This window comes from Sphingopyxis sp. H115, assembly GCF_001468465.1.
Classification (GTDB): Bacteria; Pseudomonadota; Alphaproteobacteria; order Sphingomonadales; family Sphingomonadaceae; genus Sphingopyxis.
Window position 1 is genome coordinate 1 of sequence record NZ_LNSA01000008.1, and the last position, 57,671, is coordinate 57,671.

Here is a 57,671-nt window from a genome sequence, read left to right on the forward strand (position 1 = left end):
CGCATCCGACAAATCCCCGCGACCCATGACTGATCCTCAAAAAGCAGTCTTGAATCAGAAGGAGGAGGATTTGGGAATCCCTTTTGTCAACACGGCCTAGGCCGCCGCCGTTGCCCGGTCGGGCCGCCTGAGACGGTCGTGCAAGAGCCAAAATACACAAGGGGCGTTGCGACCGCTGTTGCCGCGCCTATCGGCGCACGGCGCCGTCAGCGTTCGGTAAATGCCTCCGACCTCGCACGCAGGAACGGCTTGAACAAATAGCTCAAGACGCTTTTCTTGCCCGTCAGCACTTCTACGTCGCAGATCATGCCGGGGGTGATCGGCAACTGGCGACGGCCATTTTTCAGATAGGCGACGTCGGTTTCGACGACGACAGTGAAATAGGCTTCCTTGGTCGTCTCGTCATAGAGGCTGTCGGGGGAAATCTGGACGACGCGCCCCGATAGGCCGCCATAGATCGCAAAATCATAGGCGGTGACTTTGACGTTGGCGCGGTCGTTGACCTTGATGAAGGCGATATCGCGCGGCGCGACGCGGGCCTCGATCAGCAATTTGTCGCCGACGGGTACCACCTGCATGATCTTTTGTCCGGGCTGGACGAAACCGCCCACCGTGGTGACCTGCACGTCGTTGACGACGCCGTTCGCAGGGGAGCGAATTTCGCTGCGCTGCTGGCGGCCCGCAGCGCCGCGCAGCGATTCCGAATTGACCGCCATCTTGGCGACGATCTGGTTGCGCTCGTCGAGCGCCTCTTGGCGAAACTCCAGCCTTGCCGCCGCCGCCTGCGCCTGTGCCTCGCTGATCGCGGCGGCGGCACGCGAAGCGGCCTGTTCGGCCGCGGCCAGTTTGCCGCGCACCTCGGTCACTTCGCGCTGGGCGTTGAGCAATTCGGTCTGCGGAACGATCGATTTGGCGGCAAGCGGCGCGAGCAGTTCGACCTGGCTTTGCGCCAGCGACAGACTGGACCGGAGCGAGGCGATCGTCGCCTGCGCTTCGCCATAGTCTCGGCGGCGCTGTTCGACCGTGGCGTTCAGCGCCATCCGGCGGCTTCGCTGGGTCGCGGCCCTAGCCGATTGCAGTGCCGCCTCCTGGCTGCATTCGGGGGGAAGGACACCGTTCGCATCGGGGGCGCAAACGGCCGCCTCTGCACCATTGCCCTCGCGGCCGAGGCGCGCGGCGCGCGCCGCGAGCGAGCGGTTTTCGGCTTGGATCTGGCCGAGCTGCGACGAGGATTCGGTGTCGTCGAGACGGACCAGCAACTGGCCCTTGCGAACCGCCTGACCCGACCGCACGACAATGTCCAGGATCGTTGCCGGTTCGGCCGACTGGACGATCTGCGCCTTACTCGATGGGATGACCCGGCCTTGGCCGCGGGTGACTTCGTCGACCTGCGCAAAGCTGGCCCAGCTGACGAAGACGAACATGCCGACGCCCGACGCTAGGATGATCCGGCGCGTGCCGACATAGGGCCGCGATCTGATCATGATCCACTCTCCTTTGTGGCGACATCGAATTCGCCGGCCTGTTGCCGCGCCATCATCCGCGACGCGCGGCTGGTTTCCTCGGGCTCGGGGATCGCCAGTTCCCAGCCCAGCGAGGGGTCGAGCCTGCCGCCGGCGTCATTGTCGGCGCGGCGATCCTGCAGGGCTTCGAGCGCATTGCCCGCCGAGGCTTGAATCGCGCCTTGGCCGTCGCCGCCGTCGCGCGGCCGCACGACGGCGCTCCGGGCCAAGATCGTCGGGATCGCCTCCACCCCGCTATAGCGGCCCGAAAAGGCGCCGGGGGCGCCCCATTTTCCGGGCCAGCGATAAAAGATATGCGCGCCGAGCTGCGCGATCTTGACCAGTTTGGGCGCCCAATAGGGCGACACATAATTGGCGTGATAATGGGTGGCGTGGCCGACCGACGGTTCGACATAGCCAGCGAGCGCGGCGCGCGCGATATCCTCGGCTTCTTTCCATTTCGCTGGGTTGGGCCGTCGGTTCAGCGATCCGTCGCAGGTAAAGCTGAACTGGCACACCGGGCGGTTGACGCCCTGATAGACGACGCCGCAGATTGATTTGGGAAAGGCCGGGTGCAGGGCGCGGTTGATGACAACCTGTGCGACCGCGCGCCGCCCGGCGAGGGGTTCGTAAGCCGCCTCGAAATAGACCGCCTGGGTTAGGCAGCGCAGCGCCGTGAGCGCCGCCTTGGGATCGACCGTTGCCGGATGGAACGGTCGCGCCGATGCGACCGGCCCGGTGGAGAAGGGGATCGCCTGGTTGCGCGTCATCGCCGTCTCGGGTGCCTGCACCGGCACGGCGTCTGGATCTTCGGTCAATTTGATCAGCCGCACCATTTCGGGATCGGTGATCACGGGCGCGTCGAGGTTGCCATGATCGGTATTGGCGGTCTGGACAGTGTCGCCGCCGACGAACGCGAACAGCTGGTCCCACATCGTCCGCGACGTGAGCAGGGTCACGACCACCGCCATGATGACCAGCCATAGCATGGTGCGGCGATTGTCGTCGTGGGCGACGGTGCCATATCGACGGGCGGTTGCGGCGGTCATGACGCGGATCGCTGCGCAAGAATTTCGTCGCGCGGACCGTCGGCGACGACGCGGCCCTGATCCATGACGATCAGACGGTCGACCAGAGAGAGCACGGTCATCCGGTGCGTTGCAACGACCAGCGTCTGGCCGGCGGGTATCGCCGCCTGCAGGCGATCGACGAAATGCTTTTCGGTGTGGCTGTCCATCGCGCCGGTCGGTTCGTCGAGGAACAGCAGATGCGCCGGGGTCACCAGCGCGCGTGCAAGGACCAGAAAGCTGCGCTGTCCGCCGGACAGGCGCGCGCCGCGTTCGCCGATGTGAAAATCGAAGCCCGCCGTGTCGCGGCCCAGAAATTCGTCGGCCCCCGATCGCCGGACCGCATCGATGATGCTGGCGTCGTCAGCGTCGCTGCCACCGACCATCAGATTCTCGCGCACGGTGCCGCTGAACAATTCGGCATCCTGACCGACGAAGCGCAGGGTCGAGCGCAGGTCGTGCGGATCATACTGGCGGCTTTCGAGACCGTCGATGCGATAGCTGCCGCTCGTCGGATCATAGAGGCCGCAGAGGACCCGCCCCAGCGTCGATTTGCCGGAGGCGACGCGGCCGATCAGTCCGACGCGTTCGCCAGGTTCGATGACCAGGCTGACGTCGGCGAGCGATTCGCGTTCGGTGTCGGGATAGCGGAAGCCGGCATGGTCGAGTTGCAACCGCCCGTCGCGGACCTCAGGGGTGAGCGAGCGGCTGCCCTTGTCGCGCTCGTCGTCCTGATCCATCAATTGTTGCAAGCTGTTCAGCGTGACGAACGCCTGCCGCCCCCGCGTCATCAGGAATGCAAGCTGGCCGACCGGCGCGAGCGAGCGGCTGGCGAGCATAACGATCGCGATGATCGCGCCCATTGAGATGGTGCCGGCGTTGAACAGGTAGAACCCGCCGATGATCAGCGCGATGCCGGTTGCCTGCTGACACAGGGTTGCGAGGTTGACCGCGGTCGCGGTGAGCTTGCGCATTTCTTCCTGCGTATAGGCGTTTGACGCTGACAGCCGCCGCCATTTGCCGAGCATCCGGCCTTCGGCGCGGCACGCCTTGACCGTTTCGAGGCTGCCGATCGTTTCGACCAGCGTCGTTTGCAGCATACTGGCGTCGACCTGCGCGTCGGCGACGGCAGCGCGCATGCGGCGTTGCAACGCCCAACCCATCGCCAGCATTACGACCATGGCGACGATCGGAATGACGGCAAGCCAGCCGCCCAGCACCGCGATCAGCGCGACGAACACGGCCAGGAACAGGATGTCGGTCAACAGGACGACGGTGGTCGAGGCAAAGAAATCGCGGACTTGTTCATAATCGGTCACGCGGCGCGCGAGTGCGCCGGTGCTGCCGCGCTGCGTCGCCATCGGCAGGTTGAGTACCTTGTCGAGTAGCCGCTGCGACAGGCGTGCGTCGATCCCGCGCCCGACCTCGTCGATCAGCCCGGTCCGGGCCAGCCGCAGCCCATATTCGACCGCGATGGCAAAAACCGCGCCGAGCGCCAGCATCCACAGGCTGGCTGCGGCCTTGTTGGGAATGATGCGGTCGTACACGTTCATCGTGAACAACGGCATCGCGAAGGCGAGCAGATTGATCAGCAGCGATGCGAACATCACATAGCCATATTGGCTGCGCTCCTTCCACACTTCGCTCCAGAACCAATGCTGCTGCGACGCCTGATCCCATGGACGTTCGCGCGCGGTTTCGCTCGCGGGATCATGGCGCACGATGACACCTTGCCCCGAATAGGCGGCCGCGAGCAGGCGGCGATCGACGGGCAGGTCGGAGGCGGCGCCCGGCAGGCGGACCCAGCAGTCGTCGTCGTCGATGGCGGTCAGGACCAGCGGCCGTTCGTTCGCCAGCAACAGTATCGCCGGGACGTCCTGCGCATTCCACGCAGCAAGCGGCCTTCGCACGAGCTGGCAGCGCAGCCCGACGGCATCAAGCGCGTGATCGAGCTGGTCGAGCGGCACGAGGCCGTCGTCGTCGAGCGCCAGTCCCTTTTTTACCCTGAGGTCGGAGAAGGGGCGCTCGAACAGCATGGCCATGGCGGCGACCGCCGCGAGCAATTCGTCGCATTGCGCCGGCGTGCTGCGCCATGTTTCGAAAGTCGTTGCGGGTGAGGGCCGGCGCGACCGCCGGGCCCCGCGGGCGTCGGCGGGATAATTCATTTGGGATCCCGCATCGCTTCGGGGTTCATTTCGGGGGTGGGCCGGACCTTGAACCGTTCGCGCGCGACCGCCGCGGCCGCCGCGGGCGGCTGGACATCCATCGCCGCGAGCAGGTCGTTGAGCGCCGCGAGCAGCTTGAATTCCGAATAGAATTGCGCGAATTTTGCGGTCTCGGTGCGGACCTGGACGTTGTAGCGCGTGTTCTGCGCGTCGAGAACGTCGAGCAGCGACCGGCGGCCGACGTTGAACTGGGCGCGGTAAGACCGCAGCAGCTCGTCGGAAACGCGGCTCTGTTCTTCCAGCTCCTTGACCAGCTTGCCTTGCGCGTCCCAGGTGTTCCAGGCAACGCGCACATCCTCTTCGGCCTCGCGGACCATCTGGTCCATCCGGTAACGGGCCTCGTTTTCGCGCCGATACATTTCCTGCACCTTGGACTTTTTGATTCCGCCGTTGAAAATATCCCAGCGCAGCACCAGCCCCGCGCGCACGTCGTTGGTTTCGCCCCTGAAGCCGTCGATATCGTCGCCGATCCGCGCGTTGCCTTCGAGTGCGAGCGTCGGCGACATTTCCGCTTTCGATTTGCGGACCAGCGCATGCGCGGCGTCGAGGTCGGCTTGCGCTTCGCGGACCCGCGGATTGCGTTCGCGTGCCCGCGCCAACGCATCCTCCAGCGTCGCCGGAATATTCCCGGCAAGCGACGGCGGCAGCGCGGCACCGTCGACCAGATCGAGCCCGGTCAGGGTGCGAAACGAGGCCGATGTGTTAACCAAGTCGAGATTGGCTTCGGTCACCCGCGCCCGCGCCGCCTGCTGGCGTTCTTCGGCCTGCTGCTGGTCGGCGATGCTCAGCGATCCCTTGGCGACCCCTTCGCGCAGGTCGGTCACCAGCTTGCTGTGAAAATCGATATTATCCTCGGACGCGGCGACGATCCGTTGTTGCAACAGAAAGTCGAGATATTGGCGCGTGACCTGGAGCGCGACGAACTGCGAGCGCTCCTCGACCCGGAACGCGGCGCCGTCGGTTCGCGCCGCCTGGCGCCGGACCTCGTTGCGGCGGACGCCGCCGTCGAACAGCGTCTGTTCGACATTGAGGCTGCCTTCCATCGGGTACAGTTCGTTATTGGCGATGCCGAGCGCCCGGCGCGTGCTGTTTTCGAGGCGGCGGATCCCCACCGATCCCTCGACCGAAATGCGCGGGGCGAACAGGCGCTGCGCCTGTTCGCGTTCGAATTCGATTGCGGTCTTGTTCTCGACCGCTTGGTTGATTTCGGGGTTGGTCTGGACCGCAGTTTCGACTGCGGTCTTCAGTTCGATCCGCTGGGTCCAGCCGGCGTCGTGCGTCGCGGCGAGCGCGGCGGCGGTGAGCAACAAGGCTGCGGTACGAAATTTCGACATCTTCATTCCCCTGCATTTGTCCGGTCGAAGTCGAAGATCCTTCTGCGTGATCCCTTGCCTGCGCCGGTGTTTCGTGATGTCCGGCATCGCCGCCGGCGGTTCAGGCGTGTCCGGCCGACGCCATTTGCTCGAGCTGCATCGCGACATGCTGCTGCGCGAGGTCGGCGATGAACGAGTGGCCCGATACGGCGGAACCGCCGTCGCCCGGAAAGGCGGCCGGACCGCCATCGGTCAGCATGATGCGGGGCAGCACGGGTTCGGCGGGCGTCGCGGGTCCGAGCAGCGCGTCGAGTTCGACCTGCGGCCCTTCCAGCGCGGCGGTGACGATGGCGTCGAGCGGAACCGCGGCGGGGTCGGACACCGCCTGCGCCGGCAACACCATCGGCATCTGGTCGCCAGAGGGGGGCGCGGCGGTGGGTTGGGGCGGCGTTAGATCGGCCTCGGTTCCCGCGAGCAGCTGGGTATGGGGCGGATCGGGCGGCGCGATGTCGGCGGCGTCGCTCCGCGCTTCGCCATGGTCGCCTTCGTCCATCTGGCGCTGGCTGCTGTCGGGCTCGATCCGGGTCGCGGCCGGGTCGGAAAAATATTCGTGGACGAACCCGTCGCCCTTGGCGGCGGCAGGGGCAGGCGATTGGTCCGCCGGCTCGCTCGACACCCCGATCTGTTGGTTCGCAACGCGTGCGTCGCCATCCGACGGGGCGGGCGGCTGCGCCGCCAGCGGGGTCGCTGCGGCCAGTCCCGCCACCAGCATCGCGGTCGAAACGCCTGCGGTGCCGTTGATTGCGGCAACCCGCTGCTGATCGTGGAAATTGGTCGCGAACGCCGCATCGGCCAGCTTGCCGGTGCTACCGTCGGCGCGCGTATAGAGTGCTTCGCCCCTGACATGGACTTGTCCGTCGGCCGCCACATAGGCGCGTCCGTCCGACGTCAGCGAGATAGCGATGACCCCTTCGCTGACCAGCGAGCGGAATTCGCCCGCGTCGGTTACGCCGTTGCCGTTGGCATCCTGCCAGATCCCGAATTTTGCGAACTCGGTATCGGCGGCGTCCAGCTTCCCGTCGCCATTGCTGTCATAGGCAGCGGCCAGCCCCTGCAAATCCGACAGCCCGCCGCTACCGAAGACCAGCTCGGATCCGTTGTTGACCTTGCCATCGCCATTTTTGTCGATCGCCAGCAGGCCGTCGTGCGCGCCGACCCATGCGGTGCTTTCCGCGATGCCGTCGCCGTCATAGTCGAAACTGGCCCCCGCCGCGTTCGAAACAAATTCGACCCCGTCGCCGTCCAGATCGACCGCGATCGGCGGCGCGAGCGCGGTGATGGTGACCGACAGGTTGGCGGTTGCTGTGTCGCCGTCGCGGTCGGTAACGACATAATTGAATATTTCGGTCGCGGTGACCGTGATCGGGCTGGGTGGCTGGTAGCTATATTGGCCCGTGGCGAAGTTCAGCGTCAGCGTGCCGCCCATCGGCGTCGTTATCGCGTTCAGCGTCGTTCCGGCGATGCTGCCGCCGCTCGATATGGCGATGCTCGAAGCACCGTCCCAGCTATAGGTGGTCGACCCGATGGTGATTGAAAGCAGGCGGCCGCCGTCGGCGCCGAAGAAATCATTTGCGTCAAGGTCGCCCGATACCGCCGAGGGGACGATGACCGACAGCAAGGTCGAGACCAAATCTTCGAAATCGTCGACCAGGATCGGTTCATTGTCCGGCGCCGCGTTCAGGTCGATGTCGCGCAACCGCTGGATATTGAGCGGTTGCAGCGGGTTGTTGTCGATGCCGATCGCGGTGACATTTACGTTGTTGCCATCGACAAAGTCGTTCCAAGCCGTCGCCGTCGCTGCGGTCAGCGAATTGACGACCGTTGGCGGGATGCCGCCGAACTGGATCTGTTGGTTCGGGTTGCCATCGCTCAGGAAAAAAACCTGGTTGCTGGCGCCGGGGATCGCGTCGAAATTGGCCAGCGCGGTCTGGATCGCGCCAGTATAATTGGTATTGAGCCCGATATCGTCTTCTGACGGCCGTTCGCCGCCCGCCGCCGGATTGAGCGAGTCGAGATACGCATTCGCGTCGGCCGCGGTCGAAAAGGATTCCGACGCGAACGAGCCCGAGGAGAATATCACGAACTTGATCGTCAATGCGCCCGACGCGGAGTTGTCGAGCTGCGCGAGCGCGCCCTGGACAGCCTCCAGCATCGTGTCGAGTTCGCCATCGTCGATACTGTCGCTGAAATCGAGGATGAAGAGCGTGTTCACATCCTGCATCGGCTGCGACGACGATCCCGTTTCGCCGGTGGCCGTCGGCGCGTCATCCTCGATCACGATCTGGATTGCCGATGAATTGGTCGTCGTCGTGGTGCCGTCGGACACCGACACGGGTACGACGAAATCCTTGAGGTCCTCCAGCGTGACATCGGGATGGTCGACGGCGCGCGACAGGGTGACCGTATAGGCGCCGTTCGATGCCAGTGTGACGCGGATGACTTCCGACCCACCGACCGAACCGATCAAGGTGCCCGTGCCGACGCCGGTCCACGCGACGGCAACGCCGCCTGCGGTGAGTACCGCGCCGGGATTGCCGAGAGTTGCGGTCAGCGTCTCGCCGGCATCCGCATCGGCAATGGCAAGCGTCCCGCTGAAGGTCGTGCTGTTGGTGGTGTCCAGCGTCGCGTTCGGCGCCGTGTCGGGCAGCCCGTTCGGCAGACCTTCTTCCGATACCCGCGCAATCGTGGTGCCGATCGTCGGCGCATCGTCGGTCCCGAACACCGTGATGGTCAGCGTGGAGCCGACCGACAGCAATCCGTCGCTGATCGTATAGGCGAAGCTTTCGGTCAGCGTCTGCCCGCTGTCGAGCGCGTTGACGACAGGCTTGTCCTCGTCAAGCGTGTAGGTGTAGCTGCCGCCAGCGTCGATCACCAGCGTGCCGTAGAGACCGATATATGTCCCTGCCGACGTGACGGTGATCGCCTCCAGGTCGGGATCATTATCGGCGACATCGGCAAAGCTGCCAAAGGGCGCGCCAGGATGCGCGATGTCCTGCAACACGTTGCCGGACGCGCTGGGGTCCGATCCGCTGGCACCGTCTAGCACCCAATTGGTGTCGGCGCGCGCAATCGGGAAATCGTTGATCCCGGTGATCGAGATGGTGATCGTCGCGACCGACGTATCTCCGTCGGCGTCGCGCACCGTATATTCGAAGCTTTCGGTCAGCGTCGCGTTGGAATTGAGCGCGATGACCGCGGGATCGTTGGGATCGAGGTCGTAACGATAGCTGCCGTCGGCGGCGATGACAATCGAGCCATAGTCGCCCGCAAGCGCGGCGCCCGGCGTTCCCGTAGACGCACCGAATGCCACGCCGACGACCGTTAGCCCGCCGTCGGCACCCGCATTGTCGGGCGATCCGTCCATGCCGTTGGCGTCGATCCCGCCAAGTCCGGTCAGCACATTGCCGTCGGCAAAAATCTCTCCGTCGCGCGATACATTGTCCTGGTCGTCCACCGCCTGCGGCGCATCGTCGCGGATCGCGAACTGGCCGGTGATGTCGGTCGTCGTTCGCGCGGTGTCGCCGTCGCCGTCGTTTGCGATCGCGGTCAGCGTGACCAGATTGCTGCCCGTCAAGAATTGCGTCTGGTCGGGTCCGCTGTCGGGCGTGTGGAGGATTGCGCGCGACTGGTCGAAAGTGACGAGGCCGCCGGGGGCCACCGAAATGCGGAATACTTCGTCGGTCGCAGTGCGGCCGAAGACGACGCCGCCCTCGATCGACAGGATCACCGCTTCGCCGGTCAACGAGTCGATCAGACCGCTTGCGCCGGCGGTGACGCCCAGTTCATATGTCACCGCGCCGGGGCCGTCGGCACCGAAATCGGTGGTCCCGCTGAACAGTCCCGCCAAATTGACGGTCGCATCGGCGGCAAGGTTGCTTTCGTCGACCGTCAACATCGGCGCGGTGCCGCCAGCGGCGATCGACGGACCATCGTCGGCAAAGCGGATGTTGCCGCCCATATCCACCGCTACCGTGTCCGAAATACTGTCGCCGTCGCGATCGACGATTGTCGCGGTGCCGCGCAGCTCGACCAGATTGGCGGCCAGTTCGACGAACTGAGCGGCATAGTTGCTGGACGAACCCGGCAACGGATGGTCGATCTCGGCAAATTGGGTCAGCGTGACGACGCCGGTCGCGGCATTGACCGCGATGGAGAAAATGGGCGTACCGGCCGCGCTGCCGACGATCTCGCCGGAGACAAGGGCCAGCGTGACCGGCACGCCGTTGCTGGTCAGGGCGGTGGTCGCGGCCGCCGAGCCCAGCGCAAGGGAATAGGTCCAAGTCACCGCGCCCGCATCTGCGGGACCATCGGCGCCGAAATTGACCAGAGACGTCGAAAAGGCCGTCGAAAAATTGGCGGTCGCCACGTCGGATGCGCTGCCGCGCGTGTCGGCGTCCTGCGTGGTAAGCGTGATCGCGTTGGTATCGGCATTGGTCGCGTCGATCGATGGGCCATCGTCTTTGAACACCAGCGTGTTGCCGACCGCGACCAGCGCCGACGCCTGATCGCCGTCGCCGTCGGTGACCGTTGCCGTCAGCCGGATGATGGTCGGCGACAGCGTCACCGGATCGTCGGGATTGCTGGCATCCGGGTGGCTGACCGCGCGGATCTGATCCAGCGTTGCCTGCCCATTGCCATCGACGGCCAACCGGAAGGCGACCGTCGATGGCGAATCCTGCAACCGTCCCTCGACGACGTTGCCGATGGCCTGCAGGATGATCTTTGATCCCGTGGCGACATCGACCAGACCGGCCGCCGTTGTCACTTCAAACGTGTAGCTGACCGTACTGCCTGCCTGATCGGCGCCGGTCACAATGTTGAACAGGCCAGCGAAATTGGCGGTCGCATTGAACGCCAGGTTGGTCTCGTCGACCGTCAGCAGACCTGCGGCCGGCGACAGAGCAGTGATCGAGGGGACGTCGTCCGATACTGAAATCTGAACCGTTCCCGCAACTTCATCGCCGTCGGCGTCGGTCGCGACGACCTCGAGCGACCCCAGATCGACCAGATCGTCGATCGTCGTATCGGGGTGCAGGCCATAGTTATATTGCAGCGTGACGGTCACCGTCGCCGCATTGCCCGACACGCTGAGATCAATCACGATCACGGAATTTTCGTCGGCGTCCCAGCCGATGATCTGGTTGTCCGATTCCAGCGTCCAGCTGAGGCCACCATCGAGCGCCGAAATGTCGCCAAAGCCGATCGACGCGATCGCATCGGAACCGGGGGTGAACAGGATGTTGCCGCTAGCCGAGACGGGTTGCGCCAGCGACGGCGTCGATCCGGTTTCGAGATGCTGGTCGTCGACGGTCAGCTGGATCGGGCCGCTTGCCGTTGGCGGCGCGCCGTCGGCGAGGCGGATTTGCTGGATCGCCGAGGACCGGTCGCCGTCGCCGTCGGTGATCGTGTAAGTGAAATTCGCGTTGATTGGGAAAACGCTGATCTGCGGCACCGGATCAAAGCTCCAGGCCCCGTTCGCCTGAAATGTGTAAGTGCCGTTGGCGTTGCTGTAGCTGGTGATACCGGTCGCGGCGACCGCTACGACCGCGCTGCCGATCGTGACCGAGGAGACCGTCGCCCCGTCTGCGCCCTGCGTATCGTTCGCCAGCAAGTTTCCCGAAATGGCGGCCGCGTCTTCGGCGACGGTGATCGATGCGGCGGGTCTTGCCACCGGTACATCGTCGAGTACGTCGATGACGATTTCATTCTGCGTCACATTCCCGAACGCGTCGGTCACTTGGTAGGCGAAGGTTTCGACCGCCGGCACAAGGTTGGTGCCATCGTCGTCCGTCGCGCCGTCGACCGCGGCGGCCAGTGTGTAGGAATAGCTTCCATCGGGATTGAGCGTGAAGATGCCATGGGTGCCGACGCCATCGCCAACCAGGCTGAATTCGAACGGGCCTGTACCGCCGGAAACATTGTCATTGAGGTCGCCGGACGCCGTTTCGGCGTCGCTGTCGGGATCGCTGCCTGCGGCGAGCGCGGCTTCATCGACTTGCAACTGAACGGCGTCGGCAAAGAGTCCCGAGTCGCTCAGGTGGATAGTCAGCGTGGTGGTCGACTGGTCGCCGTCGCCATCAACGAGTGTGTAGACGAAAACATCTTCCGCGCCGTCGGGCGGGACGATGTTCGCATTTGCGACATAGATATAGCTTCCGTCGGCGGCGACGGTCAGCTGGCCGTATAGGCCCGCGATCACCGCGCCGACGCCGCCGGTCGCCGGCGCCGACGGACCTTCACCGGCGGCGCGCACGCCCAAGATTTCGGCGCCGTCCGCGCCGGGGATATCGTTGGCGAGCAACCCGCCCGTGGCGTCGACTTCGAGCGTCTGCCCTTCGCCGATGTCGCCTTCGTCGTATTCCGCCGCGGGCGTGTCGTCGACGATCGTCACGTCGAGCGTCGCCGCCGCGACGGTGCCGTCGCTGTCGGTGATCTCGATCGCGAAGGATTCGCTTAGCGTCGCGTCGGTTGGGCCGCTGTGGAGCAGGCTGTTGTCGATCAGTTCGTAGCTATAGCCGATCGTCCCGCCGACAATGTCGCCCGCGGCGTCGAATAGCGGCTCGAAATCGGTGATCGTCAACATGCCGAGGTCGGTGGTGATCACCAGCCCCGCGACGACCGTTTCGCCCGCCAGCGTAATCGCGGCCACGCCGTCGGCTGCGGCGAAGGTGAAGCTGCCGGTCTGGACCAGCGCGTCGCTGTCGGGGGCCGACCCGTCGACCAGATTGGCTTCCGATACCGTCGCTTCCGCGCCTTCGGGATCGAGACCGTCGATCGTCACGATATCGTCGCGGCCGCGGATGACCACGGTCAGCGTCGCCGTGGCTTCGTCGCCGTCGCTGTCGGTGACGACATATTCGAAGGTCTCGGTCAGCTCGTCGTCGCCGTCGAGCCCGGCCACGTCGGGATTCTCGGGATCGAGTGTATAGAGATAACTGCCGTCCGCCGCGATTTGCAGCGTGCCATAGGCGCCGGCGGTTAAGCCATCGACCTCACCGCTTTCACCGCCGAACGCGATGGCGGTGACGCTGGCGCCGTCGGCGCCCTCGACATCGGCCTCGCCATCGGTGGCGTTCGCGTCGCTTCCGCCGACGCCGGTCAGCACATTGCCGTCGGCGGTTGCGGTGCTGTCCGATGGCAGCAAGTCGAAATCGTCGATCGCGGTCGGCACATCGTCCTCGATCGCGATGTTCAGCGTCCCGCCGGCGCTGTCGCCGTCGAGGTCGGTCACGACGACGCCGAAGCTTTCGACGACCTCGTCGCCGCTCGTCGCGTCGGTGAGGGTATAGCTATAGCTGATCGACGTCGCGGAGATGGCGGTGACGGTCAGCGTGCCATATTCGCCCACGATCGTCTGGCCGACCGCCGTCACGGGTTCGCCATTGATGCGGACGGCCCCGACGCCATCGGCCGCGGCAAAGCTGATCGCGCCCTCGGTCGTGGCGCTGCCGTCGTCGGGCGCCGATCCGCCCGGCAGGCCCGCCTCGGACACCAGCTGGCCGTCGTCGTCGCCGTCGGGCAGTCGGATCGTGACGCCGCCGTCGCCGATCGCAATCTGGAGCGTCGCCGTCGATACATCGCCGTCGCCGTCGGTCAGCGTATAGGTGAAGGTGTCGGACACGCCGCCTGGCGTGCCGGGGTTGCGGACATAGCTGTAGCTGCCGTTGCTGTTCAGCGTCAGCACGCCATATAGGCCGGCAACGGGCTCCCCCGCGGCCACGGCGGCGCCGCTGCCCGACACCGACGAGACGCTCGCGCCATCGGCCCCGGGGATGTCCCGCCCGCCGTCATTCTCGGCATCGGTGATCACATTGCCGGTGGCCGGGGCAAAACTGCCCGCGGCGATACTGTCGAAATCGGCGACCGCTTCGGGCGCATCGTCGAGGATATCGATGTCGAAGCTGGCGGAGACGGTGTCGCCGTCCAGGTCGGTGATGCCGACGGTGATCGGCTGCGACGTCGCGGCGCCGAGCGTGTTGTCGGTAAGCGCGAAGAAATATTCGATCGAATCGGGGTTGATCGAGACGATGTAGAAGGTCCCGGTGGCGAGCGCGATTTCCTGACCTTCTTCGGTGACCGCGACCCCGTTGATCGTCAGCGCGGCGGGACCGTCGCCGGCGGAAAACTGGATCGTTCCGGACGTGAAGTTGGAATCGTCGCCCGAACGCGAACCGGGGCTTTCGCCATCGCGCTCGGGCAGCCCGGCTTCGTCGACCACGGTGCCGTCGTCGCCCGCTGCGGGCAGGACCAGCGCGGGCGTGCTGTCGCCGATGCGGATCGTCAGCGTCGCCGTCGATACATCGCCGTCGCCGTCGGTGAGTTGATAGGTGAAGACATCGTCGACCCCGCCGGGTGTTCCGGCCGACCGGACATAGGCGTAGGTGCCGTCGGGCGCGATCACCAGACGGCCATATTGGCCCTGCACCGGCGTTCCCGTCGGGCCGAACTCGGTCGCCGATCCCCCCCGGACGCCCGTGATGATGGCCCCGTCGGCGCCGGGCGTGTCGGCGCCGTCCGCACCGCTTGCGGTTCCCGCGCCGGTGATGACATTGCCAGATTGGGGCAGGCGGCTTCCGGCTTCGGTATCGTCAATGTCGGACCGCGCGATGGGCGCATCGTCCTCGATCGTCAGGGTCAGGGTCGCGGTCCCGACATCGCCGTCGTTGTCGGTGACGGTGATCGTCACCGTGTCGGTCGCGGCGGGGGTGGTGCTGTTGTCGGTCAACGTGTAGCTGTACCCGATCAGGCCCGGCGCGATGCTGGTGATGGTCAATTGGCCCAGCGGGGTCGCGATGACTTGCCCGACGGTCGTGACAGCCGTGCCGTTGACCGCGACGACGACGGGCTGGTCGAGCGCGGCGATCTGGATCGTGCCGCTGGTCGATTCGCGGGGCGATTCAGGATCGGACCCGGCCGGTTCGGCACCGCGCGCGGCCAGCGCCGCTTCCGAGACGACGGCGGTCGCGGCAGTGACCCCGACCGTCTGATCCGGGGTTGTGATCACGACCCGGGGTTTGTCGTCGACCGCGTCGGTAATGACCTCGAGATCGAGAATTTTCGGAAAGCCGAACTCGGTCGGCGGCAGCAGGTTGCCGAGCGCGAACGGGTCGCCGATGTCGCCCGGGGTCTGGGCGAAATTGCCGCCCGAACTTTGCGGGCGACCGGCGGCGGGTTCGGGCTCCTGGTCCGCGATCAGCGCGGCCACCGTGGGTGCCGGGATGTTGATCGGGCCGACCTTGATCTGCGGGATGCGCAGCGCGCCATCGACGATGACCAGCACTTGTCCGTCGGGCAGAGTGACGACGAGGTCGTTTCCCGAAAGTTTGATTGCGTCGAGCCGGGTTCCGGGTGGAAGCTGGATCACGCCATCGACGGGCAGGATCGTGGTTGCGCCCGGCGGAATGGCGCGTGCTATAGTGGCGATTTCGCCGGCCGGTTCATTTCGCTTCAATCCCATCGCCCAATGCCCCCTGCATCACGGATGTTCGTCGGTCACGCGGCAGCGGCCTGTACGGGGGCCGCTGCGGAAACGGGCGAACAGCACTGCATTTCCGCGTCGGATGTCGCGCGGAGCCGCAATGCAAGCTCTTGTGATCGTGCTGGGTTCTCTTTGGCGACCTGTGCCCGTGCCTTGTCACTGACCCGGGAAATACAAACCCCGGGGGGTGATTCTGCAATGGCAATTTCCGGTATGGGCACATATACTTTTGTGTTAAAATAATATCTTAAGGGTTAATTTTATCTTTATATTGCTATTTTTTACCATCTATATCGACATAATGTGTCGCATATTGAATATGACTTTAGATAATAATGTATGTGGACTTTGTATATAGAGAAAATTGGACAATTGTCCGGATAATATTTCAGAAGTTATAATATTTTTTAGTATTGTTTTCAATATTGTAATGTCTTTTGTAAATTTCATTTTATAATTGCTGTCGTTTCGATCCTGGCGACAATCGCATTTTCGCGTTTTAGCACATATCGTCCGGTGTAGCGGCCCGCGGGCCAGCCCGCCGCCGGTGCGCGCTTGCCGCTATAGGCGAACCAGCTGAGGCCGCCGCTTTCGACAACCGACTGCTGGTCATGCACGATCTGCCCATCGGGCCCGGCGATCGAGAATGCCTGATAATCCCCGGCGCGCGCGCCGATCGCATCGACCCACAGGATCAGCGGCGCCTGTCGTCCGTCCAGTGCCGGGGGCGGGTCACGATCGGCGACCGCCCTGGGCGGCACGGCCGAGGCGAGGCCACCGGTAATCACCGCGCTGGGTTCGTACCCCAGCGAATGCGCGGCGGCCGCGGTCCAGAGTCCTGCTGTTCGGGCTTCGGAATTGCAGGGCGGAAGGGCGGCGGCGCCGACGAACGGATCGACGGCTTCGCCGCTATGCCGCACGGTGAAATGCAGGTGCGGAAACTCGCTATTGCCCGACAAGCCGATCAAGCCGATCCGTTCGCCGCCGCTGACGCGCTGGCCCGGATGCACAGCGATGCTGCCTTGGCGAAGATGGCTATATTGCGTCTGCCAGCCGCCGCCATGGTCGATCACCACCGCATTGCCCGCATCCTTGCCATTCAGTCCGGCCCGGACGTCGACGCTGACGTCCGGTTCGCCGTCGCGCGTGCGGAGCACCGTGCCCGGTGCCGCAGCCAAGACCGCAAATCCGGTCCGCATGTCGGCCATGGTGCGCAGGCGAATGTCGATCCCGTCATGCCCGTTCGTCGTGAGCAGCCCGCAACGATAGTCGCGGCGGCCGGGCCCCGGGTCATGGTCGAACAATTTCTGGACAAGGCAGGACCGGCCGACAATGCAGTCGGCCGGAAAGCCAAGGGCAGGGGCGCCGTCCGGCGGCAGCGGCTGCAATGCAGCGAACGCCATCGACAAAGACAGGATGAACGGGTGCATCATGGTCGGGCTCTGGTTGCGGACGGGCTGTTCGCGGCGCAAAAGCGACAATGGATGGAAATTCGACGCCGGCCGCCGCCAGGGGGCGTGGCGGCGGACACGGCTAGCCAGCGGGAGCTGGCCGAACTAAACTCCGCCGAATGCCGAGGGGCGAAACCGCCGCCGGATTATCGACGGAAAGCTATTCTTCTTACACCCAATCTCTGCAGACCTGCTCGATCGAAGCAGGCGTCGTCCGGATGATTCTTGTCCGTCATCCTTGCGTCAAAATTGACGGAAGGCGCGGTTTCGTGCCATTCCCTGATGGGGACATCGCAAAAATTTGCTGTTGGGTGACACTCTGATTTGATTGCGCCAACCCACAAATGTCTGGGTTGCCGAATATAAAAAGGAGGGCAGGCCGCGGCCTGCCCTCCAGTTTGCAGAGGTCCGTCGAGGAGTGGCTCCCCGTACGAAGCCTTGTCCTCAGACGAACGTGATCATGTCATAGGACGCATTGCCCTGGCTGTACGCGTTGAGCGCCGCAACCGTGTCATAACCACCCAGCGCAGCGATCGCCGCGATCGGGGCCGAGGCGCCTTCCCAGAAGTCCTCGATCAGCACCGAGCCGACCGCGGTAAAGACGTACACGTCAAGCGCGTCGCCTTGGCCGTCCCAGTCGCCGGTGATGACGAACACGTCGGCATCGGGATCGAAGCCGGCATCGACGTCGAACACCAGCGTGTCACGGTTCGCGAGGTTGAAGTCGCGGCCCGATCCGAGGCTGAACGGTGCGCCGATGACGTCGTCGCCAAAGCCGGGCGACGAATCGGTCGCGTCGAACAGGAACAGATCCTTGCCCGCGCCACCCGACATATGATCATTGCCTTCGCCGCCAGTGATCTTGTCGTTGCCGCTTTCGCCTTCCAGATTGTCATCGCCAAGACCGCCGTCGATGGTGTCGTTGCCGGTGTCGCCCCGGATGTCGTCGTCACCGTCATCGCCGTCCATCTTGTCGTTGCCCATGCCGCCCGACATATAGTCGTTGCCGTCACCGCCCGACATGGTGTCGTTGCCGCCCGGGGTGTTGCCCAGGTTTTCGTACAGCGTGTCACCATACATGACGTCGTCGCCATCGCCACCGAACATGGTATCGGCGCCCATGTCGCCGGCGAGTTGGTCATTGCCGTCTCCGCCATCGACTAGGTCGTTGCCAGCGCCGCCATAGATCAGGTCGTCACCCTCGTTGCCGGCCAGATTGTCGGCGCCGTTGTTGCCCTGAATGACGTCGTTGCCTTCGCCGCCTGAAACAACGTCGTTGCCGTCGTTGCCGGTGATGCTGTCATTGCCATCGCCGCCGGCGATGCTGTCGTTGCCGGCATCGCCCGCGAGCAGGTCGTCGCCGTCATTTCCTTCGATAACGTCGTCGCCTTCGTCACCGTTGACGATGTCGTTGCCGTTGCCGCCCGAAATGAAATCGGCATCGGTATTCTCCGGATCGAGCGGGTCGAAGAAGGGATCCCCGTTGCCGCGGATCACGTCGTCGCCGTCATCGCCATACAGGGTGTCGTTACCGCCCTGGCCAGCGATCACGTCGTTGCCATCGTCGCCATGGACAAGGTCGTTGCCGTCATTGCCGTTCAGCGTATCGTCGTCGTCGCCGCCGCCGATGTCGTCATCGTCGGCACCGCCCTGGACGAAGTCGAGCCCTGCGCCGCCGCGGATGACATCGTTGCCCGCATCGCCGTTGAGTTCGTCATCGCCATTTTCGCCGGAAAGCGAGTCGTCGCCTTCGCCGCCGTCGAGCTGGTCATAACCGTTGCCGCCGAGGATGGTGTCGTCGCCATCGTCGCCCCACAACAGGTCGTCGCCGCTATCGCCATCGATTGTGTCGTCGCCGCCCTGTCCGAAGACCTGATCGTCGCCGGCACCGCCCGAGATATTGTCGGCTTGCCCGATACCTTTGTTATAATTGCTCTGGTTATAGGCGAAGTCTTCGTCGGCTTTGCGATTGACGCCTTTGTCGCCGAAGATCACATCATTGCCTTCGCCACCCGAAAGCTGGTCGACGCCATTGGTGTTTGTGCCGCCATCGATATAGTCGTCGCCGTCGCCACCGGTCACCACGTCGGTTTCGGTCCCGCCGTAGAGATTGTCGTTGCCGGTGCCGCCATCGACGATGTCGTTGCCAGCGCCGCCGTCGGCGCGGTCATCGCCCGATTGGCCATAAAGCACGTCGTCGCCGGCATCGCCGCGGAGGAAGTCGTTCCCGCCGCCGCCCCATGCGGTATCGGCACCAGCGCCGCCGAGCAGCGTGTCGTTGCCGTCGGCAACACCGTTATCGTCGCCGGTGTACAGGACTTGGCCGGGCGCCGGGACCGAGATGCTCGCCTGGTCGCCGATCAACGTGTCGTTGCCGCTTCCGCCATCGATGCGATCGTTGCCGCTGCGGCCGATGACATTGTCGTCACCCGCATCACCGTAGAGATCGTTGTCGAAATTATTGCCGTAAACGGTATCCGCCCCGCCGTTGCCGCGTGCGTTATAAGGCAGGTTCGCGGTGTGGACGAGGGTGTTGAGATCGATAAAATCGACCGCATTCGTTCCCAATACCTGCCCACGGGCCGTGGGATTTTTAGGATTGGTCGGTGCGTTAGAAGATCCAACTGTAGGCATTTCGCTATCCTCTTCATTGGTGGGTCGCAGGGATGCGGTTTCGCCGACTCGGCTTTGCCATCCCCCCAAATGGCCACGAAAATTCGGAGCCATGACCAAGGGATATGGCGGGGCGGAGGGACCGCACATTCCTGCTTGGGGACATGGCGGACAATTTTGTGGAGTGGTTCATTTTGGGGCAGTTCATCGGCGAACATGATTCGCAATCTGCTCGGAACACATGGATTTTAGCCGTTTCGGCGAATGCCGAAACGGAATGGCTGCAAGAGACAGCGGCTTGCTAGTTAAGTTTGCGCCCGAGCGCCGAGGTCGCAGGACGCGCCGGATTGCCCGGGGGTGCCGCTGCGTCGCCGACGCCGCGATCGGGAGGCTGACCTAGCGACGACATCGCCGGGCGGGCCAATACCGTGGGTCCGGCAACAGCCGGTCCGCTGCTGGCCATGATCGGCCGTCCGAGCGCCGACATCGTGGGGCGTTCGTCAAGGTCCGTGCTGCAGCATCGCCCGTCGAGGATCGCGCTCGTGTCGAGCTGGCCGGTCGCGGCCAGCAAGCTGGCGCGGGCGACAAATTCGTTGCGCAATGCGCGCTCCAACGTGACGCGGGCGGACAGCAGTTCGTTCTGGGCGTTTAGCACGTCGGTCAGCGTGCGGTTGCCGCCGATGGCTTCCTTCTTGATTCCTTCCGCCGCTTGTTCGGTCGCGGCCACCGCCATTTCGGCTGCGGCGATCGTGCTCTTTGCCGATTGCCAGCGCGTCCAACTCGTCGCGACATCCTCGGCCACCGTTCGGAGCGCAATGTCGGTTTGCGACAGCCGTTGATCGCGGACCGCGCGCGCCCGGCGAACCTCGGCATGATCGCGCGGCAGGAAAATCGGTACCCGGAGTTCCAGCCCATAATAGAGCGATGAGCGATCGTCCGGATATTTGCCGGTGAAGGTGTTGGTCGCGCCGCCGGTCAGATAGTCGTAGCCGCTGACGGCGTCGAGTTGTGGGAGGAGGGCGCCGGTGGCGAATTTGACCCCCGACTTGCCGGCCTGCGCGTTGAGCCGCGCGGCGCGCAGTCGCGGCGCGGCGTCGAGCGCCATCTTTTGTGCCGCGGCAAGCGACGCCGGAACGGCGGCCAGCGGCGGCAGGGGCGGGACAATCGTTCCCGACTGGCCGCTGACATTGCGGAACCGGTGCCCGTTGACGCCCAGTTCTTCGCTCGCGGCGAGGACGCCGGCCTGTGCGGTCGCCAGCCGCGAGCGCGCCAGTTCCTCGTCAGTGCGCGTGGCTTCTCCGAATTCGAGCCGGCGTGACGTCGCGCGAAGCTGGTCGCCGATCGCCTCGCTCTGCGCCTCGGAATATTGCAGGATCTTGCGGTTCAGGTGGACGTCGGCGGCGCTCGTCAATAGTTCCAGCAGCGTGTCTGACGTGACCGCGTCAAGCCCCGCGGCGGTCGCTTCCAGCTCGGCTTTGGCTATCCGTACCGAATTATAGGTCCGGTCTCCGTCATAGAAGCGCAGCCGCGCCTCGAAACCGGCCTGCCCGGCGGTGTACCGCGCATCGTTGGCGCTGCTGCCGTTCTTGATGTCGATTTCGCGCCGCTGCACGGTGCCGTTCGCCTCGATCGTCGGCAAATAGCCCGCTTCGGCGGCCTGCAATCGCGCCTTGGCGATGCGAACCTGATGGCGCTGCGCCGCAACATCGGGGTTGGAAAGAATGACCTGACGCGCGAGCGAGGCCATCGTGCTCGATGGCGCGACGGCGGCGGGCGCCGATTGCGCCAGGAGCGGAGTCGCGCCGATCGCTAACGCCGCGGCGGCGGTGGGTGCGCTCAGGGCGCTCGCCAAAAAAGTCCAGGATTTCCCCACGTCACCCCTCCTGAATCGTCGTAGATTCGAGTGCCGACCCCTCTTTTCACAATTATCAAAGAGTAATGCGCGGCGGTGGGGCAGGAAACTACCCTAACGGATATGTCCGAGGGGATAATAGACTCAGTCTGCCGAATCGAAATAGACAAGGGCCGTCGCCAGCATCCGTCACGGCAGGCGACGCTATCGAGAGATTCGCATCAATCGACAGCCAACGCCGGGTAGAAAATGCTTCAGGCAACCCCGGTCGGCGCGTGCGTCCTGGCCCGTAACCAGGGCATCGCGCCAGACATCATGGTCGCGCGTGAAACGCCTGTAGCGAGCTTCGGCATCGCTTCGGGAACGATGCTTTTTGGGGGCCATAATGTCTGCGACCATGGTATTTTCGACGCAGTATGCGGACGCGGTCCGCGACGACGCCCAACTGTTCGAGGGGTCAGCGGGCGACGGTCATGACGTCATGGCGGATCATCCCTTTTCGGTCGATGTCGCGGCGAACACCCGGCGGCTATGGCACGACTATCTAGCGCAATTCGACGTAATGTCGGCAATTTTGACCGTGTCCGTGTCGGGTGCGGGACAGCAACGCCATGCCTTTTTGATCGGGTTCGACCAAGTGCGGGGCGACGCGGCCGCAACCCGGCGCCTGCTGACAATGATGGAGGAGGTATGGGCCCGGATCGGCGAACAACCGGCGCATCCTTTCCAATTTTCCGCCGCGCTTTTCGGTACGGGCTCGGGGCCGGTTGACGCCGGCACCGATGGGCCCTTCCACAATGGCCTTGCCATACAGCTGAAGCGCGAGGGCAAAGCCGTTCGCGCGCTGTTCTTTCGTCATGCCGGCGGGGCTTCTTTCAGCGACGCCGATGCCGCCTCTCTGCAATCGATTGCGCCGCTGCTCGCCGAGTCTGCAACGGGAGTCGCACAGCTTGCGCAACAGTCGCAGCGCTCAGCGATGCTGGAGGGGATGTTCGATCGCGTGTCGCTCGCGACGGCGCTGCTGTCGGCCGACGCCCAGCCCCTGTTCCTGAACAGCGCCGCGGCGGGATTGGTCGAACAACGCAAATGGCTGATCCGCGCCGCCGACGGCGCGATCGTCGCAGCGAATCCGGGGCAGGCCAAACAATTGCGCGAAAGCATCCGCCGCGCCGCCACCGCGGCGTCCGATGCGCCGGTTGAAGATGTCTTCCGGCTCGATTGCCGCGATGGCGAATGGCGATTGGCATATGTCATCTCGGCCAAGTCGCGTACCGGCGATGGAACCACGCGCTGTGCCATGATGATCATTATGGGTCCGGGCAAGGTCGATGCGCCGACGTCGTTACTCGAAGCGCTCGGATTGCTCCCGTCCGAGCAGCGCTTTCTGGGCCACTTCCTGAAGTCGAGCAGCCTGTGCAACGCGGCGGAAGGCTGTGGCCTGTCGGAAGAGACGGCGCGGACCTATCTGAAGCGTGTACGCGCCAAGCTGGGCGTCCATCGGCAGATGGAACTTGCCGGTTTGATCTCGGGACTCGTGCTGCCGCTCAATGCCGCGGATAGCCCAGCACATTTGGAGCGGTAGGCATGGCCTGGAATCCACTCGCCGCCCGGCGGGCCTCCGGCAACCCGGACAATCTGCTAAAGACGCTCTTGCTTCCGCAACGGCCGATCGCGGTCCGGCTGATCCTGTTCTCCGCGATCACCAACATGGCGGCGCTCGCCATGTCGCTCTACATGATGCAGGTCTTCGACCGCGTCTTGACCAGCCAGAGCAAGGATACGCTGTTCTTCCTCGCGCTGGCGATTACGCTCGTCGTCGCATTGGGTTCGATGCTCGACGGCATCCGGCAGCAGGTTGCGAACCGCGTCGGCACCTGGTTGGCGCAGCAATTGGGGCCGACGCTGCTGCTCCGCTCGCTCGAGCAAAGGCTGGTCGCTCCGAACGTCCGGCTCGAAGCGCTGCGCGAAATGACACAGGTCAAGAATTTCGTTTCGACCCCAACGGTGTTCAGCGTCGTCGATATGCTGTGGGTGCCGCTTTACCTGCTGATCGTGTTTTTGCTGCACCCGATCTTCGGACTGATATCGGCCGTCGGCGCCGCGACGCTATTCGGGCTGACCTGGTACACCGAACGGATCACGCGAACGGCGATCCGCGACACCCAGGCGCTGGCCACCGGCAATATGCAGTACGCCGAATCTCTGGTACGCAACAGCGAAGTCATCGACGCGATGGGAATGGGCGAGGACACGGTCGCGCATTGGCGCGACCGTTATTTTGCCGAAACCGAGGCGGTCGACGCGACGCAGTTTCAGTCGAGCAAGATCCTGGCGTGGATGAAGTTCGTCCGCAATCTGGTGCAGGTTGCGGTCCTCGGCATCGGTGCCTTGCTGGTGCTTGACCAGCAGTTGACCGGCGGGGCGATGATTGCGGGTTCGATCCTGATCGCGCGGCTGCTCGCACCGATCGAGGCGGCGATGAGCTATTGGAAACAGTTCGTGCTGGCGCGCGAAAGCCTGCAGCGCCTGTCGCGTTTTTGCGACCTGCCGACACCGCGGCCGTCGCAGATGGCGCTGCCGAAACCGTCGGGTGCCATCGCCGTCGAAAATCTTACCTATGCCGCGCCGGGCATGAAGGGCGCGATCCTCAAGAATGTCAGCTTCGCGATCGCGCCGGGGACGTCGCTCGCGATCGTCGGGCCGTCGGCATCGGGAAAGACAACCTTGTCGCGCCTGCTTGTCGGGGTGCTGAAGCCGATGTCGGGGCATGTCCGGCTCGATGGCGCCGACACCTTCGACTGGATGCGCAGCGATTTCGGGCCCAACGTCGGCTATCTGCCACAGGATGTCGAATTGCTGCCCGGGTCGATCCGCGAGAATATCGGGCGATTTCGTCCAGATGCCCGCGATGCCGACGTGATTGCCGCCGCGAAGCTTGCCGATTGCCACGACATGATCCTTCACCTGAACGGTGGCTATGACTGCATGCTCACCGATGGCGGGCACCAGCTGTCGGGCGGTCAGCGCCAGCGGATCGGGCTGGCGCGCGCGCTATTCGGGCTGCCGCCGCTGATCGTGCTCGACGAACCCAACGCCAGCCTCGACGCGCGCGGCGACGCGGCTTTGTTGGCGACGATCAAGAAGCTCAAGGCGCTCAATATGACGACGATCATCGTCTCGCACCGCGCCAATCTGCTCGAACTGGCCGACAAGATATTGCTGATGATGGATGGGCAGGTCGCGAAATTCGGCGATGCACGGACGGTGGTGGAGGAAATGGCGGGCAAGCGGCGCGCGATCACGCCGAACGAAGCGCCCCCGCCGGGCGGCCCCGCCAAGTCCAATCCCGCAATGTTCAAACAAGGGGGATTGGAAGCATGAACATTCCATTTCGCCTACGCGAGGATGGCGACCCTGTGCGGTTGGCCTTGCCGTCGCCGGACTATGGTGTCGCCGGTCCGCGGGTCAAAGGGTCGATGCGGCTCGCCCTCATGTCGATCGGCCTGTTCATTCTTGCATTCGCCGTCTGGAGCTGGGCGGCACCGATCAACAGCGCGGCGATCGCAAGCGGGTTTCTGGAAGCCGAGGGCGGCGGCCGCCGTACGGTCCAGCATCTGGAAGGAGGCATCGTCCGCGAGTTTCTGGTGAAAGAAGGGCAGGAGGTGCGCGCCGGCCAACCGCTCGTGCTGTTCGATGCGACCCAGAGCGAGGCGTCCGACGCGGCCTTGCGCACGAGCCTCTATGGTCTGTTGGCGCAGGACGCGCGGTTAACGGCCGAGCGGCTCGGCTTGCCTGCCGTCCGTTACCCAGCCGAGCTGCTAGCGGCCGCCGGCGATCCCGAGGTCAAGGAAATCATCGCGGCGTCGAATGCCGAATTCGCCTCGCGGCGGCGCGGCCTGTCGGAGCAGGCGCAGATCCTGTCGCAGCGGATCGGCCAGTCGAACGCCGACATCCGCAGTTCGGGCGCGCAGATCGCGGCACTAACCGATCAGGCGAAGCTGCTCGACGACGAGCAAATGAGCGTCGACATGCTGGTTGACGAAGGGCTCGAACGCAAATCGCGGCTGCTCGCGTTGCAGCGGCAAAAGGCGCTGGTCGACGGCGAGCGCGGCAAGCTCACCAACAATCTCGACCGGCTGCGCGATACGATCGGCGAAACGCGTGCGCAAATGGTCTCGCTGCGCGGGCAGATGGTTCTGGAGGCCACCGGCCAGCAGCGACAGGTTCAGCTGCAAATCGCCGAGGCGCGCGAAAATCTCAGGGTCAGCGGCGATATCCGCTCGCGTCGGCAGGTGCTTGCGCCCGTTGCCGGCCGTGTCGCCAATTTGCGCCTGATTACGCCCGGCGGTGTCATCGGGGCAGGCCAGCCGATCCTCGACATCGTGCCGACGTCCGAAAAAATCGTGGTGTCGGCGCGGCTCCGCCCGATCGATATCGACGTGGTGCACAAGGGGCTGAAGGCAGAGGTCAAGCTGACGCCATACAAGGCGCGCGTGATCCCCAATCTGATCGGGACCGTCAAGGAAGTGAGCCCCGATGCGATCTACGACAAGGACGCGCAGCAAATCTATTACAAGGTGATCGTCGAGATATCGGCGGCGCAGCTCAAGAAATACCGCGATGTCCAGCTGATGTCGGGCATGCCGGCCGAAGTCTATATCGATCTGGGGTCGAGCTCGCTGCTGCAATATCTGTTCCAGCCAATGATCGACAGTTTCAATCGCTCCTTTCGCGAGGGATGAACCCGACGCGTTCTTGGCGGGGGTGAAAGCCGGGGTCGGCCGGCACAATGAGGGGAAGAGGTTGGCGGGATACGGAATATTGTCCCGGGGCGTTCACCGGGCAGTGCAGGGCACTGCGATGGGCGTCGCGGTGATGTTCGGTGTCGGCGAAGCCGCGCCGCTGTACGCGCGCGAGCGCGAGATTGTCCAGACGCCGCCCTACGCCGCGCTTCGCCAATCGACGGCGATCACACGTGTGCTGCCGCCCAGCGAGGGACCGTCGTTTGACCATGCGCAGGCTGAGTTTACGATCGCGGCGCCGGCGGACGGCGCCGACGCCTTCCTTCTGACGGCATCGATCATGCCTGACGCGATCGAACCGAGCACGCCGACGGACCTGTCCGATACGGCCGTGGACATCCCCTGGCAGGCGCCGTTGGCGGTCGATTGGGATGCACCCGTCGTGCTGTCCGCCGGCGCGGCCAACGCGCCGCGCGGCAATGCGCGGCGGGTGAGGGCCGGCGATGCCAGTATCGTTCCGGCGGCGGCGATGGATGAAGCGATCGCCGGCCTGGATGTCGATGTCGTCGGCGCATCCTGGCTAGGCGACGCCGGCGCCCGTCGCCAAGCGCTGGTCGCGCAAAGGGCCGCTGCGCCAGTACATGGACGGCGCGCCTGCACAGGCTGCCGCGATTCCAAGGATCGCCATGCTCCGCGCAAGCGCGCAGTGTCGGCGTTGCCGGCGAGCGACAGCACGCGCGCGGCGAAGGCGTCTTCGCGCAGCCATCGCTCGCGCATCGCGGCGAAGGCGATCCCGCCCAATTTGCCGCCGCCAGGCGTTGCGGTGCAGTTCGGTCGTCCGGCACGTATCACCGCGTTTGATCTGCCGGCGCTGCCCGCCGACATGGTCAATCTGGCGTGCGTCGTCGCCGCGCAGAACCGCATGGGGCCGCCCTGCTTCGCGATCGGCGGGGCCGAACGCCCCGGCCGCGCCGCCGCCGCCAGCATGCGTAAGTTTCCGGCGTTCGATGCCGATGTTTCGGCCACGCCTTGGCTCGGCGATGCCGGTGCGCGCCGCGCCGCGCCGCGTGGGAGGCCCGCCGCGTCCGAACTCGGCATGGCCGCCGCCGGGGACGAAGGCCTTTACGAAGAGGTCGCCGAAACGCCGACCGGGGCGGTGACCGGCCTCGATGGCGCGGACGGCCAGGCCAGCGAAACCGATCTGCTGACGGTCGAGACGCTGCCGCGTGGCGGGCTGGCCTTTTCGGGCGGCTATTCGTCGCTGGAAGGACCGGTGGGAACGGTCAAGATCGCGCGCACCAATATCGGCGCGCCCGGCCGCGACATCAGCGCGTCGGCGCGCTATTCGAAAATCCAGCGCCTGTTCGAATTCGGGGTCGCAGACGCCAATTTCATGGGCAGCAAAGTGTCGCTTGCGCCGACCTTCTTTTACTCGCGTTCGACTGCGGTGGGTTTCGATGCGCAAAGCAAGTCATCGGTGTTTCGGCAAACTGCGCGGGGCGTCAATTTCTATGTCGGAAAACAGCTTGGACGCGGTCTGCGCGTCGCGGCGAATTATCGATATTCGGACGAAGATTTCTTGATCCGCCAGAAAAATGCGCGATGCGATGTGGGGCTTCACGGCAGCCCCTTTTGCAATGCGCTCGGGCAATCGACCAGTTCGGTGTTGAGCGTCGGTCTCACGCTCGATCGCCGCGACCGGCCCATCGATCCGGCGCGCGGATTCCAGCTTCGCCTGACACCCGAGATTGCGGGTCCAGGGGGAACGTCGCGCTACGCCCGGATACGGATGGCGGGCAGCTTCCACCACCGCATCGGGGATGTCATCGATGTGTCGCTTGGGCTCGAAGGCGGGTTGATGCGATCGATCGGCGATCGCACGATCCCGTTGTTCGATCGCTTCTATATCGGCGGCAACAGCATGCGGGGGTTCGATCTGCGCGGCATCGGGCCCAAGGTGGTTCCATTAAAGGCCCCGGTCGCCCCCCCGACAGCGATTGGCGGGCGCGCCTATTATGCCGGGCGTTTGGAACTGGCTCTTCGGCCAGAAGGCGCGATGAAGAAATTCGGTGTTTCGCCGAGCATATTCGTCGATGCCGGCTCGGTGTTCGGTGCGTCGAAGGGTGAACTGATCGCGGGCGAGCGGCTGATCGGCAACTCGCCCAAGCCGCGGGTGGCGGTCGGTTTCGCGCTGGCATTCAATGCGGGGCCCGGCAAGCTGCGCTTCAACATCGCCCAGCCCGTCGTGAGGCAGGAGGGCGATCGTGCGAAGAAATTCTCTATCTCGCTAGGAACGGCATTCTAGGGTGCTGACCCCGGGGTGACCCTAGCCTGGCGTCAAGCGGCGCAGGCCGCGGGCTTGTCGCCGTCATCAGGGGGGTGGGTTCCGATTGAATCGGGCGCCGCCTCTATTGTCGGTAGGCGCCGACCCCTTCGCCAAGATATTGGTTGTTCGCTTCGCGTTGCGCCGCCGCTTCGTCGTCGTAAAGAAAGGGCAGGAAGGCGTAGCGCCGCCCGCGGGTAACCGGCGTCGCTTCGTGAAGCAGGCCGCAACCGAAGACGATCGCGCCGCCCGGCGCGGGGCGATAGGTGCGCGTCCCGAATTCGGGGAAACGCAGTTCGCCGCCGTCGAAATCGTCGTTCAGGTTGATTGTCACCGCAAAGCGGCGGTGCGCGGTGCCCATCGTGGTATTGTCGCGGTGAGCGCGGAAATGACCTGCGACCGACGCGTCGTAACAGGCGACGATATAGCGCTCCATGCGGGTCGCATCGAAATTGAACGCGCGCTGGATAACGGGGCGCAGACAATGGTTCACCCGGGCGCTGAGCGCGCGGCAGAAGGCCTCATCCCTGATCGTGACGTCTGACCGGCGCTTGTGGCCATGATCGATGACCGACACCGTCTTGCCATCGACTTCGCGCATGAAACCCGAATCCCGACCGCCTTCGGCTTCGTACAGGTCAATCAGCCGCTGACAGGTAGCGCGATCGAACACGCGGGGGACCGACAGCACCGGCGCCCAGTCTTCGGGCTTGCCCTCGCGGGTCAGGCGATCGATCAGCGCGAGCGCCTTGCCGGCGTCCGGGAGATGATAGCGTCCCGCGACGCGCAATTGGCGGTCCAGAACGATGATATAGGGTTCATAATGGTCGCTGTCGGGGCTGCAGGCTCCATAGGCCTGGCTGACCGCCCGGTCGCTGTCGAGGATATAGCGGATCCCGGGGAGGCGCGTCTTGACGCGTCCGGCTACGTGGTCGTCGGTATCGATGGTAATACCGAAAAAAGAGCAGCGACTGTCGTCGAAGCGGTCGGCGTCGGCCATCAGAAGGTCGCGGGCGGCCTCGATGCCGTTACCGGTCGCCGATCCCATGAAAAAAAGCAAAACAGCTCGTCCGGCAACCGTGTGAAAAGTATATTGCGGGTTTCCGTCCAGAACATGCGCCTTGAACCAGGGCGCTGCCGATCCAACAATCGGTTTCGGGATTGAATCGAGCCTCGTCTCGGATTGCAACATGACCTTGCCCCCCGCCCCCGCGTGATGCTTTGGCTTTTTAGCATTGGGTCGAAATAGGCACAAGCGTTCTGACGAGGACATAGCTTCACAATACACGCGGGTTCGGGCGGGATATCCGCGCACCCCCGCCTAGGGTGAGCGCCCTAGAATTTGACGCTCACCCCCGCTGTGATCCGGCGGTCGGTGAGGCCCTGGAAGCACAATAGCGCCTTGTTGTTGACGCAATATTGGTTCTGGTCGCCGCGCAGCAAATTGATGCCCTCGACCCCGAGGTTGATATTTTCAGTGAGGTCGTAATTGATGCTGGCGTTGAGCTGCCCTCGCGCCCCGTTGATCAGCGGCAGGCCGAAGAAGAAGGGATCGTTCGACACATAGCTCGACCGCCATGTGTAGCGCAGGCGCGCGTTCAGCCCATATTTGTCGTAGAACAGCGTCGCGTTATACGCATATTTCGACAGATTGGTCAGTGTGATCAGGTCTTGCGATCCCGGATAGCCGAGCTGCGTAAAGACCGTGCGCGGGCCGTCGGCGGTGCGATACTCGCGCGCCGAACCGCCCGATTTTTGATAGGTGAAGTTCCCGATAAATCCGAAGCCCGAGGCGAAGCCCAGCGTGTCTTCCCATGCCGAAAGATCGTGCTGGAACGCGACCTCGATCCCGGTTTGGGTGGTGGTTCCGGGAACGTTGAAGGTCGAACTGCGCGGTACGCAGATGCCGACACCCTGGATCGGGTTGTTGATGTTGCGGTTGGCGATCGGGTTGTAGATGCCGCCGCCCGGGCACGCCGGATCGATCGAAATATTGAGGTTGCCGTTGGCGTCGAGGTTGGGCGCCGGGTCCTCCTGCCGCTGCGCGAACAAATTGGTGCGGCTCTTGTGGAAAAAGCCGATGCTGATCAGACTCGACGGCGCGAAATAATACTCGCCTGACAGGTCGAACGACCACACAGCTTCGGGGACAAGGTCGGGGTTGCCCACCGCGACCGGCGTGTTCGCGCCGGTGCCGAAGGAGAAGGATGTCGATAGCGTGTCGAAATTCGGCCGGCGGATATCGCGCGCGATGCCCGCGCGGACGAGGAAGCGGTCTGCGGGTTCGAGGACGAGGTTAAAGCGCGGCAGCAGGAAATTATACGAGCTTTTGGCAACGGTTTGCCCCGTGACCTCACCATTTGCGATATTGTTGCCGACCGAAGACAGGCTGGTGTGCAGCCAACGCACGCCGGCGTTGCCGCGCACCGGCATGCCGGCGACTTCGCCTTCCATATTTGCCTGGAAATAGGCGGCGTTCGTCGTTTCTTTGATCTTAAAAAAGCCGGCGAAGGATTCCGTCGGCGTGGTCAGCGGCGCGACGGGCGGCCCCTCGGTCGCGGCGGCGTTGCTCGCGGCGATCGCGGCGTTGAGCGCGTCGAGCACCTTCGCGGGATCGTCGAAAGCCAGCCCGCCGTCGATCAGCAGGAAGTCGGAAAAATAAAGCCGGCGTCCGTCGGCCGCGTCGAAATTGTTGGGCCCCGGGATCAATATGTCGGAAAACAGGTCGCCCGACGGCCGGTTCCAGGCGCTCGTGGTGTTGGTCAGGCTGACATTTCGGGAAAATTCGTTGTTTTCCGCCGAAGTCCGGTTCCAGCGATAGCCGAAGTCGATCGAGGTGACGAAGGGGTTGAGATCGCTCGTGTCATAGGAAAAATCGAGGCGCGCCGCCCTCTCCTGATTGTCGGTCGTGTTGGCGCCCTGCGCCACTTGCTGCAGCTGGTAATTGGCGGGGTCGAGCAATTGCGCCGTCGTCGGCGCAAAGGGGCTCGACTGGTCGATGCCGAATTGCAACGTGCCGCCGCGCAGGTCGAATTCCAGCGGCACACCATTGTCGATGCTGCGCCCGATTTGCGGCTGCGGGCCGTTGGGATTGATGAAATCGAGCGTCGTCGAGAAGTTCGGAAAGTCCGATTTCGAGGTCGATAGCGACACTTCGGCTCGCATCCCAAGCTTGTCGGTCACCTGCCATTCGGTGCCGAGGTCGAACACGCGGCTTTTGGTGACGCGCGCGCCCGTGTCGCTCGACGTGCGCATATTCGGGTCAATCACCGTTCCGGTCGCGCCGCCGATGCCGATGGTGCCCGCGACGGTCGCATCGACGCTGCCGAGGTCGATCGGACCGTCGGGTCCGTCGAGAGTGCCCCAGTTGACCGTTTCGAACGCCGTGTTGTCGGTCGCATCGACGACCGAGGGCGTCGCCGTGCCCGAAATCTGGACGCGGTGGCTCTCCTGTCCGCGCGTTTGGTTGTTCAGCGTCGCGTCGAAATAGAATTTCAGGTCGTCGTTCGGCTTCCATTCGAGCGCCGCGGTGCCGTTGTAGGTTTCATATTCGTAATTCTCCAATCCCTGCTGGAAGAACTGGATGCGCAGGAAGGGAAAAGCCTCGGCGCTCGGGCCCGATCCCGGCAGGACGACGGCGTCGCGGTCAACACGCGGCTTGAACGCGGCGACGTCCTGCCGGGCATAACTGCCGCTCACCACGATACCGATTTCGCCGATGCCGGTGTCCCAGCGATTGCCGAGCGTCGCGGACAGGCGCGGCAGGGTCGATTTGGACAGATCGCTGTTTTCGACTTGTGCCCGCGCCGCGATGAGCGGATCGCGCAGGTCGAGCGGGCGGATCGTGCGAAGGTTGATCGTGCCGCCGACCGATCCCTCGATCGTCTGCGCCGTTGGAACCTTGGTCACCTCCACCGAGGCGATCAGCGCGGCGGGCAGATCCTCGAAGCTGATGCCCGAGCGGCCCGCGCCCGACCCTATGGTCGATACGCCGTTGATTTCGGTGCGGTTGGCATCAGTGCCACGGATCTGCACCGCATTGCCGACGCCAGCCTGGCGGGTGATCTGAATCCCGGTGACATTTTCCAGCACTTCGGCGAGGTTCTGGTCGGGCAGTTTGCCGATATCCTCGGCCTGGATGACCTCGACGATATTGTCGGAGGTGCGCTTTTCGCCCAGCGCGGTGGCAAGGGAGCTACGGATACCTGTGACGACGATCGCGTCATCGCCCGCTTCGGCGGCGGCATCGGCGGCCGGATCCCGCGCCATCGTGGGGACGGCGATCATCGCGAGCATGGTCGTGCCCAACAGCGTCGCCGCGAAATTTATCTTGCCGCGCGAAACGCGCAGGAGGCCGCCCCGAATCATCACACTCTCCCTCATTGCCTTTGTTTGGAGAGAGGCTCCTCTTGTCAGGCCACTATGTCAACCCATGATTCATACCATCAATGGGTTGATATTGTCCTACCTCTTGTATAGTCCAATACGCAAGAATCAGAAAAAGGGCGAGGAACGGTGCACATAAGGGTGATTCTAACGGTAGCGATGCTTGCGTCGACGGCGCATCCGGTGCTGGCGCGCGACCTGCTCGTGACCGATCAGGCGCAATATAAGGCTGCGGTCAAAAAGGCGCAGCCGGGCGACACGATCATCCTCGCAGACGGCGAGTGGCGCGATTTCCAGATCGTCTTTACCGGCACCGGCACCGCTGCCAAACCGATCGCGCTGACTGCACAGACCAAAGGCAAGGTGCTGATCACCGGCCAGTCGAACCTGCGCATCGGCGGCCGGCATCTGCTCGTGTCGGGGCTCGTCTTCAAAAATGGTGCGAGCCCGACGCGCGAAGTTGTCAGCTTTCGCCGCGATTCCAAAGCCCTCGCCACCGACAGCCGCCTCACGGAGACCGTCATTGACGGCTTCAGCAAGGCCGACCGGCGCGCCGAAGATATCTGGGTCGCGCTCTATGGTTCCGGAAACCGCGTCGATCATTCGCATTTCGAGGGCAAGACCAACGCCGGCGTGACGCTCGCGGTGATCCGCCGCGCGGGCGATCCGCTCGATAACCGCCACCGCATCGATCACAATTATTTCGGCCCGCGGCCGCCGCTGGGGTCGAACGGCGGCGAGACGATCCGCATCGGCACCAGCGAGGAATCGCTGTCCGACAGCCATACGATCGTCGAGCGCAATATCTTCGACCGGACGAGCGGCGAGGTCGAGATCGTCTCGGTCAAATCGGGCGGCAATATCATTCGCGAAAATCTCGTGCTCGAAGCGCAGGGCGCCTTCGTGCTGCGCCACGGCAACGGCAACCTCGTCGAACGCAACATCTTCTTCGGCAAGGGCGTGCCCGACACCGGCGGCGTGCGCGTGATCAACCGCGACCAGATCGTGCGTGACAATTATTTCGAAGGGCTCGCGGGCAGCTCGTTCAAGAGCGCGATCACCGTGATGAATGGCGTGCCCAATTCGGTGGTCAACCGCTATCATCAGGTTGCGAACGCGCGGATCGAGGGCAACAGCCTGATCGACGTCGCGCGCATCACGCTTGCGGCAGGCGCCGACGCTGAACGTTCGGCGCCGCCGGTGGGCAGCCGGTTCGAGCGCAACCTGATCGTCGGCGCCAAGGGTGCGGACCCATTCCGCGCCGAAGGCGAAATCGGCGGCATCGCTTTCGCTGGCAATGTCGAGGCGAAGGTAGCGAAGCCCTTGCTGACGACCGGGGTCGAGCGGCGCGACGTGACGCTCGAACGTGCCGCCAATGGCCTGCTTTATCCGGCCGACCCCGCGCTCGCCGCCGTCGGCGCGCCGCGCGACCTCAAACCCGTCACCCGCGAAGAGGTCGGCGCGAGCTGGTATCGCGGCGATGCTCCGGAGGCGGTTTTCGGCGCCGGCGCTATGCGGCCGATCGCGGCGGGCGCCTCGCTTGCAGAGGCTGTTGCCGATGCGAAGGCCGGCGACACGCTGGCGCTCGCCAGCGGCACTTATGACATCGCCGCGCCGCTGACGGTGCAACGCCGGCTGACCATTGCCGGCGCCAAGGATGCGAAGCCCGTGCTGCGCGTCGCGTCGAGCCTCGCGCGGATCGCGGGCGGCGGCGGGCTGCGGCTCGAAAATCTCGCGGTCGATGCGAGCGCGGCGTCCGGTGAGGACGCGCTGATCGCGGTCGCTTCGGGCGTCGCGCCCAATTACAGCATTGCGCTCGACCGCATATCGGTGCGCGGCCCCCGCAAGGGCCGTCTCGACGGCATCGCGATGGCGCCCGGCACCTTCGCCGACGATGTCACGATCGCAAACAGCGATTTTTCTGCAATGGGCGTCGTAGTCGTCGCGACCGGCGAGCAGGAGCCTAAGGGCTGGTATCCGATGGAACGGCTGACGATCAGCGGCAGCCGCTTCGCTGGCGTCGCGATGGTCGCCGACCTCTTGCGCAAGGGCACCGACGAAAGCACCTTCGGCCCCTGGTTCGCGATGACCGGATCGAGCGTCGCGGATAGCGGTGCGGGTGGTGCGTCGTTGCGCGTCTCGGGCGCCCAGCACACCGACATTGCACAAAATAGTTTCGCAAAGTCGGGCGGCATCGTCGTCATCCATTCGGTCGGCGCCCCCGAAACGCGCATTGCTTCGAATGTCTTCGCTGCGACCCCCGCGCCGCGCATCGAGGAACTCGCGTGGAAAGGCCCGCCGCGCGGAATGGTCGAAAATAATGTGGAGGCGCGGCCGTGATCCGCACCCTTGCGCTCTTGCTCGCCGCCGCGACGCTGTCCCCGACCGCGGTGCAGGCCCAAACTCCACCAGCCGCCGCCCCGCAGGCCTATGCTCCGCTCTTCGCGGCCGAGGTCGAGCGCGCGCGGCGCGATGTCGATGCCTCGATCAAGGCGGGCATCAACGTGCCCGTACCAAAGGATCCCGGCGGCGGCTTCACCCACGAACAACATAAGCGCAATTACCGCCTCATCTTCGAGGGCGGCCAGCTCTTCCGCCTGACCGGCGACGCGCGCTACCGCGACCATGTCCGCGACCTCTTGCTCGCCTATGCCGACCTTTATCCGGGGCTCGGCCCGCATCCGGCCAAGGCGAACCAGACCGCAGGGCGTCTCTTCTGGCAGAGCCTCAACGACAGCGTGTTCCTCGTCAACGCAGCGCAGGGCTATGCGGAGATCCGGGACGCATTGCCCGCTGCCGATCGCCGGCGGATCGACGATCAGGTGATCCGCCCGATGGCGCGCTTTCTGTCCGACGAGTCGCCCGAGGTGATCAACCGCATCCACAATCACGCGACCTGGGCCGCAGCCGGGGTCGGCTTGTCGGGCTATCTGCTTGGCGACCGCGACCTCGTCGACAAGGCGCTGCTCGGGCTCGACAAGAGCGGCAAGGCGGGCTTCCTGCGCCAGCTCGACCTGCTTTTCTCGCCCGACGGCTATTATGCCGAAGGTCCCTATTATCAACGCTATGCGCTGCAACCTTTGGTCGTCTTCGCGGCTGCGATCGCCGCCAACGATCCCGACCGCAAAATATTCGAATATCGCGACGGCATCGTGCTCAAGGCGATCCGCACTGCGATCGACCTGACGCACGATGGCTATTTCCTGCCGATCAACGACGCGATGCCCGACAAGAGCCTTCGCACCGAGGAACTCTATCACGCCGTGGCTATTGCCTATGCAGCGACGAAGGATCCGGCCTTCCTGTCGATCGCCGACTGGCAGGGTCGCACTGTATTGACGCCCGCAGGGCAGGCGATGGCGAGCGATCTTGCCGCGGGCAAGGCGAAGCCCTGGCCCTTCACCTCGCGGTTGCTGTCCGACGGCCCCGACGGCAAGGGCGGCGCGCTCGTGCTGCTGCGCACCAAGACCGATCCCTCAGGCCCGCTGCTCGTCGCCAAAAACACCGTGCAGGGCATGGGTCACGGCCATTTCGACCGGCTTGGCTGGCTCTATTATGACGAAACCGGCGCGGTCGTAACGGACTATGGCGCCGCGCGCTTCCTCAATGTCGAGGCAAAGCGCGGCGGGCGTTACCTGCCCGAAAACGACAGCTGGGCGAGCGCGACGATCGCGCATAACGCACTTGTCGTCGATGAACAAAGCCACTTTGCAGGCGATTGGAAAACCGGAGAAAAATCCGGAACGCGCCAGCTTGCCGCATCGCTTGAGGGCCCGACCCGCTACACGATCGCCGAAATCGACAGCGCGTATAAGGATGTCGCCATCCGCCGCGCGCTGTTGCTGGTCGAGGTCGACGGCCTCGCGAACCCCCTGACGCTCGATATCCTCCACGGAACTGGCAGCGGCAGGCATGTCTATGACCTGCCGCTGCATTTTTCCGGACATATCATCGACAGCGACATCGCGTTCGACCGCAAGCTCGCCGAGCGCCCGGTGCTCGGCAAGGCGAACGGCTATCAGCATCTATGGGTCGACGGGACGGGAACCAAGGTGGGCAAGGTGCGGCTGACGTGGATGCAAGGCAGCCGCTTCTACAGCTACCATATGCTGCCGCCCGCGGGCGCAAGCTTCATCCTCGCCGAAAGCGGCGCGAACGATCCCGAGTTCAACCTGCGCCGCGAACCGGCGCTGATCCAGCGCGTCGACGGCGCGACAAACGCGACCTTCGTCAGCCTGCTCGAACCGCACGGTGCCTATGATGCCGCGGCCGAGACCGTCGTCGCGAGCAACGCGCGCGTCGCGGCGCTCGAGCATCGCAACGAAAAGGGCACCGACCTTGTTCTCGTCACCCTTGTCGACGGCCGCCGGCTCGCGCTTGCGGTCGCCGACGACATTGCCGCTGATGCGAAGCACAGCATCACCGTCGACGGCCGCGCCATGACGTGGACCGGCCCCGTCGGCCGCCTCGACCTTGCCAAGACCGGAGCGAAGAAATGAGCAATATCAAGGGTCGCTTCCGCTGGTGCGTCATTGCGCTGATCGCTCTCGCCACAGTGATTAATTACATCGACCGCAACGCGCTCGCGGTGATGTGGCCCGAGGTGTCGAAGGAAATCGGCGCGACCAAGGAAGATTACGCGTTGCTGGTGACGATCTTCATGATCTTCTACGCCTTTGGCCAATCGCTCTTCGGGCGCATCTTCGACGCGATCGGCACGCGGATGGGCTTCACCATCTCGATCGTGGTCTGGTCGCTGTCGATCGCGGCGCATGCGCTGGTACGATCGATGCCGCTGCTGATGGTGCTGCGCGCGACGCTCGGGATCAGCGAGGCGGGTAACTGGCCCGGCGCCGCCAAGGCGAATGCGCTCTGGTTCCCCTCGCGCGAACGCGCACTGGCGCAGGGCATCTTCAACGCAGGGGCCTCGCTCGGCGGGATCATCTCGGCGCCGCTCATCGCGCTACTCTTCGTCCAGTTCGGCTGGCATGGCACCTTCCTTCTCATCGGCGTGCTCGGCTTCATCTGGCTCGTGCCCTGGCTCTGGTTCTACAAGGCTGATCCCGAGAAGCATCCGGGCCTCAGCGAAGAAGAGCGGCAATATATTCTGACCGGCCGCACCGAAGCCGGACGCGACGACAGCCGCCGCGTGCCGCTCGGCGAACTGCTGCGCTATCGGCAGAGCTGGGGCGTCATCCTGTCGCGCTTCTTCCTCGATCCCGTCTGGTGGCTCTTCGTGTCGTGGCTGCCGATCTACCTCGCCGAAACCTTCGGCTTCGACGTCAAGCAGATCGGCCTCTTCGCCTGGGTGCCTTTCGTCGGCGCGATGCTCGGTAGCCTGTTTGGCGGATGGTTCGCGGGGCGGATCATCAGCAAGGGCGGCGGCGTCCACAAGGCGCGCACCCTGACGATCGCGATCGGTTGCGCGATCATGCTGCCGTCGCTCCTGTTCACCATCGGCGCGAGCGAGCCGCTCAATGCGGTGCTGCTGATCGCGTGCATCCTTTTCGGTTTCCAAATGGCGATCGGAAATATCCAGACGCTGCCGAGCGACTATTTCGGCGGCGGGGCGGTCGGCAGCCTCGCGGGGATCAGCGGCACCGCAGCGGTCGCGGGCACGCTGATCACCACCTGGCTCGTCCCCGTACTCACCAAGACGAGCTACGCGCCGATCTTCGCGCTTTCCGCGGCTATCGTGCCTGTTTCTTTCCTCTGTTTCTGGCTGATCGGCGGACGCGTCGAACCGGTCGTCGCCCCACCCACCAACACGCAAGAATAAGGAACTGCATCACATGGATCTCCACGGGAAAACCGCGCTCGTCACCGGCGGCGGCCGCGATATCGGCCGATCGGTGTCGATCGCGCTCGCCCGCGCCGGCGTGCGCGTCGCGATCAATTACAACAGCGGCCGCGAAGCCGCCGAGGAAACGCTGAAGACGATCAAGGATGCGGGCGGCGAAGCCTTCCTCGTCCAGGCCGACGTTACCAACAGTGCCGCGGTCAAGGCGATGCTCGAAGAGGTCGGGGTCGCGTTCAGCGGCCGGCTCGATATCCTCGTCAACCTCGCGGGCGGCATGGTCGCACGCAAGACGCTGAGCGAGATGGACGAGGAGTTTTTCGACCAGGTCATGACGCTCAATCTCAAGTCGGCCTTCCTCGTGCTGCAGGCGGCGCAGCCTTTCCTCGGCGACGGTTCGGCAGTCGTGAACGTGTCGTCGCTCGCGGGCCGCGACGGCGGTGGCCCCGGCGCGTCGGTTTATGCGACTGCGAAGGGCGCACTGATGACCTACACGCGTTCGATGGCGAAAGAACTCGGGCCGCACGGCATTCGCGTCAACGCCGTCTGCCCCGGCTTGATCGGCACCAGCTTCCACGACATCTTCTCGAAGCCCGAAGGGCGCGCCGCAACCGCGAACAACACGCCGCTCCGCCGCGAAGGCCATCCCGACGAGGTCGCCGACACGATCGTCTATCTTGCCTCGCCCGCGGCGAGCTTCCTCGCCGGCGTCTGCCTCGACATCAACGGCGGGCTGGCTTTCTCATGATCCGGCTGCTCGCCACTGCCACTGCCGCCGCCCTGCTCGCGAGCGGGGCACAGGCCCAGACGCGCGCGCGAACCGACGCGCCGCCGCTCGAGCCGTACAAGATCATTCTCGTCGGCGATTCGACGATGGCGCCGCACAGCGGCTGGGGCGGGGCATTTTGCGCGCACCATGTCAAATCGTCGGTCGCGTGCGTCAACGCGGGTCGCGGCGGCCGCAGCACGCGCAGCTACCGGCAGGAAGGCAGCTGGGACATCGCGCTCGCCGAGGCAAGGGTGCCCGGCTATCGCGGCACCTGGGTGCTCATCCAGTTCGCGCACAACGACCAATCGTCGAAGTCCGAACGCTGGACCGACGAGACGACCGAATTCCCCGCCAACCTTCGCCGCTTCGTCGAAGAGGTGCGGGCGGCGGGCGCCACCCCGGTGCTCGTCACCCCGCTGACGCGGCGCGAGTTCCGCGACGGCAAGCTCCGCAACACGCTCGCCAGCTGGTCGGACCAGATTCGCGGCGTCGCCAAGGCGATGGACGTGCCGCTTGTTGACCTGAACGCGCTCAGCGCCGCGCAGGCGCAGGAAATGGGCGCCGAGACGGCGACCAAGCTCGCGCAGGAGCCGCCGACGCCCGAAGAACTCGCTGCCGCAAAAGCCGGGACGACGCTGGCCGCGCGCCCGGCGCCGTCTCCGCCGCCGCCGATCACCGGCGACGGTGCGCGCGGACAAGTGACGCGCAAGTTCGACTATACGCATCTCGGCGATGTCGGCGCCGAAGTCACTGCCAAGCTCGTGACGCAGGCGCTTGCCCGGGCGGTGCCGGGGCTCAGGAGCCAGCTCGTCCGCTGACAAATCATGTATGGCAATATGGACTAACCAATTTGCCATACGTCATGGTTGACAATAATGCTGCAATGTTCGACAGCATTGGTCATAACAGAATCGGTATCTGGGAGAGACGAAGTGAATTCTCGTAATCAAATCCGTGCGCGTTCGCTCCGCGCCGTCTTGCTGGCCGGCGCGGGCTCGACATTGCTCGTCGCCGCAATGCCCGCGATGGCGCAGGACGCGGCGCCCGCGGCACAAGATGAAGAAGACGCAATCGTCGTCACCGGGATTCGCGAGACGATCCAGAATTCGATCAACACCAAGCGCGAGGAAACGGCGATCGTCGACGCGCTGTCCGCCGACGACATCGGCGACCTGCCGGCGCTGTCGGTCGGCCAGGCGATCCAGACGATCACCGGCGCGACAACCCACCGCGAAAAGGGCGACGCCTCCGAAATCGCGCTGCGCGGCCTCGGCCCCTTCCTCTCGAACGCGACCTTCAACGGCCGCGACGCGACCAACGGCAGCGGCGACCGCTCGGTCAATTTCAACCAGTTCCCGTCCGAACTCGTCAACAATATCAAGATCTACAAGACCCAGCAGGCGGATCTCGTCGAGGGCGGCGTCGCCGGCACGATCGAAATCGGCACGCTGCGCCCGCTTGATTTCGGCAAGCGCCGCATCCAGGGCGAGGTCAAGGCGCAGTACAACCCCTATGGCGATCGCATCGTGGGGTCGGGCGGCATCGGCTGGCGCGGGACGCTGAGCTATGTCGACCAGTTCGCGAACGACACGATCGGTATCGCGATCGGCGTGCAGCGCAACGACACCAACAATCCCGAGGAAACCTACGCGGCGAGCAGCACCTGGGTCGCGTGCCGTGCCGACAATGATGCCAGTGGCAATTGCGACGAACTCCAGCGCGAGGATTACGGCCAGGATCCCTATTACCTCATCCCCAATTCCTACATTTTCCGCCAGATCAGCGAAACCGACAAGCGCGACGCGGCGTTCGGCGCGATCCAGTGGCGCCCGTCGGACCGGCTGAACGTCAACCTCGACGTCCAATATTCGGACCGCACCTTCGTCGAAAGCCGCCGCGACCTGACAATTTCGGAAGCGCGCCGCGGCCTGACCAATGTCGAATATGACGAAAATGGCATCGTCCGTTACCTTGAAGGATCGAGCTCGCTCGAATCGAACGGCTCCGAACTGTCGCGCTCGGAAGAATATCTGGGTGGTGGCCTGTCGATCGAATGGATGCCGAACGACCGGCTTACGCTGACCGTCGACGGCAGCTATTCGCGCACGATCCGCAAGGAGATCGAACGCAATTTCCGCCTGCGGACCGACCGGATGGACGTCAATGGCGTTCGTACCGCGATCGACAATCAGCGCATTCCCTATACATACGAACTCGCGCCGGGCAGCTTCGTCCCGACGATCACGATCGACCCGCGCTTCGATCTCAACAATCACGATCTCTTCTGGGACGACGCCCGCCTCCGCCGCGACGAGAGCAAGCGCCGCAACGAGATCATCGCGGGGCGCTTCGACGCCGCGTATGAACTCGACGGCTTCCTCAGCCGGATTTCGGCGGGCGCGCGCTGGTCCGAACTCACCTTTCGCGACTATGACCTGCGCAACGGCGACTTCAACCTCGGTCCAGACTTCACGCTCGAAGAAGACCGTCAGTTCAACAACCAGTGCCGCCAGATATTCCCCCAGACGGGCTATCTGTCGGCGGCAGAGGGCAACGGCATCCATAGCTGGGCGACCTTCGACGTCGACTGCCTGTTCGGCGCCTATCTGGGCACCCAGGATCCCGGCCTCCCCGACGAACTGCGCTCCGCTGCCAATCGTGACGTCACCGAACGCACCCTCGCGGGCTATGTGATGGCCGACTATGATGCGGACCTCGGCAATATGCCCGTCCGCGGTAATTTCGGCGTTCGCATCGTCCGGACCGACGTTACCTCGACCGGACTTCGCAGCGATCTGATCATCGTCCCCGATGATAATGATCCCACCCGGTTCACGCTCGATGAATCGGGGGATTTCGAGACGGTGCAGATCAAGAGCCGCAGCACGCGCATCCTGCCGAGCATCAACGCGATCTTCGAGGTAGCGCCCGACGCACTCGTTCGTCTCGCCGGCTATCGTGCCATGTCGCGCCCTAACCCCAGCGCGCTCGGCGCCGGGCGAACCTTCACGCTCGGCGAAAGCGACGACGGCTTCACCTCGATCGAAGAGGCGATCGACAATGTCCGCGCCAACGGCAGCCCGCGTTTGAAGCCACTGATGTCGTGGAACGCCGACGCGGCGGTCGAATGGTATCCGAACAAGGACAGCATTCTGTCGGCAACGCTCTATTACAAGCAGTTCAATGGCGGTTTCCAGCCGGTGGTCTATGATGAGGATTTCACGATCAACGGCGAAACGGTCACCGTCCCGGTGACGCAGACGCGTAACAGCCCCGACAAGTCGCGCATCTACGGCCTCGAACTCACAGCCGCGACGCGCTTCAGTTTCCTGCCCAAGCCGCTCGACGGTCTCGGCGCGAAGGTCAGTTACAATTACGCCGATTCGAACTTCGAAACGCAGGACATCCGCCTCGGCGACGAATATAATCCGGAAACCGAAACGGTGACGCCGGGATTGATCGCCCCTGCGGGTCTGTCGGGCTATTCGAAGCATGTGTTGTCGGCGCAGGCCTATTACGAGATCGGGCCGGTGTCGTTGCAGGCGATCTACAATTACCGCAGCAAATATTTTCAGGACTTCGTCGGCGGCAACAGCCAACTGCGCTATGTCGGCCCCAGCGAAACCGTCGATTTCCGGGCGTCGCTCGACCTGATGAAGGGCGTGTCGCTGCGGTTTGAGGCGCTCAACATCTTCAACGAGCCCAAGGCGACTTATATGCCCGTCTATGGCAGCAGCCGCCAATATCATTATTATGGGTCGAAATATTTCATCGGCTTGCGGGCGCGGATCTAGCCCGAATAGTGCGCGCGCTGGTCGCCTTGCTGTTGGTCGCCATGGCGGCGCCTGCCGCCGCGTCCGACGCGGTCGAACCGGCGACGATCGAACGCGACGTCGTTTACCGCACGGTCGCGGGCAGGGCGCTGCATCTCGACATCTATCGCCATGCGGATACGGCGGCGGCGCCCGCTCCGGTGTTGATCCACTTCCATGGCGGCGGCTGGGCGCGCGGCGCGCGACCCGCCGACTGGACGGGGTTTCGTCCTTATCTGGCGGCGGGCCTGTCGCTGGTGACGGTGCAATATCGCCTAGCCGGCGACGCACGCGCGCCGGCGGCCGTGCAGGATGCGCGCTGCGCGCTCCACTGGGTCGCCGCCAACGCGGCGCGGCTGGGCTTCGATCCCGACCGTATTGTCGTGACCGGAACCTCGGCGGGCGGGCATCTGGCGCTGATGGCGGGGCTGCTGCCCGCGGCGAACGATATCGACAGCGTTGAATGCAAGGGCGCCGCGCGGGCGGCGGCGATCCTCGATTTCTATGGACCGACCGACCTGACCAACATCGCCTCGCGATCCGGCGCGCGGCATCCGACGGTGGCGAACTGGGTTGGCGAGGGAGCGCAGGCGGCCGCGACCGAGAGGGCGATGTCGCCGGTCGTCTGGATTGCTAGGAACAGCCCACCGGTTTTCATCGCCCATGGCGATGCCGACCCGGTGGTGCCCATCGTCCAGTCGATCGAACTCAAGCGCCGCCTCGATGCGCTGGCGGTTCCCTCCGAACTGTTCGTCGTACGCGGCGGCGGGCATGGCAAGTTCGCCCCCGAACAGCGGGCCGAGGTGTCGAAGCAAGCGATTGCCTTCCTGTGCGGGCGCGCCCTGCTGGCCGTGACGGCTTGCGAAACGAAAAACTGATGCGCGTCGCCGTGAGTCTCTTCAAACTTGTCATACCAAATTGTATGAAGCTATCCGCTATCCTGCGGGGAGACGATTGATCATGGCCGAACGCCGCCTTTTTGAAGATATTGCAGACGCGATCCGGCGTCTGATTCTGGACGGGACCTTTCCTCCCGGAACGCGGTTGCCCGGAGAGCGCGAACTGTCCGAGCGGTTCGAGGTCAGCCGGGTGACGATCCGCGAGGCAGAGATCGCGTTGCAGGCGACGGGATGGATCCATATCCGCACCGGTGCGGGCGCTTATGTCGAAGCGGTGCTGCCAGGCGATAATGCGATCCTGCCCAAGGTCAGCGCGTTCGAGCTGACCGAGGCGCGATCGCTGTTCGAGGCCGAGGCCGCGGCGCTCGCGGCGCCGACGATTTCGAGCGAAACGCTCGAAAAACTTGACGAACTGCTCGTAGCGATGGCCGACGACAGCAAGAGCGAGGAAGAAATCAGCGCGATTGATCGCGAATTCCACATGACCATCGCCGCCGCGTCGAGCAACAAGGCGATCATCCATGTGATCGAGAGCCTGTGGCGGATGCGGATGGAATTACCCGAGGTGCGCAGCAGCCATTCGCTGGTCTGCCGCAAGGATGGCGCGGCGCGCCAGGCCGAGCATGCCGATGTTGTCGCGGCGCTGCGCAAGCGCGACGCGACCGGTGCGCGGCTCGCGATGCGGCGCCATTTCAACCGCTTGATCGAATCGATGCTCGACGAGACTGAGGAACGCGCGATCATCGAACTGCGCCGCCAGTCGGCGGAAAGCCGCGAGCGCTATCTGTTGAGCGCAAAACTGGCTTGATGAGCGGTCCGTCGCCTTTACCGGCTGCACCGGACCCGGTCGCGGCGCTGCTCAAGGCGCGCCTGTCGGGACGGGCGCTCGCGGCCTTTCCGACCCCGGTGCCGGCGACGCTGGCCGATGCCTATGCGATTCAGCGACGGCTGGCCGCCGCGCTCGATGCGCCTATCGTGGGGTGGAAGGTGGGGCGCATTCCCCCGGCGCTCGTCGATCATCTGGGGGCCGAGCGGATCGCCGGTCCGGTGCTGCGCTTGGCCGCGCTGGACAGCGAGGTTCCGGGCGAGGCGGCGGTCTTTTCGGGCGGGGCAGGGGCAATCGAGGCCGAGGTCATGCTGCGGCTTCGCGCAGTTCCCGAAGCGCCCGTGACGGGCGCGGACGACGGAGCGGCATGGATCGACGAAATCCGTGCCGGGTTCGAGGTCGCCAGTTCGCCCGCGCCCGACGTCCACGCGCATGCGCCCTATGGCATCGTCGCCGATATCGGGATCAACAACGGCCTTCTGCTCGGCCCAACCCTCGATATCGGCGATTTTACCGACATTGCCGTCGAAACGCGGATCGACGACAAGATGGTCGGGGCGGGACGTTCGATCGATATTCTCGACGGCCCGTGGGGATCGCTCAATTTCCTCGTCGAGCTTCACCGACGCGGTGTTGTCGAACTTGCGGCGGGACAGTGGATTTCCGCTGGGGCCATCACTGGCGTCCATCCGATCGCGGTCGGCGAGACGGCGACGGCCCGTTTCGGCCTTTCGGTCCAGATGTCCTGCCTTGCCGTCGAGGAAACCGGATTCAAGAAATGATGCAGTCTCCCCGAAATATCGCCTGTTTTGGCGAGGTGGTCATGCGCGTGTCGGTGCCCCACGGCGAACTGCCGCTGCAATCGCCGCGCCTAGAGGCGCATGTCGGCGGCGCCGAGGCGAATGTTGCGGTAGCGCTCGCCGCGCTAGGCCGCCGTTCAACAATGATCAGCGCCATCCCCGCGGGCCCGATCGGCGACGGTGTGCTTGGTGAGATGCGCCGCCACGGCGTCGATATGCAATCCGTACTGCGCCCGGCGGGACGCATGGGCCTTTATTACCACATCCCGGCGGGGCCGATGCGGCCCGCCGACGTCGTCTATGATCGTGCGGGTTCGGCCTTTGCTGAGGTCGAGGCGGGGGATTGGGACTGGGGTCGCCTGTTGTCGGATGCGGACTGGTTGCATGTGTCGGGCGTGACGCCGGCGCTGGGACCGAGCAGCGCTGCGGCCGCGCTCGCGGCGGTGACAAGCGCGCGCGCCGCAGGAATCGGCGTGTCGTTCGACGGCAATTGGCGCGGTCGCCTCTGGGAGCGCTGGCAGCCCGACCCCGCCGCCATCTTGCGGCCGATTATCGCGCAGGCGACGATGCTGTTCGGCAACCACCGCGATGCTGCGCTGCTGTTGGGACAGGAATTTTCGGGCGACGGCGAGGACCGCCGCCGCGATGCGGCGCTTGCCTTGCTGCAAGCCTTTCCCGCGCTCGAATATGTCGCGTCGACGGCGCGGGATATCGTCAGCCCGGACACCCACCGCCTGACCGCGCGTATCGATACGCGGGCTGAGGGCGGTAGCAGCGAGCCGGTGCTCATTACCCCGATCGTCGACCGTATCGGCACCGGCGATGCCTTCGCCGCCGGGGTTCTGGACGGGTTGTGGCAGGGGCGGGGCCTCGCCGACGCCGCAACGAACGGCCTCGCCCTCGCGGCGCTCAAACATGGGCTGCGGGGCGATTTCGCGCCATTTTCCCGCGCCGCGTTGATGGGTACATCTGCGGTCGCGCGGGATGTGGCGCGCTGAAAAGCCGCGCCGGCGGCCCGATCAGCCGTCGCGGGCGGGAATGGCGGGCGGCACGAAGGTCCAGATCGTATCGCCGGGCTCCACGGTCGGGCGGTGGTCAGTCGAGAAGATCGCGACCTCGCCCGACGCCCGCGCCACGGCGAGGCTCTCGCCGCCGCTGCTTTTCATGCGTGCGGCGAATTGCGCATAGGTGAATTTCTCGGTGATGCGGGTGCGGCCGAACGTCCACCCGGCCTGAAGGCGATCGAGCATCGCCTCGATGGGCAGGCCGCTGAACGTGAAGACCCGACCGCGACGCCGGCTCGCGGAGCGCGATTCCCCGACCGTGCGGCTCACCCGGTCGTGGCCGATTTCGGGCGCCAACTCGCTGCAGACGAGCGCGTTATAGCTGTCGTTGTCCGTCGCCGCGATCAGTTGCTGGAACTGGCCCATGTCGATCCGATCGTCGTGCGTCTCCTCGAGAATATCGCCTTCATAGACGGGAATGTCGGCGCGTCGCGCCGCGCGGAGCGCAAATTTGCTCGTATCGGCGATCAGCACCGAACGGTCTTGCGCTTTGACGAATTCGGCGAATGCAATCGTCCAGCCGTTCGATCCCACCAGTAGGATGCCGTCGCCCTTGCCGCGATCGAGCCCCAGCCAACGCGCAAAGCTCGCGGCGGTAAAGCCATGCGCGAAGATGGTCGCGATCACCACGCCAAAGCCGAGCGGCACCAGCGCTTCGGCGCCCGCAACGCCCGTTTCCGACAGGCGCAGCGCGAAAAGGCCCGTCACCGCGACCGCGACAATCCCTCGCGGCGCGATCCACGCGACGAAAAGCCGCTCCTTGAACGGAATCCTGGTAAAGAGGAGCGCGGTCATGATCGTGAGCGGGCGGACCACGAAGAGGAGCAGGAGCAGGAAGACGACGAACCGCAGCTCGAAGTTGCGCACGACCTCCCAGTCCAGCGTCGCGGCCAGGATGATGAAGACCCCCGACACCAGCAGGATGGTCAGATCCTCCTTGAAGCGCAGCAGCGCGTGGCTCGAATAGGTTTCGCGGTTGGCCATGACGACCCCCATCACCGTTACGGTGATCAGTCCGGTTTCGTGCATCACAAGATCGGACAGAACGAATACCGCGATCACCGTCGTCAGCAGTACGGGCGCCTTCAGATATTCGGGAACCCACCCGCGCGGGAAGGCCCAGGTCAGTGAAAAGCCCGCCGCGGTGCCGATGACGATCGCGAGCGTGCTGGCCGCAACGACATCGATCACTATCGACGCCGTGTTCGCCTCGGCCCCGCCATGAATGACATAGCTGTAGACGCCGACCGCGAGCAGCGCGCCGATCGGGTCATTCACGATCGCTTCCCATTTCAGCATGTGTTTGACGCGCGGCGCGATATTCAGCGAGCGGAGCAGCGGTACGATGACCGTGGGGCCCGTCACCACCATCACCCCGCCGAACAGCGCGGCGAGTTCCAGCGAGAGCCCGGCGCCATAATAGGCCGCGGCGGTTCCGAGCGCCCAGCCCACGGGCACGCCGACGAACACGAGCATTAAGACCGCGATTCCCGCGTGTCTCAGTTCGCGGAATTTGAGGCTCAACCCGCCTTCGAACAGGATGACGGCCACGGCGAGCTTGATGATCGGCTCGCGCAGGCTTCCAAAGTCGCGTTCGGGGTCGATCAGGCCCAATATGGGGCCGGCGAGGATTCCGGCGATCAGCATCAGCGCAATGGCCGGACGGCCTGTGCGCCAGGCGATCCATTGCGCGCCGATACCGATGACGCCGATCAGGGCGATTTTGACGAGGAGGGAGTCGATAGCGAACATATGGTCAGCATATGCCGACTTAACGCGAAGGTTGCTTGCATTTATTCCCGCGCGTTGCCGACAGCGCCATTCCGGTGCGGATCGATAGCAAAACCCTTATCTGCGGAGCGGGCTTGATCCATGTTAAACTTGGGCGCGCCGGATATCAGCCGCTTGGCACAGGGGACTTGCGCATGGCCCGCTTCGCCGCCATGCACCGTCACCAGTCGCCGCGCGAGGGAACCGGAAGGCATGAAATCGGACAAGCTCGCGTCGCTCGGACGCGACCGGCGCGCGAGCCGTGTCATCATCGCGCTTCTCGCGCTGGGGTTTGCCGCGCTGCTCGTCGCGGCGGCAGCGACTTACTGGGCGCAGCGCCAGAATGAGGAAAATGCGCAGCTCGTCTCGCACACGCTTGCGGTCGAGGCGCGTCTCGGCGCGTTCGCCAGCGTCAACGAACGGATGGAAACCGCGCGCCGCGGGCTGCTGCTCACCAACGATCCGGCCTTCGCGCGCATCATGGCGGCTGCAGAGGAAAACGCCCGTGCGCACATCGGCGATCTCGACCGGCTGGTCCGCGACAACCCGGAGCAGCGCGCCCGCGTTGCGCGTCTCGGTAAGCTTCTCGACGCCTATCGCGCCTATAATCGCGAAGCGATCGGCGGCGGTGCCGAGGCGCGCCGCTCGGTCGTCGATGGCTTCATGACCGACGCCGGTGTCCTTCATGTACGTGAGGTTCGCAGCGTTGTCGATGCGATGGTGGCGGAGGAACTCGGGCTGCTTCGCGACCGCGAGGCCAGGCAGCGGCGTGCGCTGGCCTTGTTCAACACCACGCTGTTGGTGACCGGACTGTTGATAATCGCGGTGGCGGCGGTGACGCTGCTGCTCATTCGGCGCAATCTGGCAGAACTTCGCGTGTCGCGCGAGCAGCTTCGGGTCCTGAACGAGGATCTGGAGGATCTCGTCGAGGCTCGCACCGCCGAGCTCAGCCGGGCCAATGCCGAAATCCAGCGCTTCGCCTATATCGTCAGCCACGACTTGCGCTCGCCGCTGGTCAACGTGATGGGTTTTACGGCCGAACTCGAGGCGGCGCGCAAGGCAATCGCCGACTATCTCGCGCGGAGCGATGCCGGTACGTGGGAGGCGCCCGATGCGACGACGCGCCTTGCGATCGAAGAGGATCTTCCCGAGGCGATCGGGTTCATCCGGAGTTCGACGCAAAAGATGGACCGGTTGATCAATGCGATCTTGAATCTCTCGCGGCAGGGGCGACGCGCGCTCGCACCGGAAAGGTTGGACCTCGGCGCCATCGTCGCCGGAATCGCCGAAAGTCTAGAACATCGGGTTCAGGAGACGGGAACGCGGATCGAGATCGGCGAGTTGCCCGCAATCGTCAACGATCGGCTTGCGGTCGAACAGATCCTGTCGAACCTCGTCGAAAATGCGCTCAAATATCTGAAGCCCGGAAGGCCCGGCGTCATCGCCGTAAACGGCGGGACCGAATATGGCCGCGCCTTTGTCGAGGTGAAGGACAATGGACGCGGGATCGACCCGCGCGATCACGACCGTATCTTCGATCTTTTCAGAAGGTCGGGAACACAGGACCAGCCCGGTGAGGGTATCGGTCTCGCACACGCCAGGGCGCTCGCCTATCGCCTCGGCGGCACGATCGACGTGCAATCGGCGCTGGACGAGGGTTCGACCTTCCGGTTCACCTTGCCGATCGAATGGAAAGGCGGAGATGAAAATGCCTGATCAACAACAACCCGTGAACATCGTGATGATCGAGGATGACGAAGGCCATGCCCGGCTGATCGAGAAGAATATCCGCCGCGCCGGCATATCGAACACGATCCATCATTTTACCGATGGTACCTCGGCGCTCGCTTTTCTCTACGATGCCGAGGACGGTCCGGCGCGCAACGGACCGGCGCTGGTCCTTCTCGACCTGAACCTGCCCGACATGAGCGGAACCGATATCCTCGCTCGCCTGAAGGGTGATGGTAGTGCGCTACGCCGGACGCCGGTGGTGGTGCTCACGACGACCGATGACAAGGTCGAAATCCAGCGCTGCTATGATCTTGGCTGCAATGTCTACATCACGAAGCCAGTGAACTACGAGAATTTCGCCGATGCGATCCGCCAACTCGGCCTCTTCCTTTCGGTGATCCAGGTCCCCGATCCGGATGCGGCTTGAGAAAGGGGCGTCCGCAGCGGTGGCGCATATTCTGTATATCGACGACGATGAGGGCATTCGCCGTCTGGTTTCGCGCAACTTGACGCGCGACGGGTTCGAGGTGAGCCTCGCGGCGAACGGTGCCGAGGGCGTGGCAATGACCCGCGAGGGCGCTTTCGACCTCATCGCCGTCGATCATTATATGCCAGGGCAGGATGGGCTGGAAACGCTCGAAGCGCTCCGCGCGATCACAGGCTGTCCACCGGTCGTTTATGTGACGGGATCGGAAGAAAGCCGGGTCGCCGTCGCGGCGCTCAAGGCGGGCGCTGACGATTATGTGGTGAAGTCGGTGGGAACCGACTTTTTCGAGCTGCTCGCGAACACATTCGGGCAGGTTCTGGAACGTGCCAGCCTCCGCCGCGATCGCGAGCGTGCCGAAGAGGAACTGCGCGCAAGCAACGCGCGGCTCGAGGCGCTACTGAAAGAGGTCAATCACCGCGTCGCGAATAACCTGCAGATGATCATGTCCTTCGTCGCGCTCCAGGCCAAAACGATCCCCGATGCCGAAGCGCGCGAGGCGCTGAAGAAAACGCAACAACGGATTGCGACCGTCGCGCAGGTGAATCGCCGTCTCTATACGACCAACGACGTCGAATATGTCGCGATGGACGATTATCTGGCCGGCCTCGCTGCCGATCTTGGCTCTAGCTGGTCGACGGGCGCGGCGCGGCGCGACGTTCGGGCCGAAGCCGAGCCGCTGCGCATTGCGACCGACAAGGCCGTGGCGCTGGGCATGATCGCCAATGAATGGGTCAGCAACGCCTGCAAATATGCATATGATGGCGCGGAAGACGGTGAAATACGCATCGCGCTGCGCGGTGCGGGCGATCGGATGGTCGAACTGAGCGTGGAAGATGACGGCCCGGGATTTGCAACCGACCGGCCGGCGCAGGGCACGGGGCTCGGTACGAAGCTGATCGATGCCATTGCGAGAACGCACCGCGCCGAGGTGCATTATGGGACGAACGAGGCGACCGGCACCGGGATGCGAGCCCGAATACGGCTTCCACTCGCCGCGCGCGAACTTAGGGCCTGAGCGGAGTTGGGCAAGCGCTCGGTCGACAGGCGCTCCGCAATCCGCGGCGCTTCCGGGCCAGTTGCGCAAGAAAAAGTCCGCGCGGCATAGCCACGCGGACTTCACTTGACCCAGGAAGGATCAGTAACTGTTCTCGAATTCGTCGATTTCGCGGTCGGCTTCATCCTGCGCCCGGCCATATTTCTCCTGAATCTTGCCGGAAAGGATCTTGCGGTTACCGTTGATCTGGTCGAGCTCGTCATTGGTGAGTTCGCCCCATTTCTTCTGGACGTGACCCTTCACCTGTTCCCAGTTGCCCTTGATCGTATCGCTGTTCATGATCGTTCTCCGTTGAAGTTCGTTCAGCCAACGCCGGATGGTCGCCACTGTTCCGCCTCGCGCGGCTAATTCGGTCGCAGAAAATCGCTGGCATAACATAAGTCAAGCTTATGATTTATAGGTAGCAATTGCGTCCGCGGTACGGCACCCGCTACGTCCGGTCCGGGCGAAGGGCGTGCCAGTCCAACTGGGGTGTCGGGGCAGGGAGGCACCGGTTGGCCGGCACCGTTTCACTCGCTCCCGGGCGCGAGGGTCGCGAGATTCCCGTTCGCGTCGACCGATGTCACCAGCAGCGTGCAAAGAAGCCGTCCCGTGTCATCGACGCACTCGACCCGCAGCAGCTGGTCGTGCCGCAGGATGTGCGGGTCGTCGGCGAGAAGGCTGCCGCCGTAGCGCACCGCCTCCAGTCCTGCGGCCGCATCGTCGGGAAGGTCCACGCCCACCTCGTCGATCTCGTGGTGGCCGTCGCGGGTGTGGAAGAAATAACGTCCCATCTCATCTGCTCCTTGGGGTCAGGACTGGTCGCGGTGGAGGTAAACGTCCGAGAATTCGGCAGTGGCGATCAGCGATTTCAGATCGGCGATGCGGATGCCGCGCCCGTCGCGAGCGATGGCGCCCGAACGTTCCAGCTCCTTGAGTGTCCGGTTCACATGGACGGGGGTCAACCCGAGTACGTCGGCAAGTTGTTCTTGCGTAAGCGGCATTTTGCGAATGTCGAGTCCGCCCGATCCCGTGTCGTGCAGTCGGAAGTGAAGCTCGCAAAAGAGATGCGCCAGGCGCGCGAGCGCATTCCGGCGGCCATTGTTGAGAAGCCATTCGCGGCCAATCGACGCTTCGATCAGAATATCGACCATGACGGCGCGCGCGATCGCGGGGCGCGCCTGCACCAGCCGTTCGAAGTCCGAAATCATGATGACGGTAAGTTCGACCGCGGTAAGCGCTTGGAGGTTGTGATCGACGGTGCGAAGATACATCGACTGGAAATCGAGCGGATCGCCGGGAATCTTGATCGAGACAATCTCGCGCCCGCCGCTGGCGGTGATCTTTTGCCGGTAGGCAAAGCCCGACCGCAGCACCGGGCAGATGTCCGAGCGGTCGCCTTCACGCAGGATATAGTCATTCGGTTCAAGATGCCGCGTCTGGTGCGGCAGCGCGGCGATGGCAGCCTGATCCTCTGTCGAAAGAAGACTGTGGCTAAGCAGTTTGGCAAGAAATATCCCCATTCCCGGCGGAGCCGTGTCGCGGTCGAACATGGTGCCAGCTTCCTCCTGCTATCCGTTGATGATGCGCCGTTATACCGTGGGGGTTGCGCGTGATCCCGACAGGGCAACGATCCGGCGCGCGGCAGGTTGCGATCGGTACGGACTGCTTCGGCAAAATGGCGCGCCTTCACGGCGCGGCTCAGGCGTGCGAGCCTGCGAGCGCCTGCCAGGACGAGAGGAGCTTCGCGCGCGGCCCTGTCCCGAAAACATAGCGGTCGGGCCGGACGAGCACCGCCTCGGCGCTGTGGCTGTCCAGCCAATCGCCGAGATATTCGGCGAAGGCGCGGAGTTCCGGACGGTCGAGATCCGAGCGCGAAATCAGCCAGTGGCCTTGGCCGAAACAATCGTCGATGCGGGCACCCCCGGCGGCGACGGGTTGGGCGAAATAGCTGCCGGCCGCGGGGCTTTCGGCGAGAATGATCCCCGTGGCTATCGAGGGATAGGCCGATGGCCCGTCGGGCAGCTTGCCCAGCAGTCCGGCGAGCTTGAAAGTCAGGTCGCGGCGCAGAGCGGCCCATTTGCTTGTCGTGCAGACCATTCGGCCCATCATGATCGCCATCTGGATGGTCGCGCGCAGGTGCGGCGCCCTTTCAGGCTGATAGCTGTCGAGCAGGGTTTGGCATGCGCCGTCGTTGACGACGGCTGCCAGTTTCCAGCCAAGGTTGGCGGCATCGCGCAATCCCGAACACATGCCCTGTCCGGCGAACGGCGGCGTCTGGTGCGCTGCGTCGCCAGCCAGCAAGACGCGGTCCCTGCGCCATTGGTCGGCGATGCGTGCGCGGAAGGTATAAACCGCCTTGCGTTCGATCCGCACTGCCCCCGCGACATTCCACGGCGCGAGCAATTTTTCGACAAAGGCGTCGTCGCTCACCTGCTCGGCGGTTTCGCCGGGCTTGATCATGAATTCCCAGCGGTGTCGCCCTTCGCCCATCAGCACGCAGGTCGTCGGGCGGTCGGGATCGCAGATTTGCAGATTGGCGTCGGGCAGCCGCGAATAATCATCGACGAGCACATCGACCACAAGCCATGGCTCTTCGAAGGCAAGGTCGTCGAAGGCAATAGCCGCGGCCTGGCGAACCGGCGAGCGAGCGCCGTCGGCGCCGACAAGAAAGCGCGCACGGATCGTCCGGTCCCCGTCTGGCGTAGCGATGCGGGCGCTGACGCCTTCCGCATCGCTTTCGAAGGATTTGAGCTCCCAGAGGCCATACAGCGCGGCGTTGTCATATTCGGCCAGCGACCGGCGCAGCGCCGCCTCGACCGACGGCTGGTGGATCATATTGGCCGCCGGCCAGCCCCCGGCGCCGATCTGGTCAGAGCCGTCGAAACGCAGCAGCACGGTCCCCTTGGCGTTGAGAAAGTCATAGCGGGCGACGCGGCGGCTGGTGGCGAACACCGCGTCGGCGGCGCCTGCTTCCTGCAGGATGCGCATGCATTCATGGTCGATATGGGCGGCGCGCGGCAGCGGATAGATGTCCGCTGTCTTTTCCGCTACGATCACCTTGATGCCGCGCTTAGCGAGGAGGATCGCCAGCGTGACCCCGGTCGGACCGCCGCCCACGATCAGGACGTCGCAGTCGAACGCGCTCGTCGAGCCGGCCTTGTCGGTCACAGGATGATCAGCATGCCGTCCTGTCCGACGGTCAGCTGCCCCTTGTAATGATCCGCCATCCCCTCTGCGTACATGCGGCGAACGACAAAACTGTCGGGATAGGGGATCAGATGGGTGAGCAGCAGATGCTTGACCCCGGCGGACTGCGCCTGCTTCGCGAGTGCGATATTGTCGGCATGATAGGGGATTGTGCGCGTCGCCACTTCGGCCTCGAAATCCATCCCCAGCCTTTTCATATGCGGAATCGCGCGCCGTACCATATGTGCGGCATAGGATTCATGGACCGCAAGGTCCGCGCCGCGCATCGCCTCCATATTGAGCGGGCTGACTTCGGTATCGCCGCTGACGAAGACTTTTTTGCCGCGATATTCGAGGACGTAGCCAAGCGCCGGTTTCACCGGATCGTGGACGACGAGGACGGCGTCGATGGTCACGCCGTCCTCGTCATAGACGCGGGCCATTCTTTTCCCCTCGGCGAAGGCAACTTCCAGCGGTTTGCCGAATGCCACCTCGCGCCGTTCGGCGAGATGCGGCATGTTCGCGCTGCGATAGCTTTCGTCGAGCGCATAGCTCTGCGCGAAACCGGCGACTATCGCGCGCATACCGGCCGGTCCTTCGACTTCGAGCGGGGTCGTGCGCCCCCAGATCCAGCCCGCGTTGATCAGCGTCCCGAGGTCATTGAAATGATCCGAATGGAAATGTGTGATGAACACCCGTTCGAGCTTGTTCAGCGGAACATGGGATTGTTCGAGCGATCGGACCGCGCCGTCGCCGACGTCGAAAAGAAAGATATGGCCACCCGCCGAAACCAGCGTGCAGGCCTGCGCTTTCGCGGCGCTTACCTCGGGCGAGCCGGTGCCGCAAAGGAGGACGCGGATATGCCCGTCGTTGGCGAGGAAGGCCGGATCGGGCTTTTGCTGCAACCGGTCGCGGATCGACGCGTCGATCAGGCTCTCGCGATTGAGATAGCCGACCACCGCCGCCGCGATGAAGAGCGCGAGTGCGGCGTAGAGGATCTTGCGAATCATGCGGCCCTCAGCCTTCGGCCTTCATGGTGCCCTCGATCGCACCGATCCCGTCGATTTCACAGCGCACGACGTCGCCCGGCTTCAGGAACTGGCGTGGGTCCATCGCAGCGCCGATGCCGCCCGGCGTGCCGGTGAACAGGATGTCGCCCGGTTCCAGCGTCATGCCGACCGACAGATGTTCGACCTGCTGCCAGATGTCGAAAACGAGGTGTGCGGTGTTCGAATCCTGGCGCTTTTCGCCGTTAACGAAACAGCGCAGGCCCAGCGTGTGGGGATTCCCGACCTCGTCGGCGGTGACGATCCATGGTCCCATCGGGGCATGGGTGTCGAAGCTTTTGCCGAGCGACCATTGCGGGACCGCATGCTGCCACATGCGTTCGGTGACGTCGTTGCCGACGCAATAGCCGAAGATCGCGGCGGGCGCGTCCGACGGAGCGATATGCTTACCGCCCGCGCCGACGATCGCGACAAGTTCGACCTCATAGTCGGCCGTCATCGTACCCGTGGCGATCTCGATCGGATCGTACGGGCCGTTGACGCTCGTTTGCGCTTTGGTGAACCAGACCTGTCGCTCGGGCGTCGCCATCTGCGATTCGGCGATATGGTCGGCATAGTTGAGCCCGATGGCAAAGATTTTGCCCGGCCGCTGCACCGGCGCTTCGAGCTTGACCGAAGACAGGGGGACGCCGCCTTCCACTGCGGCCTTTGCCTCGAGCTCGGGTTTCAGCCGCTCCCAGTCGCGGATCAGGTCGATCATCGTGCCGTCGATTCCGGTATCGACGATGTTGTCGCCGACGACGATTCCCGTGCGGGTCTGCCCGTTGGCGGTGTAGGTGGCGAGCTTCATTCTGTCGTGTCCTTGGTCTGGCGGCCGAACAGCCGCCGCAGGCGGATTTGCAGGGCGGTGAGGAATGCGACGAGGCTGGGCGGCGGCGGGCGCTTGCCGGCAAACATCGGGTGCGGGCTGCCCCATTGTACCGCGAGCAGCGCGCTCATCGGCTGTTTTTGCGGCGGGTCGTCGGCGGTGAACAGGTCGCCGTCGGTCCAATGTTCCAGCTCGTTGCCGAACGGATCTTTCCAATAATCGAAAATCTGGCTGCCCATGACATGGCGCCCGACGCCCCACGCCGGCTGGTGCTTTTTCGCCTTCAGATATTGGTGACCCAGCATCAGGTCGTCGAGATTGGCGACCTCGAACGCGGCATGGAGCAGGCCGAGTTCCCCCGGCAACTGCGCGAGGAAGATCGTATGATGGTCGGCGGGCTTGTCGCCGCGGTCGCAGCGCATGAAGGCGCCGAGCGGTACGTCCTTTGCGGCTTCTACCTCGTCGGAGGTGAGGAAACCGAAGCGATGCTTGTACCACGCCTCCGACAGACGAAAGTCGCGCACCTTGAGGACTGCATGGCCGATACGGCGGACGTGCGCGGGTGCCGCCTCCAGCCGCACGGCTTTGCGAACGCGCGGCTTGGCGG

General features: G+C 64.4%; 35 protein-coding genes (1 of these 35 running past the window's edge). 17 read left to right on the top strand and 18 right to left on the bottom strand.

Going from position 1 to position 57,671, the window contains the following annotated elements:
• Positions 1 to 206 precede the first annotated feature (206 nt).
• The 8 genes from ATE71_RS07570 to ATE71_RS07610 all read right to left on the bottom strand — a co-directional run bounded on the left by ATE71_RS07570 (position 207) and on the right by ATE71_RS07610 (position 21,561).
• Positions 207 to 1,484: an HlyD family type I secretion periplasmic adaptor subunit gene (locus ATE71_RS07570; RefSeq protein ID WP_058802865.1), complete on the bottom strand. Its 1,278-nt coding sequence runs from the start codon at positions 1,482 to 1,484 to the stop codon at positions 207 to 209.
• A complete protein-coding gene (locus ATE71_RS07575; RefSeq protein ID WP_058802866.1) occupies positions 1,481 to 2,551 on the bottom strand; it encodes a cell wall hydrolase in 1,071 nt (356 codons plus the stop codon). Before ATE71_RS07575 ends, ATE71_RS07570 begins: the two co-directional genes overlap by 4 nt.
• The gene (locus ATE71_RS07580; RefSeq protein WP_082665131.1) at positions 2,548 to 4,734 is read right to left on the bottom strand and encodes a type I secretion system permease/ATPase; all 2,187 of its coding nucleotides are present in this window, start codon (positions 4,732 to 4,734) and stop codon (positions 2,548 to 2,550) included. The genes ATE71_RS07575 and ATE71_RS07580 overlap by 4 nt, the downstream gene beginning before the upstream one ends.
• Positions 4,731 to 6,128, bottom strand: coding sequence for a TolC family outer membrane protein (locus ATE71_RS07585; protein ID WP_058802975.1), 1,398 nt, complete (start codon positions 6,126 to 6,128; stop codon positions 4,731 to 4,733). The genes ATE71_RS07580 and ATE71_RS07585 overlap by 4 nt, the downstream gene beginning before the upstream one ends.
• A 100-nt stretch (positions 6,129 to 6,228) precedes the next feature.
• Positions 6,229 to 15,624, bottom strand: a complete 9,396-nt coding sequence (locus ATE71_RS07590) for a DUF5801 repeats-in-toxin domain-containing protein (RefSeq protein WP_058802868.1) — start codon at positions 15,622 to 15,624, stop codon at positions 6,229 to 6,231.
• Between the two features lie 467 nt (positions 15,625 to 16,091).
• Entirely contained in the window at positions 16,092 to 17,078 is a 987-nt protein-coding gene (locus ATE71_RS07595) for a M23 family metallopeptidase (RefSeq protein WP_152998684.1), read from the bottom strand.
• A gap of 462 nt (positions 17,079 to 17,540) precedes the next feature.
• Positions 17,541 to 19,664 (bottom strand): calcium-binding protein, encoded by a 2,124-nt coding sequence (locus ATE71_RS23030; protein WP_058802870.1) that lies wholly within the window; start codon positions 19,662 to 19,664, stop codon positions 17,541 to 17,543.
• 346 nt (positions 19,665 to 20,010) lie between these two features.
• Positions 20,011 to 21,561, bottom strand: a complete 1,551-nt coding sequence (locus ATE71_RS07610) for a TolC family protein (protein WP_058802872.1) — start codon at positions 21,559 to 21,561, stop codon at positions 20,011 to 20,013.
• A 397-nt stretch (positions 21,562 to 21,958) separates the two neighbouring features.
• On the opposite strand from ATE71_RS07610, the gene ATE71_RS07615 reads away from it, so the two are divergent.
• From ATE71_RS07615 to ATE71_RS07630, 4 genes are all read left to right on the top strand, one after another.
• Positions 21,959 to 23,143, top strand: coding sequence for a helix-turn-helix transcriptional regulator (locus tag ATE71_RS07615; RefSeq protein ID WP_058802873.1), 1,185 nt, complete (start codon positions 21,959 to 21,961; stop codon positions 23,141 to 23,143).
• A 2-nt stretch (positions 23,144 to 23,145) separates the two neighbouring features.
• Positions 23,146 to 24,942, top strand: coding sequence for a type I secretion system permease/ATPase (locus ATE71_RS07620; protein ID WP_058802874.1), 1,797 nt, complete (start codon positions 23,146 to 23,148; stop codon positions 24,940 to 24,942).
• Complete coding sequence (locus tag ATE71_RS07625; protein WP_082665132.1) at positions 24,939 to 26,303, top strand: HlyD family type I secretion periplasmic adaptor subunit; 1,365 nt, start codon at positions 24,939 to 24,941, stop codon at positions 26,301 to 26,303. The genes ATE71_RS07620 and ATE71_RS07625 overlap by 4 nt, the downstream gene beginning before the upstream one ends.
• A 79-nt stretch (positions 26,304 to 26,382) precedes the next feature.
• Positions 26,383 to 28,608: a BamA/TamA family outer membrane protein gene (locus ATE71_RS07630; RefSeq protein WP_152998687.1), complete on the top strand. Its 2,226-nt coding sequence runs from the start codon at positions 26,383 to 26,385 to the stop codon at positions 28,606 to 28,608.
• A 103-nt stretch (positions 28,609 to 28,711) separates the two neighbouring features.
• Here ATE71_RS07630 and ATE71_RS07635 read toward each other — a convergent pair whose 3' ends face one another.
• Both ATE71_RS07635 and ATE71_RS07640 read right to left on the bottom strand, forming a co-directional pair.
• The gene (locus ATE71_RS07635; RefSeq protein WP_058802877.1) at positions 28,712 to 29,818 is read right to left on the bottom strand and encodes a 2OG-Fe(II) oxygenase; all 1,107 of its coding nucleotides are present in this window, start codon (positions 29,816 to 29,818) and stop codon (positions 28,712 to 28,714) included.
• Between the two features lie 143 nt (positions 29,819 to 29,961).
• On the bottom strand, positions 29,962 to 32,994 hold the full coding sequence (locus ATE71_RS07640; protein WP_058802878.1) for a TonB-dependent receptor: 3,033 nt from the start codon (positions 32,992 to 32,994) through the stop codon (positions 29,962 to 29,964).
• A 159-nt stretch (positions 32,995 to 33,153) separates the two neighbouring features.
• Between ATE71_RS07640 and ATE71_RS07645 the strand changes: the two genes are divergently transcribed.
• The 10 genes from ATE71_RS07645 to ATE71_RS07690 all read left to right on the top strand — a co-directional run bounded on the left by ATE71_RS07645 (position 33,154) and on the right by ATE71_RS07690 (position 46,913).
• Positions 33,154 to 35,352 carry a chondroitinase-B domain-containing protein gene (locus tag ATE71_RS07645; protein ID WP_152998688.1) on the top strand — a complete coding sequence of 733 codons (2,199 nt, stop codon included), beginning with the start codon at positions 33,154 to 33,156 and terminating at the stop codon, positions 35,350 to 35,352.
• The gene (locus tag ATE71_RS07650) at positions 35,349 to 37,511 is read left to right on the top strand and encodes a heparinase II/III domain-containing protein (RefSeq protein ID WP_058802880.1); all 2,163 of its coding nucleotides are present in this window, start codon (positions 35,349 to 35,351) and stop codon (positions 37,509 to 37,511) included. The genes ATE71_RS07645 and ATE71_RS07650 overlap by 4 nt, the downstream gene beginning before the upstream one ends.
• Positions 37,508 to 38,791: an MFS transporter gene (locus ATE71_RS07655; RefSeq protein ID WP_058802881.1), complete on the top strand. Its 1,284-nt coding sequence runs from the start codon at positions 37,508 to 37,510 to the stop codon at positions 38,789 to 38,791. Before ATE71_RS07650 ends, ATE71_RS07655 begins: the two co-directional genes overlap by 4 nt.
• Positions 38,792 to 38,804: 13 nt before the next feature.
• Positions 38,805 to 39,557 (top strand): SDR family NAD(P)-dependent oxidoreductase, encoded by a 753-nt coding sequence (locus tag ATE71_RS07660; RefSeq protein WP_058802882.1) that lies wholly within the window; start codon positions 38,805 to 38,807, stop codon positions 39,555 to 39,557.
• On the top strand, positions 39,554 to 40,396 hold the full coding sequence (locus ATE71_RS07665; protein WP_058802883.1) for a rhamnogalacturonan acetylesterase: 843 nt from the start codon (positions 39,554 to 39,556) through the stop codon (positions 40,394 to 40,396). The genes ATE71_RS07660 and ATE71_RS07665 overlap by 4 nt, the downstream gene beginning before the upstream one ends.
• A gap of 114 nt (positions 40,397 to 40,510) precedes the next feature.
• The gene (locus ATE71_RS07670) at positions 40,511 to 43,372 is read left to right on the top strand and encodes a TonB-dependent receptor (RefSeq protein ID WP_058802884.1); all 2,862 of its coding nucleotides are present in this window, start codon (positions 40,511 to 40,513) and stop codon (positions 43,370 to 43,372) included.
• 8 nt (positions 43,373 to 43,380) lie between these two features.
• Positions 43,381 to 44,268 (top strand): alpha/beta hydrolase, encoded by an 888-nt coding sequence (locus ATE71_RS07675; protein ID WP_058802885.1) that lies wholly within the window; start codon positions 43,381 to 43,383, stop codon positions 44,266 to 44,268.
• A gap of 82 nt (positions 44,269 to 44,350) precedes the next feature.
• On the top strand, positions 44,351 to 45,097 hold the full coding sequence (locus tag ATE71_RS07680) for a FadR/GntR family transcriptional regulator (RefSeq protein WP_058802886.1): 747 nt from the start codon (positions 44,351 to 44,353) through the stop codon (positions 45,095 to 45,097).
• Positions 45,097 to 45,897, top strand: a complete 801-nt coding sequence (locus ATE71_RS07685) for a 2-keto-4-pentenoate hydratase (protein WP_058802887.1) — start codon at positions 45,097 to 45,099, stop codon at positions 45,895 to 45,897. Before ATE71_RS07680 ends, ATE71_RS07685 begins: the two co-directional genes overlap by 1 nt.
• Positions 45,894 to 46,913, top strand: coding sequence for a sugar kinase (locus ATE71_RS07690; RefSeq protein WP_235587953.1), 1,020 nt, complete (start codon positions 45,894 to 45,896; stop codon positions 46,911 to 46,913). The genes ATE71_RS07685 and ATE71_RS07690 overlap by 4 nt, the downstream gene beginning before the upstream one ends.
• 21 nt (positions 46,914 to 46,934) lie before the next feature.
• On the opposite strand, the gene ATE71_RS07695 is transcribed toward ATE71_RS07690, so the two are convergent.
• Positions 46,935 to 48,731: a cation:proton antiporter gene (locus ATE71_RS07695; protein ID WP_082665134.1), complete on the bottom strand. Its 1,797-nt coding sequence runs from the start codon at positions 48,729 to 48,731 to the stop codon at positions 46,935 to 46,937.
• Between the two features lie 231 nt (positions 48,732 to 48,962).
• On the opposite strand from ATE71_RS07695, the gene ATE71_RS07700 reads away from it, so the two are divergent.
• The 3 genes from ATE71_RS07700 to ATE71_RS07710 are packed head-to-tail and all read left to right on the top strand — an operon-like array spanning position 48,963 to position 51,982.
• On the top strand, positions 48,963 to 50,465 hold the full coding sequence (locus ATE71_RS07700; protein ID WP_058802889.1) for a sensor histidine kinase: 1,503 nt from the start codon (positions 48,963 to 48,965) through the stop codon (positions 50,463 to 50,465).
• A complete protein-coding gene (locus ATE71_RS07705; protein WP_058802890.1) occupies positions 50,458 to 50,907 on the top strand; it encodes a response regulator in 450 nt (149 codons plus the stop codon). The genes ATE71_RS07700 and ATE71_RS07705 overlap by 8 nt, the downstream gene beginning before the upstream one ends.
• A 19-nt stretch (positions 50,908 to 50,926) precedes the next feature.
• A complete protein-coding gene (locus ATE71_RS07710) occupies positions 50,927 to 51,982 on the top strand; it encodes a response regulator (protein ID WP_235587954.1) in 1,056 nt (351 codons plus the stop codon).
• 120 nt (positions 51,983 to 52,102) lie between these two features.
• Here the strand turns inward: ATE71_RS07710 and ATE71_RS07715 are convergent, their stop codons facing one another.
• From ATE71_RS07715 to ATE71_RS07745, 7 genes are all read right to left on the bottom strand, one after another.
• Positions 52,103 to 52,300 carry a CsbD family protein gene (locus tag ATE71_RS07715; protein ID WP_058802977.1) on the bottom strand — a complete coding sequence of 66 codons (198 nt, stop codon included), beginning with the start codon at positions 52,298 to 52,300 and terminating at the stop codon, positions 52,103 to 52,105.
• Positions 52,301 to 52,530: 230 nt separating this feature from the next.
• Positions 52,531 to 52,794, bottom strand: a complete 264-nt coding sequence (locus ATE71_RS07720; RefSeq protein WP_058802891.1) for a DUF6894 family protein — start codon at positions 52,792 to 52,794, stop codon at positions 52,531 to 52,533.
• An 18-nt stretch (positions 52,795 to 52,812) separates the two neighbouring features.
• Positions 52,813 to 53,553 carry a Crp/Fnr family transcriptional regulator gene (locus ATE71_RS07725; RefSeq protein WP_063132294.1) on the bottom strand — a complete coding sequence of 247 codons (741 nt, stop codon included), beginning with the start codon at positions 53,551 to 53,553 and terminating at the stop codon, positions 52,813 to 52,815.
• A gap of 148 nt (positions 53,554 to 53,701) precedes the next feature.
• On the bottom strand, positions 53,702 to 55,171 hold the full coding sequence (locus tag ATE71_RS07730) for a bifunctional 3-(3-hydroxy-phenyl)propionate/3-hydroxycinnamic acid hydroxylase (protein WP_058802892.1): 1,470 nt from the start codon (positions 55,169 to 55,171) through the stop codon (positions 53,702 to 53,704).
• Positions 55,168 to 56,199 carry an MBL fold metallo-hydrolase gene (locus ATE71_RS07735; RefSeq protein ID WP_058802893.1) on the bottom strand — a complete coding sequence of 344 codons (1,032 nt, stop codon included), beginning with the start codon at positions 56,197 to 56,199 and terminating at the stop codon, positions 55,168 to 55,170. The genes ATE71_RS07730 and ATE71_RS07735 overlap by 4 nt, the downstream gene beginning before the upstream one ends.
• Before the next feature lie 7 nt (positions 56,200 to 56,206).
• Positions 56,207 to 57,046, bottom strand: a complete 840-nt coding sequence (locus ATE71_RS07740; protein WP_058802894.1) for a fumarylacetoacetate hydrolase family protein — start codon at positions 57,044 to 57,046, stop codon at positions 56,207 to 56,209.
• Positions 57,043 to 57,671 carry the 3' portion of a VOC family protein gene (locus ATE71_RS07745; protein ID WP_058802895.1) on the bottom strand. It continues 391 nt past the right edge of the window, so 629 of the gene's 1,020 nt are visible here — the last part of the coding sequence; its start codon lies off the right edge, out of view; its stop codon occupies positions 57,043 to 57,045. The genes ATE71_RS07740 and ATE71_RS07745 overlap by 4 nt, the downstream gene beginning before the upstream one ends.

Coding starts and splice junctions, on each gene's coding strand:
- ATE71_RS07570 (WP_058802865.1), bottom strand. CDS start 1,484: ATGATCAGATCGCGGCCCTATGTCGGCACGCGCCGGATCATCCTAGCG.
- ATE71_RS07575 (WP_058802866.1), bottom strand. CDS start 2,551: ATGACCGCCGCAACCGCCCGTCGATATGGCACCGTCGCCCACGACGAC.
- ATE71_RS07580 (WP_082665131.1), bottom strand. CDS start 4,734: ATGAATTATCCCGCCGACGCCCGCGGGGCCCGGCGGTCGCGCCGGCCC.
- ATE71_RS07585 (WP_058802975.1), bottom strand. CDS start 6,128: ATGTCGAAATTTCGTACCGCAGCCTTGTTGCTCACCGCCGCCGCGCTC.
- ATE71_RS07590 (WP_058802868.1), bottom strand. CDS start 15,624: ATGGGATTGAAGCGAAATGAACCGGCCGGCGAAATCGCCACTATAGCA.
- ATE71_RS07595 (WP_152998684.1), bottom strand. CDS start 17,078: ATGATGCACCCGTTCATCCTGTCTTTGTCGATGGCGTTCGCTGCATTG.
- ATE71_RS07615 (WP_058802873.1), top strand. CDS start 21,959: ATGGTATTTTCGACGCAGTATGCGGACGCGGTCCGCGACGACGCCCAA.
- ATE71_RS07620 (WP_058802874.1), top strand. CDS start 23,146: ATGGCCTGGAATCCACTCGCCGCCCGGCGGGCCTCCGGCAACCCGGAC.
- ATE71_RS07625 (WP_082665132.1), top strand. CDS start 24,939: ATGAACATTCCATTTCGCCTACGCGAGGATGGCGACCCTGTGCGGTTG.
- ATE71_RS07635 (WP_058802877.1), bottom strand. CDS start 29,818: ATGTTGCAATCCGAGACGAGGCTCGATTCAATCCCGAAACCGATTGTT.
- ATE71_RS07640 (WP_058802878.1), bottom strand. CDS start 32,994: ATGATTCGGGGCGGCCTCCTGCGCGTTTCGCGCGGCAAGATAAATTTC.
- ATE71_RS07655 (WP_058802881.1), top strand. CDS start 37,508: ATGAGCAATATCAAGGGTCGCTTCCGCTGGTGCGTCATTGCGCTGATC.
- ATE71_RS07660 (WP_058802882.1), top strand. CDS start 38,805: ATGGATCTCCACGGGAAAACCGCGCTCGTCACCGGCGGCGGCCGCGAT.
- ATE71_RS07665 (WP_058802883.1), top strand. CDS start 39,554: ATGATCCGGCTGCTCGCCACTGCCACTGCCGCCGCCCTGCTCGCGAGC.
- ATE71_RS07680 (WP_058802886.1), top strand. CDS start 44,351: ATGGCCGAACGCCGCCTTTTTGAAGATATTGCAGACGCGATCCGGCGT.
- ATE71_RS07685 (WP_058802887.1), top strand. CDS start 45,097: ATGAGCGGTCCGTCGCCTTTACCGGCTGCACCGGACCCGGTCGCGGCG.
- ATE71_RS07690 (WP_235587953.1), top strand. CDS start 45,894: ATGATGCAGTCTCCCCGAAATATCGCCTGTTTTGGCGAGGTGGTCATG.
- ATE71_RS07695 (WP_082665134.1), bottom strand. CDS start 48,731: ATGTTCGCTATCGACTCCCTCCTCGTCAAAATCGCCCTGATCGGCGTC.
- ATE71_RS07700 (WP_058802889.1), top strand. CDS start 48,963: ATGAAATCGGACAAGCTCGCGTCGCTCGGACGCGACCGGCGCGCGAGC.
- ATE71_RS07705 (WP_058802890.1), top strand. CDS start 50,458: ATGCCTGATCAACAACAACCCGTGAACATCGTGATGATCGAGGATGAC.
- ATE71_RS07715 (WP_058802977.1), bottom strand. CDS start 52,300: ATGAACAGCGATACGATCAAGGGCAACTGGGAACAGGTGAAGGGTCAC.
- ATE71_RS07720 (WP_058802891.1), bottom strand. CDS start 52,794: ATGGGACGTTATTTCTTCCACACCCGCGACGGCCACCACGAGATCGAC.
- ATE71_RS07725 (WP_063132294.1), bottom strand. CDS start 53,553: ATGTTCGACCGCGACACGGCTCCGCCGGGAATGGGGATATTTCTTGCC.
- ATE71_RS07735 (WP_058802893.1), bottom strand. CDS start 56,199: ATGATTCGCAAGATCCTCTACGCCGCACTCGCGCTCTTCATCGCGGCG.
- ATE71_RS07740 (WP_058802894.1), bottom strand. CDS start 57,046: ATGAAGCTCGCCACCTACACCGCCAACGGGCAGACCCGCACGGGAATC.